Source organism: Enterococcus lactis, assembly GCF_015751045.1.
In the GTDB taxonomy this organism is placed as follows: Bacteria; Bacillota; Bacilli; order Lactobacillales; family Enterococcaceae; genus Enterococcus_B; species Enterococcus_B lactis.
Genome location: NZ_BNJW01000002.1, coordinates 57,672 through 115,342 on the forward strand (window position 1 = coordinate 57,672; position 57,671 = coordinate 115,342).

General features: G+C 39.8%; 50 protein-coding genes, 2 pseudogenes and 1 other annotated feature (2 of these 53 cut by a window edge). Of the genes and pseudogenes, 12 read left to right on the top strand and 40 right to left on the bottom strand.

Annotated features, from left to right (window positions below):
* The 5 genes from KFO35_RS01360 to yfmF form a co-directional block, all read right to left on the bottom strand.
* A protein-coding gene (locus tag KFO35_RS01360; protein ID WP_002315881.1) for a competence/damage-inducible protein A crosses the window boundary here: on the bottom strand, positions 1-196 show its beginning. Its footprint begins 1,046 nt before the window's first position; the window shows 196 of its 1,242 coding nt (coding positions 1-196); the start codon lies at positions 194-196; its stop codon lies beyond the left edge, outside the window.
* A 170-nt stretch (positions 197-366) separates the two neighbouring features.
* Positions 367-945 (bottom strand): CDP-diacylglycerol--glycerol-3-phosphate 3-phosphatidyltransferase, encoded by a 579-nt coding sequence (gene pgsA / locus KFO35_RS01365; protein WP_002293081.1) that lies wholly within the window; start codon positions 943-945, stop codon positions 367-369.
* 208 nt (positions 946-1,153) lie between these two features.
* Positions 1,154-2,077, bottom strand: coding sequence for a RodZ domain-containing protein (locus KFO35_RS01370; RefSeq protein WP_156272022.1), 924 nt, complete (start codon positions 2,075-2,077; stop codon positions 1,154-1,156).
* A 368-nt stretch (positions 2,078-2,445) separates the two neighbouring features.
* Positions 2,446-3,732, bottom strand: coding sequence for an EF-P 5-aminopentanol modification-associated protein YfmH (gene yfmH / locus KFO35_RS01375; RefSeq protein WP_025477349.1), 1,287 nt, complete (start codon positions 3,730-3,732; stop codon positions 2,446-2,448).
* Positions 3,725-4,993: an EF-P 5-aminopentanol modification-associated protein YfmF gene (gene yfmF, locus KFO35_RS01380; protein ID WP_002315878.1), complete on the bottom strand. Its 1,269-nt coding sequence runs from the start codon at positions 4,991-4,993 to the stop codon at positions 3,725-3,727. The genes yfmH and yfmF overlap by 8 nt, the downstream gene beginning before the upstream one ends.
* A 250-nt stretch (positions 4,994-5,243) precedes the next feature.
* On the opposite strand from yfmF, the gene mscL reads away from it, so the two are divergent.
* Positions 5,244-5,705 carry a large conductance mechanosensitive channel protein MscL gene (mscL, locus tag KFO35_RS01385; protein WP_010733126.1) on the top strand — a complete coding sequence of 154 codons (462 nt, stop codon included), beginning with the start codon at positions 5,244-5,246 and terminating at the stop codon, positions 5,703-5,705.
* 58 nt (positions 5,706-5,763) lie between these two features.
* Here the strand turns inward: mscL and KFO35_RS01390 are convergent, their stop codons facing one another.
* The 12 genes from KFO35_RS01390 to KFO35_RS01445 form a co-directional block, all read right to left on the bottom strand.
* Positions 5,764-6,210, bottom strand: coding sequence for a GNAT family N-acetyltransferase (locus tag KFO35_RS01390; protein WP_002315876.1), 447 nt, complete (start codon positions 6,208-6,210; stop codon positions 5,764-5,766).
* A 92-nt stretch (positions 6,211-6,302) separates the two neighbouring features.
* Positions 6,303-6,548 (bottom strand): Veg family protein, encoded by a 246-nt coding sequence (locus KFO35_RS01395; RefSeq protein WP_002287434.1) that lies wholly within the window; start codon positions 6,546-6,548, stop codon positions 6,303-6,305.
* Positions 6,549-6,662: 114 nt separating this feature from the next.
* Positions 6,663-7,241 (bottom strand): sigma-70 family RNA polymerase sigma factor, encoded by a 579-nt coding sequence (locus KFO35_RS01400; protein ID WP_156272024.1) that lies wholly within the window; start codon positions 7,239-7,241, stop codon positions 6,663-6,665.
* Between the two features lie 76 nt (positions 7,242-7,317).
* Positions 7,318-7,848, bottom strand: a complete 531-nt coding sequence (locus KFO35_RS01405) for an NYN domain-containing protein (RefSeq protein WP_002293089.1) — start codon at positions 7,846-7,848, stop codon at positions 7,318-7,320.
* A gap of 3 nt (positions 7,849-7,851) precedes the next feature.
* The gene (gene rlmB, locus KFO35_RS01410; protein WP_002315874.1) at positions 7,852-8,712 is read right to left on the bottom strand and encodes a 23S rRNA (guanosine(2251)-2'-O)-methyltransferase RlmB; all 861 of its coding nucleotides are present in this window, start codon (positions 8,710-8,712) and stop codon (positions 7,852-7,854) included.
* On the bottom strand, positions 8,705-9,100 hold the full coding sequence (locus KFO35_RS01415; protein WP_002293091.1) for a Mini-ribonuclease 3: 396 nt from the start codon (positions 9,098-9,100) through the stop codon (positions 8,705-8,707). Before KFO35_RS01415 ends, rlmB begins: the two co-directional genes overlap by 8 nt.
* Positions 9,097-10,509, bottom strand: coding sequence for a cysteine--tRNA ligase (gene cysS / locus KFO35_RS01420; RefSeq protein ID WP_002315873.1), 1,413 nt, complete (start codon positions 10,507-10,509; stop codon positions 9,097-9,099). Before cysS ends, KFO35_RS01415 begins: the two co-directional genes overlap by 4 nt.
* Entirely contained in the window at positions 10,506-11,042 is a 537-nt protein-coding gene (epsC, locus tag KFO35_RS01425; RefSeq protein ID WP_002293094.1) for a serine O-acetyltransferase EpsC, read from the bottom strand. Before epsC ends, cysS begins: the two co-directional genes overlap by 4 nt.
* Positions 11,043-11,127: 85 nt before the next feature.
* Positions 11,128-11,368, bottom strand: a binding site (T-box leader).
* A complete protein-coding gene (gene gltX, locus KFO35_RS01430) occupies positions 11,365-12,825 on the bottom strand; it encodes a glutamate--tRNA ligase (protein ID WP_002315872.1) in 1,461 nt (486 codons plus the stop codon). It overlaps the preceding feature by 4 nt.
* Positions 12,826-12,994: 169 nt before the next feature.
* A complete protein-coding gene (locus KFO35_RS01435; RefSeq protein ID WP_002287448.1) occupies positions 12,995-14,152 on the bottom strand; it encodes a PIN/TRAM domain-containing protein in 1,158 nt (385 codons plus the stop codon).
* Positions 14,153-14,185: 33 nt separating this feature from the next.
* Positions 14,186-15,556 carry a DNA repair protein RadA gene (gene radA / locus KFO35_RS01440; protein ID WP_002293096.1) on the bottom strand — a complete coding sequence of 457 codons (1,371 nt, stop codon included), beginning with the start codon at positions 15,554-15,556 and terminating at the stop codon, positions 14,186-14,188.
* A 62-nt stretch (positions 15,557-15,618) separates the two neighbouring features.
* Positions 15,619-16,146, bottom strand: coding sequence for a dCTP deaminase/dUTPase family protein (locus tag KFO35_RS01445; protein ID WP_002315871.1), 528 nt, complete (start codon positions 16,144-16,146; stop codon positions 15,619-15,621).
* Between the two features lie 229 nt (positions 16,147-16,375).
* Between KFO35_RS01445 and proB the strand changes: the two genes are divergently transcribed.
* The 3 genes from proB to KFO35_RS01460 all read left to right on the top strand — a co-directional run bounded on the left by proB (position 16,376) and on the right by KFO35_RS01460 (position 18,846).
* Complete coding sequence (gene proB, locus KFO35_RS01450) at positions 16,376-17,182, top strand: glutamate 5-kinase (protein ID WP_002287451.1); 807 nt, start codon at positions 16,376-16,378, stop codon at positions 17,180-17,182.
* Complete coding sequence (locus KFO35_RS01455) at positions 17,179-18,426, top strand: glutamate-5-semialdehyde dehydrogenase (protein WP_002315870.1); 1,248 nt, start codon at positions 17,179-17,181, stop codon at positions 18,424-18,426. The genes proB and KFO35_RS01455 overlap by 4 nt, the downstream gene beginning before the upstream one ends.
* A gap of 75 nt (positions 18,427-18,501) precedes the next feature.
* A complete protein-coding gene (locus KFO35_RS01460; protein ID WP_002293100.1) occupies positions 18,502-18,846 on the top strand; it encodes a hypothetical protein in 345 nt (114 codons plus the stop codon).
* Positions 18,847-18,973: 127 nt separating this feature from the next.
* Here the strand turns inward: KFO35_RS01460 and KFO35_RS01465 are convergent, their stop codons facing one another.
* Together KFO35_RS01465 and KFO35_RS01470 are read right to left on the bottom strand one after the other, a co-directional pair.
* Positions 18,974-19,300, bottom strand: a complete 327-nt coding sequence (locus KFO35_RS01465) for a hypothetical protein (RefSeq protein WP_002315868.1) — start codon at positions 19,298-19,300, stop codon at positions 18,974-18,976.
* Between the two features lie 371 nt (positions 19,301-19,671).
* Complete coding sequence (locus KFO35_RS01470) at positions 19,672-20,874, bottom strand: MFS transporter (RefSeq protein WP_025477348.1); 1,203 nt, start codon at positions 20,872-20,874, stop codon at positions 19,672-19,674.
* A gap of 116 nt (positions 20,875-20,990) precedes the next feature.
* Here KFO35_RS01470 and KFO35_RS01475 point away from each other — a divergent pair, with 116 nt between their 5' ends.
* Entirely contained in the window at positions 20,991-21,506 is a 516-nt protein-coding gene (locus KFO35_RS01475; protein ID WP_002310468.1) for a PadR family transcriptional regulator, read from the top strand.
* Positions 21,507-21,706: 200 nt separating this feature from the next.
* Here the strand turns inward: KFO35_RS01475 and KFO35_RS01480 are convergent, their stop codons facing one another.
* The 4 genes from KFO35_RS01480 to KFO35_RS01495 form a co-directional block, all read right to left on the bottom strand.
* Positions 21,707-22,153 carry a DUF2798 domain-containing protein gene (locus KFO35_RS01480; protein ID WP_002310470.1) on the bottom strand — a complete coding sequence of 149 codons (447 nt, stop codon included), beginning with the start codon at positions 22,151-22,153 and terminating at the stop codon, positions 21,707-21,709.
* A 46-nt stretch (positions 22,154-22,199) separates the two neighbouring features.
* The gene (gene msr(C), locus KFO35_RS01485; protein ID WP_002315866.1) at positions 22,200-23,678 is read right to left on the bottom strand and encodes an ABC-F type ribosomal protection protein Msr(C); all 1,479 of its coding nucleotides are present in this window, start codon (positions 23,676-23,678) and stop codon (positions 22,200-22,202) included.
* Positions 23,679-24,031: 353 nt separating this feature from the next.
* Complete coding sequence (locus tag KFO35_RS01490; RefSeq protein WP_002310475.1) at positions 24,032-24,661, bottom strand: nitroreductase family protein; 630 nt, start codon at positions 24,659-24,661, stop codon at positions 24,032-24,034.
* Complete coding sequence (locus KFO35_RS01495; protein WP_002315865.1) at positions 24,645-25,109, bottom strand: MarR family winged helix-turn-helix transcriptional regulator; 465 nt, start codon at positions 25,107-25,109, stop codon at positions 24,645-24,647. Before KFO35_RS01495 ends, KFO35_RS01490 begins: the two co-directional genes overlap by 17 nt.
* Before the next feature lie 148 nt (positions 25,110-25,257).
* Here KFO35_RS01495 and KFO35_RS01500 point away from each other — a divergent pair, with 148 nt between their 5' ends.
* The gene (locus KFO35_RS01500) at positions 25,258-28,386 is read left to right on the top strand and encodes a glucosaminidase domain-containing protein (RefSeq protein ID WP_070704653.1); all 3,129 of its coding nucleotides are present in this window, start codon (positions 25,258-25,260) and stop codon (positions 28,384-28,386) included.
* 293 nt (positions 28,387-28,679) lie between these two features.
* Here the strand turns inward: KFO35_RS01500 and KFO35_RS01505 are convergent, their stop codons facing one another.
* On the bottom strand, positions 28,680-29,948 hold the full coding sequence (locus KFO35_RS01505) for a glycoside hydrolase family 73 protein (protein ID WP_156272026.1): 1,269 nt from the start codon (positions 29,946-29,948) through the stop codon (positions 28,680-28,682).
* 352 nt (positions 29,949-30,300) lie between these two features.
* Between KFO35_RS01505 and KFO35_RS01510 the strand changes: the two genes are divergently transcribed.
* Both KFO35_RS01510 and nagE read left to right on the top strand, forming a co-directional pair.
* Positions 30,301-31,173: a PRD domain-containing protein gene (locus KFO35_RS01510; RefSeq protein ID WP_002310480.1), complete on the top strand. Its 873-nt coding sequence runs from the start codon at positions 30,301-30,303 to the stop codon at positions 31,171-31,173.
* Positions 31,170-33,128, top strand: a complete 1,959-nt coding sequence (nagE, locus tag KFO35_RS01515; RefSeq protein ID WP_002315862.1) for an N-acetylglucosamine-specific PTS transporter subunit IIBC — start codon at positions 31,170-31,172, stop codon at positions 33,126-33,128. The genes KFO35_RS01510 and nagE overlap by 4 nt, the downstream gene beginning before the upstream one ends.
* Before the next feature lie 335 nt (positions 33,129-33,463).
* On the opposite strand, the gene KFO35_RS01520 is transcribed toward nagE, so the two are convergent.
* Complete coding sequence (locus tag KFO35_RS01520; protein WP_002315861.1) at positions 33,464-34,315, bottom strand: SDR family oxidoreductase; 852 nt, start codon at positions 34,313-34,315, stop codon at positions 33,464-33,466.
* A gap of 122 nt (positions 34,316-34,437) precedes the next feature.
* On the opposite strand from KFO35_RS01520, the gene KFO35_RS01525 reads away from it, so the two are divergent.
* Positions 34,438-34,905, top strand: a complete 468-nt coding sequence (locus KFO35_RS01525) for an Rrf2 family transcriptional regulator (protein WP_156272028.1) — start codon at positions 34,438-34,440, stop codon at positions 34,903-34,905.
* Positions 34,906-35,046: 141 nt separating this feature from the next.
* Here KFO35_RS01525 and KFO35_RS01530 read toward each other — a convergent pair whose 3' ends face one another.
* Together KFO35_RS01530 and KFO35_RS01535 are read right to left on the bottom strand one after the other, a co-directional pair.
* Entirely contained in the window at positions 35,047-35,529 is a 483-nt protein-coding gene (locus tag KFO35_RS01530) for a GyrI-like domain-containing protein (protein ID WP_002315859.1), read from the bottom strand.
* 98 nt (positions 35,530-35,627) lie between these two features.
* Entirely contained in the window at positions 35,628-36,491 is an 864-nt protein-coding gene (locus KFO35_RS01535; protein WP_002315858.1) for an AraC family transcriptional regulator, read from the bottom strand.
* Between the two features lie 599 nt (positions 36,492-37,090).
* Here KFO35_RS01535 and KFO35_RS14090 point away from each other — a divergent pair.
* Positions 37,091-37,933: pseudogene (locus KFO35_RS14090) on the top strand (SWIM zinc finger family protein); the annotation flags it as partial.
* Positions 37,934-38,621: 688 nt separating this feature from the next.
* On the opposite strand, the gene xylB reads toward KFO35_RS14090, so the two are convergent.
* The 12 genes and pseudogenes from xylB to KFO35_RS01600 form a co-directional block, all read right to left on the bottom strand.
* Entirely contained in the window at positions 38,622-40,103 is a 1,482-nt protein-coding gene (xylB, locus tag KFO35_RS01545; protein WP_156272032.1) for a xylulokinase, read from the bottom strand.
* A 62-nt stretch (positions 40,104-40,165) separates the two neighbouring features.
* Positions 40,166-40,999 (bottom strand): carbohydrate ABC transporter permease, encoded by an 834-nt coding sequence (locus KFO35_RS01550; protein ID WP_002315855.1) that lies wholly within the window; start codon positions 40,997-40,999, stop codon positions 40,166-40,168.
* Positions 40,992-41,906: a carbohydrate ABC transporter permease gene (locus KFO35_RS01555; protein ID WP_002315854.1), complete on the bottom strand. Its 915-nt coding sequence runs from the start codon at positions 41,904-41,906 to the stop codon at positions 40,992-40,994. Before KFO35_RS01555 ends, KFO35_RS01550 begins: the two co-directional genes overlap by 8 nt.
* A 40-nt stretch (positions 41,907-41,946) precedes the next feature.
* A complete protein-coding gene (locus tag KFO35_RS01560; protein WP_070704662.1) occupies positions 41,947-43,245 on the bottom strand; it encodes an ABC transporter substrate-binding protein in 1,299 nt (432 codons plus the stop codon).
* A complete protein-coding gene (locus KFO35_RS01565; RefSeq protein ID WP_070704665.1) occupies positions 43,242-44,852 on the bottom strand; it encodes a glycoside hydrolase family 43 protein in 1,611 nt (536 codons plus the stop codon). Before KFO35_RS01565 ends, KFO35_RS01560 begins: the two co-directional genes overlap by 4 nt.
* Before the next feature lie 13 nt (positions 44,853-44,865).
* Entirely contained in the window at positions 44,866-48,606 is a 3,741-nt protein-coding gene (locus KFO35_RS01570) for an FtsK/SpoIIIE domain-containing protein (protein WP_002315851.1), read from the bottom strand.
* Positions 48,587-49,756 (bottom strand): type VII secretion protein EssB, encoded by a 1,170-nt coding sequence (essB, locus tag KFO35_RS01575; RefSeq protein WP_025477346.1) that lies wholly within the window; start codon positions 49,754-49,756, stop codon positions 48,587-48,589. Before essB ends, KFO35_RS01570 begins: the two co-directional genes overlap by 20 nt.
* Entirely contained in the window at positions 49,753-50,031 is a 279-nt protein-coding gene (locus KFO35_RS01580) for an EsaB/YukD family protein (protein WP_002320467.1), read from the bottom strand. The genes essB and KFO35_RS01580 overlap by 4 nt, the downstream gene beginning before the upstream one ends.
* A 1-nt stretch (position 50,032) precedes the next feature.
* A complete protein-coding gene (locus KFO35_RS01585; protein WP_156272034.1) occupies positions 50,033-50,542 on the bottom strand; it encodes a hypothetical protein in 510 nt (169 codons plus the stop codon).
* Positions 50,539-53,937: pseudogene (gene esaA, locus KFO35_RS01590) on the bottom strand (type VII secretion protein EsaA). The gene KFO35_RS01585 and the pseudogene esaA overlap by 4 nt, the downstream one beginning before the upstream one ends.
* A 179-nt stretch (positions 53,938-54,116) precedes the next feature.
* A complete protein-coding gene (locus KFO35_RS01595; protein WP_002315847.1) occupies positions 54,117-54,410 on the bottom strand; it encodes a WXG100 family type VII secretion target in 294 nt (97 codons plus the stop codon).
* 559 nt (positions 54,411-54,969) lie between these two features.
* Positions 54,970-55,857, bottom strand: coding sequence for an Rgg family transcriptional regulator (locus tag KFO35_RS01600; protein WP_002315846.1), 888 nt, complete (start codon positions 55,855-55,857; stop codon positions 54,970-54,972).
* 459 nt (positions 55,858-56,316) lie between these two features.
* On the opposite strand from KFO35_RS01600, the gene KFO35_RS01605 reads away from it, so the two are divergent.
* Positions 56,317-57,024 (top strand): AzlC family ABC transporter permease, encoded by a 708-nt coding sequence (locus KFO35_RS01605; RefSeq protein WP_002315845.1) that lies wholly within the window; start codon positions 56,317-56,319, stop codon positions 57,022-57,024.
* Entirely contained in the window at positions 57,011-57,334 is a 324-nt protein-coding gene (locus tag KFO35_RS01610) for an AzlD domain-containing protein (protein WP_002315844.1), read from the top strand. The genes KFO35_RS01605 and KFO35_RS01610 overlap by 14 nt, the downstream gene beginning before the upstream one ends.
* A gap of 84 nt (positions 57,335-57,418) precedes the next feature.
* Here the strand turns inward: KFO35_RS01610 and KFO35_RS01615 are convergent, their stop codons facing one another.
* Positions 57,419-57,671 carry the 3' portion of a zinc-binding alcohol dehydrogenase family protein gene (locus KFO35_RS01615; RefSeq protein ID WP_025477344.1) on the bottom strand. 785 nt of this gene lie beyond the right edge of the window, so the window shows 253 of its 1,038 coding nt (coding positions 786-1,038); its start codon lies beyond the right edge, outside the window; the stop codon is at positions 57,419-57,421.

The following is a 57,671-nucleotide window of genomic DNA, read 5'->3' on the forward strand; positions in this document are numbered from 1 at the left end:
ATAAGAGTATGAGTTCACTTCTTGTTTCAGCTAGAGCAATCAACTCTTCTAAACGCTGCTGATTATCTCCTACGACTGTCTGATAATAAACTTCGATACCTAGATCAGCTAGCTGTTCTGACAAGAAAGTGGCATTCGTATTCACGACTTGTCCTAGTAAAAGTTCTGTTCCGACAGCTATTATTTCTGCTTTCATTACTTCCCGCTCCCTTATATAGTATACGCTGTACTTATATATTTTTTTATTTAAAAAGAGGGCAAGGCTGATCCATGGACCAGCCTCTCCCCAGTTCTTTTTTCATTATATGATCAAATTATTTTCGCTTTATCAAGAACCGACGAATCTGACCATCCACAAAACAATACCTACATTGATCCTTTGAACACGCCGCTATTTTTGATGAAGTAATCCGCACCTGAATAGATAGTAAAGATCAGACAAGCATAAAGCATGATTTGGTCTACTGGAATACCGATCAGATTGAATGGGATATTATTGATAAACAGCAAGATAATAGCAACCATTTGTGTAGCCGTCTTGACTTTTCCCGGCCAAGCAGCAGCCATGACTTCTCCATGTTCGACAAGTAGTAAACGTAAGCCTGTGACGGCTAATTCGCGGCAGACAATAATCGCGACTACCCAACCTGGGGCCTTTCCTTGGTCAACCAACATGATAAAAGCGGTCATAACTAGCATTTTATCTGCCAGTGGGTCCGCAAACTTGCCAAAGTTAGTGACAAGACCTCGTGCACGGGCAATTTTTCCGTCTAACCAGTCTGTGATGCTGGCTAATGCAAAAATAACTGCGCCTACTAGCTGCGTAACAGCCAGTGTGGTGTCCCCTACGTTAAGTTGTCCCCAATCTAACGGTAATCCTACAACCAAAATGAAAATCGGGATCATACAAATTCTAAGTACAGTTAATTTATTTGGTAAATTCACATTATCGACTCCTTTCTTCCCTATTCTACGTGACTATCCGCGAAGTTTCCACCGATATTATTTACTTTTCCGAACGAATTTATTCAACGGAGCATTTTTATTGAATCTGATCTTTTGGAAATAACGAAGAAGGACCGCGACACAGATTTGTCACGATCCTTCTTTTTTATGCCTACAAGTAAATAGATGAATAAACTCATTTGTACGATCACTCTGCGTATTGGAGAGTCAGGTTCACATTTTTAGGACTCTGATTGTTTTCCCCTGGATTAACTGGTACGGATTCTCCATTCGCTTTGATCGTCGCATTGCTTGCTGCACCGATCGTAATGGTCGCATTGGCCGCTGTTTCCGGTAACACGGTACTTTGTGTTTCATTTGCTGCCAGTATGCCTTGATAAACATAAGCATTGTCTACTAGCACACCGATCCACACACGATTGACAGCGGTAAACTCAAGAGTGACAGGCTTGGTAGCATCTGTAATATTTACTGCGATGGCACTACCGGAATCCTCTCCTGCAGCTATTGCCATTTTCTTTTCTTCACTTGATTCTGTTGTTGACTCTACTGTAGAAGACTCTTGGGTCTGCGTGCTTTTCTCTGAGGAAGAGGACTCCTCGACTGATCCTTCTACTTTGAGCGAAGAAGCTGTATCGCCGATTATTGGATCAGCTTGACGATCTTGCCAAGTCATATAGCCTACGACAACGACGATCGCCAAAGCAACCAATCCTAATAAAATGACAGGAAGACTTGTCCAAAAACGACTTGGATGCGATTCTTCTTGATGTATTGCTTTTCTGGAAGTACTTACTGTTTCAGGCTGCGGACGTTCAGGGACCGATCCTGTCAATTTGCTTTTTCCATCAAAAACATCGACTAAATGGTCTCCATCTTCTCCTACAGCTTCAGCATATTGCCTAATAAACGCCCGTACGTAAAACTTACCAGGCAATTGATCAAAATCATCATTGTCGATTGCTTCCAAATAACGTTTTTGAATTTTTGTAATCTGCTGTAATTCATCTAAAGATATCTTTTTATTCAGGCGTGCTTGCCGTAATTTTTCTCCGATGGTTTCAAAAGCCACTCGTTCATCTTCTCCAGTCTGTTTGATTCTCCGAAGCATCTGCTGTTGCAACGAAAGACGTTATGTTTGGTGGCTGTGACAAAAGTCGTGTCACAGCTCCTTTTACCGTATAAACGGCGTTCCAGAAGTAGCTTCTTCGGCAATAAGCCGAAATATCACAAAAATTTGAGAAGCAATTTTCATAAATTCCTTCTTATTTCTTGAAGCTGACCACTTCTGTCACAACCTCTTTGATTACTTCGTTTGATTTTATTTTAATATAAGTTGATTAAAAGAGAGCATGATTTGTTTTATTTTCTCATTAATATTTCCAACACATCTAAGAATACCACAAAAGCTGGTTTTGGAGGAGGTTCCTGCTACAAGTCTAAAACGAAATTTAAGACTTTTCTCCATAAAATACTGGTTTATTTTGGTCTCATATAAAACTCACTGAAGGCCTCTTCACTTATAAATGCTTCTCCAGCTGCCAGTACGTCTTTCATTTGGATCGAATCGATGATTTCAGGAAGATCAAATAATGTTCGATCACCAAATAAACTTTGCGTAAATTGATTAGCAATATATTCGATTGAATTCAATGATTGGAAATATTGTCCAAGCATTTTCTTCTTCAGCAAATCGAGATTCATTTCTGACACTTCAGGATCATCAGCGAATCCAAGAATGATTTCTTTGACTTTTTTTGCTGCTTTCTCTGGTTCATCCGTATCTCCGCTGAAGTCCGCAAAGTGAAATTCACGATCCAAGCTGAATTCAAAACCAAAGCTGTCATCGATAATTCCTTGATTGTACATAGCTAGATAGTTTCGAGAAGTATTACCTAAAATCATTTGAAACAACAGATTGATAGCTGTTTTATAACGTAGTAGTTCTGTTCCTTCTTGCGGCAATGTGTCTAATCCTTTAATACCCAGTACAAATTTATCTCGTGTGATGGCTGCTTCCAATGCACTTTGTTTGATGATTTCTTTTGTGTTTTCTGGGAAATACCGTACAATTTCTTGCTTTGGCGGGAAATTTTTTGCTTCTTGGTTTTCCCGAATAAGTTTCATCAATTTCTCAGGCTCCATCTTACCAACTACAAATAAAACCATATTGCTTGGCTGATAAAACGTCCGATAGCACGTATACAAGTCTTGAGCTGTAATTTTGTCGATACTTTCAACCGTGCCCGCAATATCGATATGCAACGGGTGTGCAGGATACAAGTTATTTAGTATACCAAAAAACATCCGCCAGTTAGGGTCGTCTTCATACATTTGGATTTCCTGACCGATGATTCCTTTTTCCTTGTTTACAGTTTCTTCTGTAAAGTAAGGTGCTTGTACGAAGTCGATCAGGGTCGTCAGATTCTTTTCTACCTGATCAGTCGTAGAGAACAGGTAACTAGTTTTCGTGAAACTCGTGAAAGCATTAGCGGAAGCACCTTGCTGTCCAAATAATTGAAAGACATCGCCGTCTTCTTTTTCAAACAGCTTGTGTTCTAAGAAATGAGCGATTCCATCTGGAACTTTCACTTTTTCTTTTTCGCCATAGGGAATAAATTCGTTATCGATCGAACCATAATTCGTACTGAACAAACCATATGTCTTGTGATAGTCGTTTTTAGGTAACAAATACACGGTCAAACCGTTTGGCAGTACTTCATGATAAAGCGTTTCATTGATTTGCTCATATTCTGTTTTATTCATTTGCATTTCCTCCTGCTAAAAAGAAGATTGCTTGCAATTCGATTTGCTCAGCTACTTGTTGTATCTCTTTGATCGTTACACTCTCCATACGTTTCAACCATTCTTCATCAGATAATTTTGTTTCCGGCAGCCAGCTGTCTAAAAAAGAAGCTTCGATTGCCGCTTGCGGAGAGTCTAGAGAAAGCAGGTATTGGTTTCTTAGCATCGCTTTTGTCTGAGCTAGTTCCAAATCTGTTATTTCACCGTTTCGTAAGCTTTCTAATTGCTCGTGAATCAGGCGAAGTACTTGATTTCGGTTTTTTTCATCGATACCGGTCTGAACACTCATGAACCCTCGGAATGTATCCACACTGCTAGAGGCATAATAAGCTAGACTTTCTTTCTCTCTCACATTCATGAACAGTTTGGAGTGAGGAAACCCGCCAAATAAACCGTTGAAGACCATTAGCGCAAAACGTTCTGGCTCATCATAATACACATTTGTCTGATAAGCTAGATTCAGCTTTGCTTGAACGATTGGCTCACGGACTTGTCGTTCCTTGACGATATTCACTTGAGGCTGGGTATAAAACAATTCTGGATGAGCTGTTTCACGCGGCTCAAATGGTAATTGCGCAACAGCTTCGGCTGCTTTGTCCGGATCAACATCGCCGACAACAAAAATGTCAATTTGATCGTTCGCCATCATTTCTTGATAGTAAGCCGCTAGCGAACGAGCAGTAATCTTGTCTAGTTCTTCCACTACGCCTAAACTTGGAATTTTTTGTTCCGGGCTGTTTTCAAAATAAAGTTCTTGCAGTGCATAGGAAGCAAAAGTTTGTTTATCTTCCTTCAAACTTTCCAAATAGAGACGCAGATTGTTCTTTTCCAAGTCAAACGTCAACTGATCAAACTGTTGATTTTTGATATTTGGATAAAATAAAACCTCTTTTAAAAAATCCACCGCTTGAGAGAAAAGGTTCGGATCATTGACATATTCGCCGTTCACAAAGCTGATTCCTGCGTTTAGCCAATGCAAGTTCCCTTTTTTCCTTACTGATAGTCCGAAGCTTGCACCATAAAGCTCAGCAAGTTTCGCACTTAACTTTGTCTGATCCGGATAATTCAAACTATTTGTTTCCAGCATACTGCTGAGTAGTGAACGTTTTGTAATGACTTCTTGTTGCAGACGTGCAGTAAAACGGATAAAAATCCGAATCGTTTTGTATTGTTTTGTTGGTAAGACATGAAGATTCACGCCTTCTGCCAATTGATACACCATATTTATATGCTCCTTTTCGTAGATGATTGCCTCTTACTCTTTTAGTAGGACAATCGGCCTTTTTTACTTATGCATCTGCTTGAAATATATAAGTACAGGCAATTCGCCGATTTTTCTAAATGATGTTACACTTTATAGTATAGCATAGAAGTTTTTTATCAAAAGGGACAGACGGCTAAAAGCGTATATCGTTTTTTTATTTTTTATTTTTCGATATACTAAAGACATACAAAAGAAGGGAGGGTCATTCATGATCAAAGAATTCAGAGAGTTCATCATGCGTGGTGATGTCTTGGATCTTGCTGTCGGTGTTGTTATCGGGAGTGCGTTTACAAGTATCGTAAACCAAGTGGTACAAGGATTAATCACTCCGCTAATTGGTTGGATTGTCGCTATGATCACAGGAACTTCTGATTTAGAAGGAGCACTTTCAATTCTTGACTGGTCGCCGACAAAAGGTGTCACATTTGCGTTTGGTAACGTTATTAGTGCTATCATTACATTCCTGATTACTGGTTTTGTCTTATTCTTAGTTGTCAAAGCGGCAAACCGTGCGAAGAATTTACGCGCCAAAGAAGCAGAAGAAGAAGTGGAAGAAACACCTACTGCAGAAGATTATCTTAGTGACATACGCGATCTTCTTGCCAAACAAGTGGCAGAAGACAATACGCATCCGGTAGAGCAAACAAATCTTTCAGATACTTCTAAATAATGAAGAATCTAAAAAAAAGAAAGCCGATTTTCAGTGTCGGCTTTCTTTTTTTAGATTCTTAACTTGTTACCTGTTCTTTTTTCATGTCGATATGCGGAATATCATCTTCCAAATACACATCTGAGATTGCCTTGAATCCAAAAGACTCATAAAAGGCCTGTAGATATTCTTGTGCACCGATCACAATTGGTTTTTCTGGAAATTTTTTCTGGATCATGTTGATCGTTTCTTGGACAATCTTTCTTCCTAAGCCGTCTTTACGGTTATTTTGATGAACAAGAACGCGACCAAAATGGATGCTCTCTGCTTCTTCATATACCCGCGTGTAGGCAAGGATCTTCCCATCAGTATCTTGGAAATACGTATGCCAAGCTTGTCCATCGATATCATCAACTTCTTGATAAGGGCACTGTTGCTCCACAACAAAGACTGCAATCCGTTCTTTGACGATTGCATAAAACTCTGCTGTCGACAATTCTTCAAATTTCTTTACTTGGTATTCCACTAAGTAAACGCCTCCTACTTTTTTATTATTAGCATACCGATTCATACACAAAAAAGCAAACGAACCTTACGAATCTCAGGCTCGTTTGCTTTTTAAACTGCTTCAGTTAAAAATTCGATCTCAACTGTCCGAGTAAGTACATCTGAATAGCTGTAAGATACTCGTTCAAAAGAATTTTCTTCAGGATCCAAGTCAACAACGAATACTGAAGGATAGGTTTCTGTTAAAACGCCGCGGCGTTCTGTTTGACGCTTTCTTCCTGTCTGAGCAACCAACATGATTGGGCTGCCGATACGACCTTCTAAATCTTTCTTGATTGAAGCTAAAGTTGTTGGCATACAGTTCACCTCTATTACCAACTATACCACATATTTTTAAAATTTTCAAGTTTACCATAAAAAAAAAAGAAATGCAATAAAAATAAATAAGAAGCTCATTAAGATTTTTCTAAATTATTCCTCATTATAAAATTTCAAGTGTTTTTTTATTTTGAGTTTTACCCTTCCATATGCACTCATCACTTGCTTGTGATCCATTGACAAACATTCAGCCATCTCCGCAAAATCAACCCCTTGCATGTAATAATGAAAAATTTGTGCTTCTTTTTTTAAAAATCGGATCTCGCAATTTTCGATTGCTTCTTTTAATAAAAGATGCTGAATTGCTAAAGGTTCCTGCAAGGTGATCTCTGCTAAAAAATCTGGTCCTTCTGTCTCTATTTTTTGGTCGATCGAGACTTCGTCTTTTTGGTCACGGCGCTTCAGCGCGTTCTGTTTTCTCAATAAAGAATAAATTTGATTGCTTATGATACTTTTATAATAACTTCCAAAGCTGACTCCTTTGCTTTTTTCGTAAGTTCTCAATGCCTGATATAAAGCGATCCTCGCTTCTTGTTCCCAATCCTCAGTAACATAATTTCTTAAATAGTAAGTGTTTTTCAAACGTAGTAAGAGTGGAAAATATTTTTGATACAGGGCAGCAAATGCTTCTTCGTCACCATTACGTGCAGCGCGCAATAACTCCTCAGACATAAAATAATTCCTCCATAAATTCGTTTATGGAGGAATCTTATCATCAATGATTCATCGAACTGATTAGAACGATATGTTATTTATTTTTTCTCATTAAATCGTCCAATTTTTGGGACAATTTTTTTAACTGCTCTTCATTCCACGGAGAATTACGTCGGAAATCAACAAAATGCATATCTTTATTTTCTTGGGCTATTGTTTTTTCCGTTTTTTTAATCGTTTTATATAACTCGTAAGCAGAAGTTCGCAACGCCCCCTGAGAAAAAATCATCCACTGTTCTGCTAGGTCGCTTGTCGCCACTGTTACTTGTGTCAAACGATCATTCAGCTGCCCAGCGATTCTCTCGATATAACTGTCAGCCGTTTCATCTTCTTTCGTAAAAACAACATCCAACTGATATTTCCTATAATTTTGTTGGATGCCCGGTACTAATTGAGCATCGAAGACAACGATGACTTCCAGTCCTTCATATTTCGCATAATTTGATAAACGATGCAAAAGAGCTTCTCTTGCATCTGCCATTTTGTCCTGCTTTTTAAGCTGGACCAGTTCCGGCCACGAACCGATCATATTGTAGCCATCTACAATCAACAGCTGTTTTTTCATGACCTACTCCCCCTGACGTTGGGAAAAAGCCTGATACATCAGCAATCCAGCGGCAACACTGGCATTTAAACTTTGGACGTGCCCAGTCATTGGAATCGTCAGTAATTCATCCATTTCTTTTTTCAATCCTGGACTCATTCCTTTGCCTTCATTACCAATGACTAAAGCAATGGATCCTTTGGCATTCCATTTTTGGAAGTTTGTGCCGGTCATATCTGTGCCAAATACCCAAAATCCTATCTCTTTGAGCTGTTGCACAGCTTGTATCAAATTCGTCACACGTGCAACAGGCACATATTCCACTGCACCAGTGGAAGTCTTTGTTACGATAGGCGTGATTCCAACTGCTCGGTGTTTTGGTATGATCACACCATCAACGCCACTTGCGTCTGCTGTTCGTAAAATCGACCCAAAATTGTGTGGATCTTCGATACTATCCAAAATCAAAAAGAAGGGGTCTTCTTTTTTCTCTTTTGTTCGTTCAATCAGTTGGTCAAGGGATAAATATTCATAAGGTGTAATCGCAAGAACGACTCCTTGATGCACGCCATGATCGCTCAAAGTTTCTAATTTTTGTTTAGGGACCCATTTGACCGGTACAGCTTGCTCACGTGCGATTTCTTTCAGTTCTTCTACTTTTTCTCCTCGTGAATCTTCTTGAAGAAAGAGTTTATTCCCTCGCCCTTGTTGTAGCGCTTCTACTGCGGCATGGTGTCCAAAGACGAAATTATCTTCTAATGCTTCTTCATTTTGATCAGAAACTGACTGATTTCGTCCAGTTTGCTTTTTATTTGGATATCTATTTTGTTTTTTGTCTTCAAATCCACGTTTCGATTGATGTTTGTTTGTTCTTTCTTTACCCATTTTTTTCACCAACTTTCTGAATACACCAGCGGATCAATTCTTCCATCCGCTCGGTTTGTTTTGTCAAATGCAGATAACCCATCAGTGCTTCGAACCCTGTTGCGACCCGGTAAGTCGTAACGTCAGCATTTTTTGCACTCGTATGGCTTTTGGCATTTCTTCCTCTGCGATAATAAAGCTCTTCTTCTTCTGTCAAAAGATGTTCCTCCAGCATTTGCTGAATCAAAAAAGCTTGTGCATTCGCAGAAACATAATTCGTTGCCGCACGATGCAGCTTATTGGGTTTTGTTTCTCCTTGATCGATCAGGTGGTCGCGAACATAGATTTCGTAAATCGCATCTCCCACGTAAGCCAAGGCTAAACCGTTCAATTGTGTGTAATCTCTCATGCTTCTCTTCTCCATCGGGTTCCTTGGGGTGTATCTTCTAATAAGATCCCTTTTTCTTTCAACAAATCACGGATTTCGTCGCTTCGGGCAAAATCACGATTGCTTCTTGCTTGATTTCGTTCTTCGATCAATTGTTCAATCTCTTCATCCAATAATTCTTCTGCTGTAAATAAAATACCGAAGATCGAAAGCCATTGCGAGAATAAAGCTTCTCCCTGTGCCAAGACAGTGGCAGAAACTTCCGGCTGGTCTAGATAAGTGTTCAGCCATTTAGCAAGCTCATAGACCACTGTGATCCCATTTGCTGCATTAAAATCATCGTCCATTTCTTCGATGAATCGCTGTTCCAAATTTTCTAACAAAGCGATTTTATCCGCATCATCTGCCAAATTCTCTGAGGCAGTTTCTTGGCGGAATTTCAAATTGTCAAACGTATTCTTCAGTCGTTGTAAATTGGTGGCTGCTTCTTTCATCGTCGTTTCACTGTAACGGATCGGACGACGGTATTGTGTGGTCGCCATGAAGAAGCGCAAGACTTGTGGATCGACGTTTTGGATCATTTCATGCACAGTGATGAAATTCCCTAGAGATTTACTCATTTTTTCATCGTCTTCGCCAATCGTTACATAGCCATTGTGCATCCAGTAATTAGCGAATTTTTTCCCTGTTTTCGCTTCACTTTGTGCGATTTCATTTTCGTGATGAGGAAATTCCAAATCTTGCCCGCCACCATGGATATCGATCGTTTCGCCTAAATGTTTTGTTGCCATGACGGAACATTCGATGTGCCAACCGGGACGTCCTTTGCCCCATGGCGAATCCCAAGAAATCTCGCCTGGTTTTGCTTGTTTCCATAAAGCGAAATCTAATGGGTCTTCTTTTTGCTGCTGTTCTTCACCAGTACGCTGACTTGCGCCGACTTCCAATTCATCGATGGATTGGTCACTTAATTTCCCATAGTTTTCAAATTTACGGGTACGGTAATACACATCACCTGAAGATTCATAAGCATAGCCTTTTTCAACCAACACTTGAATAAATGCTAAAATATCTGGCATATGGTCCATGACTCTGGGATGCAGTGTAGCAGGCTCGACATTCAACGCTTTCGTATCTTCTTCAAATGCTCGGATGAAACGATCAGCGACTTCTGGTGCTGTGATGCCTAATTCGTTTGCTGTACGGATGATTTTATCGTCTACATCCGTGAAATTCGATACAAAATCGACTTTATAGCCTCGATATTCAAAATAGCGTCGAATCGTATCGAAAGCAATGGTACTACGAGCATTTCCGATATGGATATAATTATACACAGTCGGTCCGCAGACATACATACCGACATGTCCCTTTTGTATAGGGATGAATTCTTCTTTTTTTCTGGTCAATGTATTGTAGATTTTTATCATTCTGATCTCCTCACTTTTTCTCCTTTGATTCGAACGACTTTTGCTGGTACTCCTACCGCTGTAGCATCGTCTGGAACATCTTTCAACACAACGGCACCTGCACCGATTTTTGCGTTTTTTCCGATCGTTACCGGTCCTAATATCTGCGCATTCGCAGAGAGCATGGCTCCTTGTTTGACCGTTGGATGTCTTTTACCTGTTTCTTTTCCCGTACCGCCTAATGTTACGCCATGGAACAAAATCACATCATCCTCGATTTCTGCAGTTTCGCCAATGACGATCCCCATTCCATGGTCGATGAACACACCTGTTCCAATCGTTGCTCCTGGATGGATTTCAACACCTGTCAGGAATCGCCAAAATTGAGCATTGATCTTCGCCAATAAAAAGAGCCGATGCTGATATAAAAAATGAGAGAAACGATGCCAAAACAAGGCATGAAAACCAGGATAGGTCAAAACGATCTCCGCTGTCGAACGTGCAGCCGGATCGTTTCTCTTTGCTGCATCAATCGCTCGGGCAAACCAACTCATGACTTTCCACTCCTTTCGTAAGTATTTTATGTAGGAAAACAGCTTCTTATAAAGAAAAGAAGCGCCTTTTAAATAAGTTTCCTTATCAAAAGACGCTTTCCGCGTGGTTCCACTTTTCTTCATAATCAATGATTATCTCTGACAGCTAACGCCTGTTATACGTTCTTGGCTACTTCGTTTCCTGTAAAACAGTTTTTCCTGTTTTCTGTGTTTTCGCCAAGACCACTCCCAGAGGCATTTCGGCAACCATTCATTGATACCTTGCACCACCCGGTATCTCTCTTGTAATGATCAGCTGCTTACTTTTTTCTGTTCATCGTGTTTAGTTCAGTACTTGATTTAAATGTGCTAATGATTTTTCACGACCAAGCAATTCGATCGTTTCAGGCAATTCTGGGCCATGCATTTGTCCTGATACAGCTACACGGATCGGCATGAAAAGATTTTTCCCTTTTACGCCAGTTTCTTTTTGAACAGCTTTGATGGCAGCTTTTACAGTTGGAGCATCTACTACTTCCATTTGTTCTAGCTGTGCTTTAAATGCGTGGAGAACAGTAGGAACTGTTTCACCAGCAAGTACTTCTTTTGCTGCTTCATTCAATACAGGATGTTCATTGAAAAATAGCGTAGACAGATCAACGATTTCTGCAGCATAGCTCATTTGAGGTTGATACAGGCTAACGATCTTCTTCACCCATTCGATTGTCTTTTCATCTGGGTTTTCTGCTACACGTCCATCAGCGATTAGATAAGGCAGACACATGTCAGTAAATGCATCTAGATCCATTGCTTTGATGTAATGGTTGTTTACCCATTGCAGTTTTTTCGCATCGAAAGCTGCGGGTGATTTACTTAGGCGTTTTGGATCGAACATTTTGATCAATTCTTGGTGGGCGAAGATTTCGTCTTCACCCACAGGTGACCAGCCCAATAATGCGATAAAGTTGAACATTGCATCTGGTAAATAACCTAATTCGCGATATTGTTCGATAAATTGTAAGATTGATTCGTCACGTTTGCTTAGTTTTTTGCCTGTTTCACTGTTGATGATCAACGTCATATGTCCGAATGTTGGTGGCGTCCAGCCAAATGCTTCATAGATCATCAGTTGTTTTGGTGTATTGGCAATATGGTCATCTCCACGTAAAACGTGAGTGATTTTCATCAAATGGTCATCGACCGCAACAGCAAAGTTATAGGTTGGCATACCATCGCGTTTTTGGATGACAAAGTCGCCGCCGATATTATCGGATTCGAACGAAATAGCGCCTTTTACCATATCTGTAAATGCGTATTCTGTATTGCGAGGCACACGGAAACGTACAACAGATTCTAGACCTTGTGCTTCTTTTTCTGCTTGTTCTTCAGGTGTCAAGTTCGCACATGTTCCTGCGTAATGAGGCATTTCTCCTCTTACGCGTTGTGCTTCCCGTTCTGCTTCTAATTCTTCTTCTGTGCAATAGCATTTGTATGCTCGATTGCTAGCAAGTAACTGATCAATCAGCGGTTGATAGATTTCTTTACGTTCAGATTGACGGTAAGGGCCGTATTCTCCAGGATTTTCAGGAGATTCATCCCAATCCATTCCCAACCAAGCAAGGTTTTCCAACTGGCTTTTTTCGCCATCTTCGATATTACGTTTTTGGTCAGTATCCTCAATACGAATAATAAAGTCTCCATCATTGTGGCGGGCAAACAAATAATTGAACAATGCAGTTCTTGCATTTCCAATATGCAGGTGCCCAGTTGGACTTGGTGCATAGCGTACGCGTACTTTCGTCATTTTCTTCCTCTTCTTTCAAACTAGACTTTGACTAACAGTAAAAATTCCGTCAGTTACGGCTTCTCAAATATCATTTATTTAAAGCCACTCAGCACAAATTTTACCTTTTCTAAGGTAAATAGTAAAGCCAACTGGTTGAATTTCCTTACCAGTTGGCTGAATTTCTTTTTTATTTTGATTGTTTTGTCTTTTTCTCTGTCTCTTTTTTATTGTCGATCCCTCGTCCTGCATGGGCAGGTTTAGCAAAGATCATACGTCCAGCAGCTGTTTGAAGGGCGCTTGTCACAACGACTTCGATACGTTCATTCATGTAATGCTGTCCATCTTCTACGACAACCATCGTGCCGTCATCAAGGTAGGCTACCCCTTGCTGGCGTTCTGTTCCGGCTTTTACTACTAGAACATTCATCGTTTCGCCAGGAATGACGACTGGTTTCACGGCATTTGCCAACGCATTGATATTAAGAACAGGTACATTTTGGAATTCAGAGACTTTATTCAAGTTATAGTCATTGGTTACGATGACACCGTCTAAAAGCTTGGCTAATTTGATCAACTTGCTGTCTACTTCGCTGATATCTTCAAAGTCTCCATCGTACATTTCGACAGATATACCTTCTTCTTTTTGCAAAGCATTCAAGATATCTAATCCGCGACGACCACGCACACGTTTCAAACTATCCCCTGAGTCCGCGATGTATTGTAGTTCGTAAAGAACAAAATTAGGGATCATCAAGGTTCCTTCTAAGAATCCAGTCTTTGTAATATCATAAATCCGACCATCAATGATCACGCTTGTATCCAAGATTTTATATTTATGGAAATTTTCTCCTGATTTTCGTTCTAACAGTTGGCTCTCCACTTGGCTAGCTGTTTCTTGCTCGATTTTTTTACTTCGTGAACCAAAGACTTTCTTCCATTCTTCGATTCGTGTCGTTCCCATTCTCAATCCCAGATAACCTAAGATGATCATCAGTAAAATCGGCAATACACTATTGACGAATGGAATTTCCATATTGTAAAGAGGGGTTGAGATCACAACGCCCAAAGTCAATCCGATGATCGCACCGATCGCACCGAAGAGAAGATAAGTCAAACTGACCTCGCTTAGTTTTTGTTCTACTTGTTTGATAATAGCTGAGATATGTTTGGCCAACAGCAAAGATAATAAAAAGAAAATAAGTGCGCCTAACAAGCTGTTGGTAAATGTATTATTCAGCCACCCATTTGACTGTTGACCGATTGCCTGCCAAGCTGAGGGTAAAAATGAAATACCCAAGCTTGCGCCGACAATGATCATCAGCAACGTAATGACACGTTTTTGCATCGTTTTTCCTCCGTTTCGACAATAATTTATTATTTAGCGGAACACACGCTTCAACGTTTCAGCCAAAGTTGCTACTCCAACGATCTCGATTCCTTTTGGCGCTTCCCAGTTGCCTAAGTTGTTTTTAGGCAGGTAAACTTTTGTGAAGCCGAGTTTTTGGACTTCTTTGACCCGTTGTTCAATATGACTGACACGTCTGATTTCTCCAGTCAGTCCGATTTCACCGATGAAACATTCCGTCGGCTGTGTTCCTTTTTCTTTGTAGCTTGAAGCAATACTGACAGCGATAGCTAAATCAATCGCTGGTTCATTTAATTTTACCCCACCTGCAGCTTTTAAGTAAGCATCTTGATTCTGAAGAAGTAGTCCAGCTCTTTTTTCCAGCACTGCCATGATCAGAGATACACGATTGAAATCAAGACCTGTTGTTGTTCGCTTAGCATTTCCGAACATAGTAGGTGTGACTAATGCTTGGATCTCTACCAAAATTGGACGTGTTCCTTCCATTGCTACAACGATAGCAGAGCCAGTCGCACCGTCTAGGCGTTCCTCTAAGAAAATCTGTGAAGGGTTAGCGACTTCTTCCAATCCATGCTCATGCATTTCAAAAATCCCAATCTCGTTCGTTGAGCCAAATCGGTTTTTTACCGCTCGTAAAATTCGGAAACTATGATGTTGTTCACCTTCAAAATATAACACTGTATCCACCATATGCTCTAACATTCTTGGACCGGCGATCGAACCTTCTTTCGTAACATGACCGACGATAAAGATGGCAATCCCATTTGTTTTAGCGATTTTGAGTAATTCTGCAGTGGTTTCTCTTACTTGGCTGACGCTTCCTGCCACACTTGTGATGTCTGGCTGCGTCATCGTTTGGATGGAATCAATAATAACATAATCAGGGGAGATATGTTCGATGGCACGACTGATTTCATTCATATCTGTTTCAGCGTATAGATAAAATTCTGTGTTGATACTTCCGAGGCGCTCCGCGCGTAATTTTATCTGTTCTGCGCTTTCTTCGCCGGATACATACAAGACTTTCCCGCCTATGGCTGCTAATTGCTGAGAAACTTGTAATAGCAAAGTGGATTTACCAATACCTGGATCACCACCGATCAAGACCATGGATCCCGGTACCACACCTCCACCTAGCACACGGTTCAGTTCTTCTAATTTCGTTTTGACCCGAGGTTCTTTTTTAGGGACGACGTCTGCGATTTTTGTTGGTTTCGCTTTTTCTCCTGTCAAACTTGTTCGCGTTCTGCGGTCTGTTGTATCTTGTTCGATTTCTTCGACCATCGTATTCCATTTTCCGCAATTTGGGCAGCGTCCCAAGAACTTAGGCGACACATACCCGCAATTTTGGCAAACAAATTGTACTTTTGATTTTTTTGCCATTGTACCGCCTCCTTTTATTCTAACCATGAGACATTAAATCAAGCTTAAATTTCTTTATCGTTTTATTTACTGGAAGAACCAAATCCGCCTTGACGTTGAGCAGTCGTTTGATCTTGATCTGCTTTTAAAAATGGCAAGAAGATTCCTTGACCGATACGCTCACCTTTTTTGATCACTACATCCTTGAAACCAAAGTTGGTGAATTGGAACATGATATGGCCTTCATTTGCCTCATTATTGTAATAATCACTATCAATCACACCCACGCCGTTCGTCAACACTAAAAACCGCTTCAACGGATTGCTTGAACGGTTAGCAAGCTGCAAAAATTCATCTTCTCCCATGTAGGCTTTGATCCCAGTAGGTACGAGGATCGGTTTCAACTGTTTTTCATTTTCTGATACGTCTTTTTTCAATGTATCTGCGACGGTTTCCAATCCTTTTTTCCAGCCTGCTTTCCAGATACTTGGAATCACGACCTCTTCTGCTGCTTCAAAATCATAGCCAGCAGCATGATGTGTAGCGCGCTGCGGTAGATTGATATTTTGCTCTTTATATTTAGAAATAACTTCAAATCCTCTTTTTCTCACCGGTTTTCCTCCCTAAATAAACTACTCCTATTCTAACATATTCGAGGCTATAAAAGACTCTCTTTACAAATTCTTCAAGAAATTCTGCTATCCTAAAGTCAACCATTAACGCGTTCTTTTACCGAACAACTGCAAGTTGTACAAAAAAACTATTTTTTACATGACTTTACTCGTCAAAACAAGTAGAATAGAACGAAATTAATGAGTGGATATTTGATTGAGGTGTCACATGCGTAAAGAAATAAAAAATGCAAAACGAATTATTGTCAAAGTAGGAACAAGTACATTGATCTATCCCAATGGAAACATCAATCTTGCAGCGATTGATCAGTTAGCTTTTGTCCTTTCCGATCTTAGAAATCGTGGAAAGGAAGTGATCTTAGTCTCATCGGGAGCTGTAGGCGTCGGTATGCATAAATTACATTTGTCAGAACGTCCGACTTTGATCCCTGAACAGCAAGCTGCGGCGGCTGTTGGTCAAGCCGAATTGATGAATATCTATAATCAAAGATTCAGTGTATATAATCAGCAGACAGCACAAATCCTCGTGACAAGAGACGTGGTAGATTACCCTGAAAGTCGTAAAAATGTGAGGAATACATTGGAACAGCTTTTGATCATGGATACGATTCCTATCGTGAACGAAAACGATACTGTCGCAGTAGATGAATTAGATCATCTGACAAAATTTGGCGATAATGATCAGCTGTCAGCAATCATGGCAAAACTTGTCGCGGCAGACCTTTTAATCGTTCTTTCTGATATCGACGGTTTTTATTCAGATAATCCGACTACAAATCCCGAGGCTCAGATGTATCGCTATATCGATAAAATCGATGAAAAGATTCTGGCACAAGCAGGTGGTGCAGGCAGCACCTTTGGAACAGGCGGTATGCAAAGTAAATTAAAAGCAGCTTCCAGGATATTTGAAGCAAACAGTGCAATGATTTTAGCAAATGGGAAAAATCCGGCAATCATTTTTGATATTCTTGCAGGAAAAGAAGTAGGTACTTTATTTAAGGAGGACTTGAAATGACTGATTTGATGCAATTAGGGCAACAGGCAAAAGATAGTGCGCAACAACTAGCACTTATGCCTACAAACCGTAAAAATGAGCTACTTGTTCAGATGGCGAAAACCATCAAAAAGAATCAACAAGCGATCATCGAAGCAAATCATAAAGACTTAGAAAAAGCAGTCGAAAACAATATCAGTGAAACGATGCAAGACCGCTTGCAGCTGACACCTGAGCGAATCAATGCCATGGCTGCAGAGATCGAAAAGATTGCTTCGTTAGACGATCCTATTGGAAAAGTAGATGAGATGTGGACGAACACCGACGGATTGAGAATCGGCAAAAAGCGCGTGCCCCTCGGCGTGATCGGTATCATTTACGAATCTCGTCCAAATGTCACGACTGATGCAGCCAGTCTAGCGTTCAAATCAGGGAATGCCGTTATCCTTCGCGGTGGCAAAGAAGCATTCTTCTCGAACCAATTACTGGTCCAACTATTGCAGCAAGTACTGGTCAGTGCTGGCGAATCTCCTTATGCCATCCAGTTTGTCGATGATACTTCTCATGAAACTGCAGGACAGTTGATGCGATTGACAGAATACTTAGATGTGCTGATCCCTCGAGGCGGAGCAAAATTGATCCAACGAGTCAAAGAACAAGCAACGGTACCTATCATTGAAACAGGTACAGGAAATAATCACGTATACATCGATAAAGAAGCACAGTTGTCTATGGCAGTGAAAATCATCGTCAATGCAAAAGCTTCCCGTCCTTCTGTCTGCAACGCGGCAGAAACATTACTGATCCATTCTGAGATCGCACCCTTTTTCTTACCAGCTATTGAAAAAGAACTGGTAGAACATGGCGTCTCTTTACGTGCGGATGCTCGTGCGTTAGAATATCTAGAGACAGCTGCTTTAGCAGAAGAGGCAGATTGGGATACTGAATATCTAGATTATATCCTTGCCGTCAAAGTAGTCGATTCTTTAAGTGAAGCAATTGCGCATATCAACCGACATAACACCAAGCATTCAGAAACAATCGTGACAGATAGCTATTCGGCTAGTCAGCGTTTCTTGAATGAAGTGGACGCGGCGGCTGTCTATGTCAATGCCTCCACTCGTTTTACAGACGGATCGGTATTTGGTTTTGGTGCAGAGATCGGCATCTCCACTCAAAAGCTACATGCCCGTGGTCCAATGGGGTTAAATGAATTGACTTCCACAAAATATATCATTTATGGCGATGGACAAATCCGCGAATAATGTTTCGTGTGAAACATTATTCACGCCTTTTGCCTTTTTACTGTAAAGATTCTATCCAACTAGAAAGGTGTCAGTATGTTTGAAATTTTAATGATTTTTTTTATTTACCTTATTTCTCTGAATATCGCTGCTTTTCTAGGAGTCGGTATTTTATCCCTTTTTTTTCAGTTCAAAAAACGAAGCATAGGGAGTCAACGGGAAAAATGGGCGCAGTATTTTGACAAAATTGGGCCAAAAGGTTTGGTTGCTCGCTTACACATCAGCTACATGGTTGCATTATGCCTGTTAGCTGGAGTCAATTACTATTCTTTTTTCGATCATTCAATTGCCTATACGATTACGTTGCTGATTGCTGGGATCTTTCACTTATCTTATAAATATCAGCTGAATAAAAACCACTTGAATCGGACTTTCCGCTAAAAAATATCCGTACGATAAGTAGGGTGCCTTGAACATCGGAAAAAAACTGCCGAACTTTTTAGAGCGTGGGACAAAAGTAAAGAAAAACTTTTGTCCCACGCTCTAAACATGTATAAACGGTGTTCTCCTACCAGCTGCCTGGTAAATCTGTTTCCTCTTCGTTAAGAAGTGAAAATCCGTCAAATGTTTCGCCATCATAATAACGAAGCAGCTCATCCATGGACAAGTTCATCGTTTTTTCTTTTTCTTCTTCCGCTGATTCTGCCAATAGCTGTTCCCGATACACCTGATACATACCAGCTATTTTTTGCTGCATCGCTTTTCTAGTTTCACCTTCCGCGTTGATCATTGGCAATTCTTTGATATAGCCACGATAAATCAACCGATCATCTGAAAATTCAATGGGTAATTCAACGAGTGTCAACCCGACTTCCTGAAAATATTCTTCCAGCATCTATTATCCCCCCATTCTTTTTCTTAAATGAATTTTAGCTTACCTACTGAAAATTTTCCAGTTTCATTATTTTGAGAAAAAAAGGGAATGTGACAAAAATCGTGTCACATTCCCTTTTTCCGAATAAACGGTGTTCAATCAGCTGTCCTTCGGTATTCGCTCAACAAATGGCAAAATATGAAGAACTATTTTTCCGTTGCTTCTCTAATACTCAGGTCAAAGCGCTGATTTCACAATCTCTTCCTTAAACGGTGTTCAAAAGCTTGCATCTGCGGTAATAAGTCCAACCAAACGAAAAATAGGAGGAGCTATTTTTGTTTGGCTGTTCTTATTACTTGATGCAGGACAGCTTTTTCACAACCTCTGATTTCTTATTCTTCTTCATTTGTAGCAAAATAATTACGGTGATAAATGATACAACATACACTGATAAGAACAATGGCCCCTGCAAAATAAAACGCATAGCTTTCACCAATATGTTCGCCGATCACACCTGCAATAAATGGTGCTAAAGCTCCACCGAAAAAGCGGACAAAACTATAGCTGGAAGAAGCAACGTTTCGTTGCAGACCGGGTATTTCCATAGCAATCGTCGTCAACAATGTATTGATGATTCCTTGGAAAAATCCTGCTAACACAATGCTGATCGGTACAAGGACTGGCATAGAAGTTCCAGCTCCTAATAACAGCAAACAAATAATGAATAAGACAAATGCAGCTAAAATCGTCCGATAAGTCGTAAACTTCCGCTCAAGAGCCGGTGCAACGAAAATCGAAGCAATAGCCAGAAGCACACCCCAGCCAAAAAATACAAAACCGACTTCTAATTCAGAATAGCCAATCAATAAAAATGGCGCATACGCAAGTAAAGTAAAGAATCCGAAATTATATAACAATGCGATCAGTCCAACTGAACGAAGTTTATGATTGCTTAACGCTTTGACACCTTCCCAAAGACCTACTTTTCTCTTTGGTTTCTCAGTTTCAGGTAAAAGTACCGCTAGGGCTATAAAACCGCAAAACATCAAAAAGGCTACCCCCAAAAATGGATAACGCCATGAACCGCTGCCCAAGACCCCACCGACTAGCGGGCCAACAGCCATTCCGCAGCCAAGTGCTGCTTCATACATCATGATTGCTTTTTCTGTGTTACCGACTAAAATACTGACGATCGTTGCTAAAGCAGTAGAGACAAATAAAGCATTCCCGACTCCCCAGCCAGCACGTAACCCAATCAACATACCGATATTGCCAGATAATCCACCAAGACCAGCGAATACAACGATGATAAACAATCCGGTCATCAATGTTTTTTTCAAGCCAATCCGACTAGATAGGAAACCTGTAAATAGCATCACCACACCAGTGACTAGCATGTAACTAGTAAATAACAGGGTTGTTTCAGCTGGCGTAGCGTTTATCTGTGCAGCAATCGTTTTTAAGATCGGGTCTACTAGGCCCACTCCCATAAAAGCGATCATACAGGTAGCTGCTACAACTAGCGCCGAACTTTTCCCCTTTGTTTCTTCATTTGTTTGTTCTTGTATATCTATTTGATTCTCCAATATTTCCATCCCTTTCTCTCTATTAGCATCATACATGATTTATTTTACATGTCAATATGCACATGTAAAACATGGAAACTTTACTGTGATATAATAAAGAAAATAAGACGAGAGGTAGGATTTTTATGAATACTTTAGCCTATATATTATTATGCGTGCTTTTATCCAAACCGCGTTCTGGGTATGAATTGAAGCAGCTGATCACGATTTTTTGGGAAGCTCATCACAGTCAAATCTATACGACGCTTGCCAAGTTAGACCAGCAGGGTTATGTGACCGTTTTGGACAAAGACGAGCACTCTCAAAAAAAGATCTACCACTTAACTGATGAAGGGCGTGCCCTTGTAGAGGAATGGATCAAAGAGGAGACCCCAGCTCCTACGCAAAAAGATGAATTTTTAGCAAAAATCTATGCTTTTTCAACACTCGACAAAACAACAGCTACTGGACTGCTATTCACTAGAGAACAACAGCTGAACAAAATCATGCAAAAAAATCAAAAAAAATTGAATGACCTCTCGCTAGACAAGAGACAAGAATTTGGGCGTTATGTTGTGATCCAGCGCCGAATCATGCTTTGTCAGCAGGAACTCCAATGGTGTCAGCAAGTAAGAGAACAAATGCAGCCGTTTTTTGAGTAATGGATAAACAGAACCTTTCTAGATTTATCTATTAAGCAACGAATCATCTTCACTAAAAGAATGATACATCTGAAAAAGAAAAACGATCCGAAAGACAGGCAAAAACCTATCGTTCGGATCATTTTTCTTTCTAGAACTGCATTGAAGGGACTGTGACAAAAAGCAGGTCACAACCTTTTTTTCAAATAAACAGTGTTCCATTATTCATTGCTTTGAATGGCTTTCAACACACTTCTTGAAAGTGGGCCAACGATGATCAACTGCAACGGTAAAGCGGCAATCACATTCATTTTCCAAGCATTCATATAAGCAGAGAATAATTGATCAGGTATTCCTTGTTCCATGATCACACCAAACAAAGACATACATGTGACCATTCCTAAAACCATCAAGCAGGAAATAGTTAAGATCATTTGGATCTTGCTTTCTGGATTTACTGGTAGTTTAAAGGCAATTTTTTTCGCCAGCACACCGATGATGAAGACATCCAAAATGAAAGCCACCACGAATCCAGGCACTAGACCAATCAACAAACTTGATAAATGAAGATCTTGATGCAGCCATAAATTATACGCGCTCATCCCCAAGACCATCAAAAAACACATCATTGTTGTAAAAATTATTCCTTCTTTTTTATTTGTAGGCAATCTGTACCACTCCTTTAAATTTGTCACGAAAATCATCGTAGCACATTTAAAAATTTCTCGTAAGTACTTTTTTTATTTTCTGCCCTTTTATTTCATAAACTTCATCAGCCGTACGTTCGACAAAGTAGGAATCATGAGAAGTAAACAAAATCGTTCCCGGATATACTTGCATCAGCTGCTCTAAAGCTTCGATCGTTGCCATATCAATGAAATTAGTCGGTTCATCTAACAGCAATACATTACTTGGCTTAGTAAAAAGCAAAGCAATCGTCAAACGGGTCGCTTCTCCCCCACTTAACGTACACAACGGTTTCGTCAGAGTTTCCTGAGCAAACCCTAAGTGATTCAGCAAACTACGGACAAGCGATTCCGAAAACTCTGTTTGTCTCATGACAAAACGAATGACGGATTCTTCAGATGTCATTTGATAATCCTTTTGCTGATAGACTTGAAAGCTCACTTTCGGAGAGAGAAGGATTCCTTCTCCTTGTTTGCGGATATGTTCCAATAAGGTTGTCTTACCTGAACCATTTTCGCCGACAATCGCGATTTTTTTACCTAAAGAAAATTGAAAATCGCTATTTATCAGTAATGTTCTTCCGTTTCTTTCCAATTGGATATTTTGTCCCATGATTGGATAACGATTGTGGAGTGCAAGAGATTTTGGTACTGGAAAACGGATTTGTTTCATCTGTTGCGGCTTAGTTGTTTCTCCTATTTTTTGGAGTCTTCTCTCTAATGTTTTCGCATTCTTTTGGATGGCTTTTTGTACACTGTCTTTTTGTTTAGAGGAAGACAACCGATCCGGTCTGATTTGTTGCTTTTTCTTTTTACTAGACACTTTTTCCAACTTTTCCGCTTGTTTTTTCTTTTCTTGGATCGATTTTTCCAATCGTTTTTTCTCTTTCATGATCGACTCTGCTTCTCGTAGCTGAGTCTTTTTCTCCAATTCCTTTTGAGTGAGATAGGCACTATAATTCCCCGAAAACTCTCGGATTTCTCCGTCTTTTACTTCCCAGATTTTCGTTGCCAGCTCATCTAGAAAATAGCGGTCATGACTAACAAAAATCAGCGTGCCATAATAATAACGAAGCTCTTCAATCAGTTGATCCACACTTTTTCTATCTAGATGGGTCGTCGGCTCGTCTAGAAGCATCCCTTGTTCATAAGAAGAAAGAAGACGTATCAACTCGATCTTTCGTTCTTCCCCTCCACTCCATTTCCGTTCCGAAGTTTCTTCCAGTTTTAACTGGAAATGACTGGCTAATTCCAAATTCAGATCCTTTATTTCAGCAAGATAGGTTAATTGAGGCAGATAGTTGAAAGTAATCTCTGTTTGGATTTTCCCTTGATTGGGGATAAGTTCTCCGGCTATCAGTTTCAGCAACGTTGATTTACCGACTCCATTTTCTCCTATGATCCCTATCCGATCTTGCTGATAGACACGAAGAGAATCAATAGATAATTCTAACTGGTTACCAAAACGAACTTGCAGGTTTGTTATATTTATTGCTAAATTTTCCATATGTTTTACACTCCTATTTCATGTAAAACAACAATTATCGATACTAAAAAAGAGCAGAAAAATCTGTTTGCAAAAAAACTGCATAACATCTTTTCCTACTCTGAACGAAATAACTATGACTAAATCATCAAATCTGTCATAGCTTTCACCTATTCTACTGTCGTTCGAAAAAATGGACATACTCCACCCATGAAATTGTTGTTTATACATGTCTTTTGAATTTATTTAGTTGTTATTCAAAAGTTCAAAACGTAATTTCATCGATGCAGTCATTTTTCCGACCTCCTTTTTTATTAGGTTACCACACACGATTCAAAAAAAGCAATAGCTACTGAATAGTAACTGAAAACCTTTTATTTGAACGTAGTGATCTTTTCTGGTGCTAAACGAACAGACTCATAACCTTCTTCTACCGCTTTTCCTATTGATAAAATAATAACTGGAACATAGCGGTCTTTATCCAAACCAAATGCCTCTGCCAACTGATCTGCTTCGAATCCACCAATTGGATTTGTTTCATAGCCATGATCACGTGCAACTAACATGAATTGCATAGCCGCTAAGCTAGAATCGACTTTGACTACATCGTTCATTTCTTCTCTTGAAAAGCTCTTGTAATAAGGAATGATCGCAGCTAATTGTTGATCTCTGACTTCTTTTGGCATCTTCCCTGATTCGTAAGCTTGGTTATAGATTTCTTCGCCATATTCGTAACATTGCATATCGCCAAAAATCATGACCATTGCAGAAGAAGTATCATTTTGTCTCGTATTGAAACGGATCAAAGGACGCAAGATTTCTTTTGCTTCCTCGCTTTCAGCGACCACAAAGCGCCATGGTTGCATGTTGACAGAAGAAGGAGCAGTCGTCGCTTCTTTGATCATTTCCAGCATTTCTTCGTGTGGGATTTTGTATGTTTCATCATATACGCGAACGGATCTTCTACCAGTCATAATTGTTGAAAAATCATTTTTTTGTTCCATTATTATTAACCTCTTTCGTTTCTGTTGTTATATTGCAAAGTTGGGTATTCAATTTATCTAAAAGTGTTAGGAATTGTTTCATTTCTGCATCGCTGAAAGCTGGGGACAGCACGGAACCTGTATCTTTATGGTCCATTTCACAATGCTCGATTTTCTGCTGGGCTTTTTCTGTCAGTGCTACGTACACTTCCCGGTTGTTCTGAGGATTTCTCTGACGCGAAACATAGCCGTTTGCTTCTAAAACCTTCAGATGACGTGTAACTGCTCCTTGATCAATCTGCAACTTTTCTTGCAAACTGCTTTGCAGCAATGGATTTTCTTCTTTCAGTCTCATCATGATCTCGTATCTAGTAAGACTTATACCGATATTTTCCTCAAAGATCTGGACGATTTTTTGATCGGCTAATTTGATTTGATATAAAAGGTGGCTAATCTCTTCTAAAGACATAATTTCCTCCTCTCTAATAATTGACTAGTCAACGATTGACTTGTCAATAATAGAATAAAAAAAGAAAAAAGTCAAAGAATCAGCTGTGAAATTAAAAAACAAAGGCTTTCAATAGAAATTAGTGTAAATAAAAGAAATCTCTTGTAGAATGAAAAGAAGGAACAATAAAAAAGAAAGAGAGGATAATGATGTGAGAAAAAGAATAGTAGCCGCAGTATTTCTCTTAGTGAATGCGACGTTGTTACCTAATAGTCTCGTATTTGCTGATACCGTTTTGGCAAATGTTCAAACAACAGAAACATCTACCCTATCAGAAGATGAAAGCGCACCATCCCAATCAAGCCTATCTGGAGAGAATTCCTATCAAAATCTAGAAGACAGCTCTTCTGCAGTAGAAAATTTTACACCGCCAAAAATCTCTGGAAATCCCTCTTTGCAAGGAGCAAATGGTAGATTTGAACAAATGAAACCTGATAAAATCCACCTTTCAGCTTCAAAACAAACAAAGGAATCGTTCATTCAGCAGCAATCTGCTCATAGCTACATTGATACGCAAGGTGTGTATGAGATTGTCTCTACTGATGTCCAGCTACCCGATGGACAATGGGTGGATAAAGGAACGATCCAACTAGTCATACCAACAGAGCCAACAGAACAAGTCACCAATTATCTGGCCTATTATGTAGCAAAAAAAATCAAAACCTATTCTTTACCCTTGGAAAAATCAGCAGATTTCTTGATGTTTGACGATTCGATCACTCTAGACAAGGAGCATTTTCTTTCTTCCGTACGTGCGTATTACTCAGAAGTTGCAGCTGGTCCTATCATTCAAACACATATAAGTATGACAGAAACCTATACGACTCTGAATGAAACAGATATTTATCCTACCTTCTATCGCCAAGAAGAACATCAAAAAATATCTGGACCAGCCCTCATCACGGATAAAGTAGCGTTATCGGATCAAACAACTTGGGTACATATCCAAACAGCAAACTATGAAGGATGGGTAGCAGCAAACTCTGTAACTGCTCATGAGCCAAAAACAGTTCCAGTTGAAGCATCACAAGGTCAGCTTTCTGAATCAGCCGTTACCTCTCTGTCACTTGATCAAGCTTGGTTAGAACAATCAGAGGAAACCATTTCACATTCAGAAAGTTATCACGTACAAAGAGCAGTCCAAATCAGCGATCAAGTGTTTTATGTGCTGACAGCAAAGGATTCTTCAATCGTTTTTGTCCCACAGAAAGAATTCCAACCAAAGGATCCAGTATCAGCAGAGACTGATTTCTCAAATGAACAGATAGGAACAGCTGAAAGTACAGCATCTGATTCAAAAGAAACAACTGATTCTTCTTTCCAGCCGCAAAACAAAGTGCCACAGACAGATGAATCTACCTTGCGTACTGCACATCCATCTATTACTTATAGTACACATGTCAAAAATCGTGGTTGGCTGCCAAATGTTTCTAGCGGTCAACTTTCAGGAACAACAGGTCAATCTTTACAAGTAGAAGCTTTTCGTATCCATCTTTCATCCTCCCTCTCTGGTGCTATTGAATACACCTCTTATGTCCAAGGTTCAGGATGGCAAAATTGGGTAGCTAACGGCGCTATTTCTGGAACGACTGGACAAGTCAAACAGATTGAAGGAATCAATATTCGATTAACTGGACAATTAGCAGCAACTTACAATGTTTATTATAGAGTCCATGTACGAAATTTTGGCTGGCTTCCTTGGACAATGAACGAAAATCCTTCCGGAACACTTGGATACGGTCATCAAATCGAAGCAATTGAAATCCAATTATTGGACAAAAACAGTTCCGGCCCTGCTACTAACGGTATTTCTTATATCGAAAAGGAACCATCCGTATTGGCGAATACTCACGTAACTAACAGAGGATGGTTAGGCCAGACAGATGCTGCTAATCAAGCTGGTACGACTGGCCAACGGTTAAGTCTTCAAGCAATGCAACTGCGTTTATCTGAAAATACAATTGGTGGCGGTATCACTTATCAATCCCATATCGCTAACAAATGTTGGGAAACCAACTGGGCACAAAATGGCACGATTTCTGGTACGACTGGACAAAATCTGCCTATTGAGGCGATCCGCATCAATCTGACTGGCACAATCAGCACCCGATATGACGTTTATTATCGTGTACATGCACAAGAATTTGGCTGGATGAACTGGGCAAAGAACGGTGAATCAGCTGGTACACAAAGCTATGCTTACCGTGCAGAAGCGATTCAAATTGTATTAGTAAGGAAAGGAGGAGCCGCACCTGGTGCAACTACTCGCGCCTTTCGTATAGCTCCGCCTAGAATCACGTTGCAAGGACATGTATCGAATATTGGCTGGGTAAGCCAAACGAGCCTGAACAACTCGATCAGCTACGCAAATCAAGGAAGACAATTTGAAGCGATTCGCGCAAATTTAGGAACATCAAGGTATACTGGCGGTATCCAATATGATTCACACATAGCTGACAGCGGTTGGACCAGAACTGTATCCAATGGAGCGATCTCAGGAACGACTGGACAAAATCGCTCTCTTCAAGCCTTTTCCTTTCAGTTGACAGGAGAACTTGCTGAAAACTATGATATTTATTATCGTGCCTTTGTTCGTTCCAGAGGCTGGTTAGGCTGGGCATCAAATGGACAAAAAGCAGGCTCTGTCAGAATGAATTTGCCTGTTGAAGGTATCCAGCTAACCATTGTTGAAAACGACCGGCGGCCAAGCGGCTATCAGCCAAACCAACTGACGATTCTAGGACAAGTGAATGATCAGACACCTCAGGGAAGATTCATCAATTCTGTCAGCCAAAGTGCGAATCGTATCGCGCCTGCTCATGGCTTGTATACTTCTGTCATGTTGGCTCAAGCGATCCTAGAAACAGGATATGGCACAAGCTATCTAGCTCAGCACGCGAATAACTTCTTTGGGATGAAATTCAAAGACGGCGAAGATGAAGGAAAGTATGGCTATATCTGGCATATATCTAACGAAGTGATCAATGGTGTCGTTGTCCCTGTCAATTCAAAATTTCGGGTCTATCAGTCTACTGACCAATCCTTCTTAGATAACGCCTTAAAATTAAGATATGGTGTTTCTTGGGACCCAAACCGATATGCGGGGACATGGAAAGTCAATGCACGTTCTTACAGAGATGCTACCCGTGCATTAACAGGAACATACGCGACAGATCCTGATTACGGTCAAAAATTGAATAATCTGATCGAATATTGGAAGCTGGATCAATTTGATTGAACGGGCATAAAAAAAGGTTGTGACAAGAATGTTGTCACAACCTTTTTTGAGTAAATGGTGTTCAATCAGCTGACCCTCGGTATTAGCTCAAAAAACGGCAAAATATGAAGAACTATTTTTCCGTTTGTTTCTCTAATACTCAGGTCAGGACGCTGATTTCACAACCTCTGATACATGGTGTTCCAGAAATACCTTCTTCGAGAATAAGCTGAAATCTCACAAAAATTGGAGAAACAATTGTCGTCAATTCCTTCTTATTTCTTGAAGCTGACCACTTCTGTCACAACCTCTTTTTAATAACCATAAAATCCTATTCCTTCATATCTCCAGCCCATTGGCGTTAGCCAATCTCTTTCTTTCGCACTTAAGGTATAGTGATGGGTACCAGTTTTTTCATTTGGATTGAATAGTCGATAGATTGGCTTGGAACCACCAGAGTAAAAACTTAGACCTTCATAGCGCCAACCGATTTTTGTTAAGGAGTTGATCTCAGATTGCGCCATTGTGTAATGATGGTCTCCGCTGTAAGGATTGTATAAACGGTAGACAGGCTGTCCACTGTTTGGTGCTTGCCAAGCAATTCCTTCATATTCCCAGCCTACAGTTGGCAGATAATTTTTTTCGCCGGCATTCAATGTATACAAATGCTCTCCTGTATGACGATTATATAAACGATACATTGGAGAAGTTGAAGTTGGTGCTGTATCATACTGCGTCAGATTGTAAGTCTCGATTACATTGTTTAGTGTAGCACCATAATTAGGCGCAGTGGCATAACGACCGGTCAACCAAGCTGTAGCATCCTTGTAAGAGTTCGTATTGCTTTTCCATGCACCAGAATAGTAATACACGCCCGGCTGGAAAGAAGTCGTCTTCAATACCGTCACATTATCTTGTAATGATTCTTTGTACGAAGGATATTTTCTAAAAGCAGCATTTACCGTAATCCATTGTCCATTGACATATTCCGAAGTAGGCATCGTAACAGATTGACCATTATAGCTTCCTTTGATTCCAAATAGATTGTAATTAGGAGCAGAAGCCAAGGCACTGTTCCCCCAGCCGCTTTCAACGATTGCTTGTGCAATCATGACTGATGCGTATAAGTCATTGGCACTTGCCAAACTTTGTGCAGTGGATGCAATACTATCAATGAATGCTTGTTGAGAATTAGCAGATGAGCGGGCAGAAAAAGCGTAGCCAGTATAGTTTTCGAATTCAGACAAATCTGCTTGATGGGTATGTGTCAATGTTTGTCCATCTGTCAATTGGTTCGTGATTTCTTCCGCATTCTCTGGATTTTTCTGAGCTTCTGCTGATGTGCTTTTTTCCGTTTGCGGTTGTTCTGTTGTCCCTGTTGTTGATTCTTCAGTTGAAACCGTATTTTCGGAGACAGTAGCTGACTGCAACGTACTTTCTGTATCGTTTTCAATTCCTATTTCTGAAGAACTCGTTGTCTGAGCTGTGACTGTTCCTGTCGTTTCTTCAGCTAGCACGGTTGTGTTGGCAACTGCTAGATTTCCTAAAAGAATAACGCTAAATAATAAATTTCTTGCTTTCATTCTTTTTCTCCTTTAAATATGAAACTTTACCTAAATAACAGTGTAACTAAAAAAGTAAAAGTAAGTCAATGCTCATAATTAAATAACATACGTTTCTTTATTTTGTGCTCTCAATGATCCTCATATATTCCATTAAATTACTATAATTATAAAAAAAGAATTGACAAAACATAACTGTCTATATAAAATGATTACGTTAACAATAATTCGTTTCATGTGACTAGATCATACTAGGCATGAAAAATCTCTGAGGAACATGGTTTCCTAGGAGGTTTTTCGTGTCTATTTTTGTTTGGCCGCAATCAACTGGTCTAGCAGACATGAAAACCAAATCTTCAAAAAGGGTGCGCGCATGAAAATCAAAAAGATCTTTAATCAAAATGCAGTATTGGTAGATGACGGTGGGCAGGAAAAAGTAGCTATTGGAAAAGGAATTGGATTTGACAGAAAAAGAAATGATTTGATCTTTGATCGTGATATTGAGCGGATATTCGTCATGGAGCCAGAAGGACAAATCAAATTGCAAAATCTACTCAATCAGATCGATGAACGCTTTTTGTTTGCAGCAGAAACAATCATCGATCATGCGGAAACTGTCTTGATGGAGAAACTGAATGAACATGTGTTGATCGCTTTGACCGACCACATTGCTTTTTCTGCGGAGAATATCAATAACGGTATCGTCATCCGCAACAAGCTTTTGAGAGAAATCGAAGTGCTTTACAGTGATGAATTCAGTATTGCTCAATGGGCAGTAGAATATCTGACAAAAGAGCTTGGGATTCCATACACTTATGACGAAGCAGGATATATCGCAATCCATATCCACAGCGGTCGAAGCGGTCGAAATAATAACCATCGCAGTATCCGTGAAGTGACGATTGTATCTGATATCATCCATTTAGTGGAATCAGAATTGGAAACAGATATCCATTCAGAACCATTTTCACTGAATTATTCAAGACTGGTGAATCATTTACGACTGCTTCTACAACGAACCCATGCGCAACAATATGCTGTCTTGGATACGGAAATCGTAGAAATGGTCAAACGAAAATACCCAGAAAGCTATAAGATTTCTAAAAAAATCCGTGTGTTGCTGACCAAAGAATACCAGCTCGCGATCACGAAAGAAGAACTGGGTTACTTGGCCATCCATATCGAGCGTTTAAGAAGCGCAATCGTACAAACAAATGTTAACAATCATGAGGAGGAAAAAAATTGAAAGCATATCTACAACGAATGGGACGTTCCCTTCAACTCCCAGTTGCGGTCTTACCTGCTGCTGCTTTGCTAGTAGGGATCGGAAACTGGTGGGCATCTTATAGTAACGACATTGTCGCTCATTTTTTACAAGCTGGAGGTAACGCAGTTTTAGGTCAATTGCCTTTGCTGTTTGCCGTTGGGTTAGCACTAGGGATGTCAGTGGACAAATCAGGTGCTGCTGCCTTGGCAGGTTTGGTTGCATTTGAAGTTCCCGTAAACGTTTTAAAAACTGATTCAGTAGCCACTTTATTGAATATCAAACCAGAATCAGTTGATCCATCTTTTGCTCAGATCAGTAACGTATTTATTGGTATTATTGCCGGATTGATTGCGGCAGCTCTTTATAATCGTTTCCACGAAGCAAAATTACCGATGGCTTTATCTTTCTTTAGCGGCAAGCGTTTAGTGCCAATCTTAGCTGCCTTCGTCATGCTGCTGATCAGTGCAGTGCTACTGCTCGTATGGCCTCCGGTTTACTCTGCTTTAGTTTCTTTTGCTAAATTCATTTTGAGTTTAGGATGGGTTGGTGCAGGTCTTTATGGCTTCTTCAACCGTTTACTGATCCCTACAGGATTGCATCAAGCAATGAACTCCGTGTTCTGGTTTGACGTAGCTGGAATCAATGATATCGGTAAATTCTTGGCTTCTGAAGGAACAAAAGGCGTAACAGGAATGTATCAAGCTGGATTTTTCCCAATCATGATGTTCGGGCTTCCAGCAGGAGCATATGCTATTTACAGAAATGCACGTCCAGAAAACAAAGCAAAAACAGCTTCATTGATGTTAGCAGCAGCTTTTGCTTCATTCTTTACTGGTGTAACAGAACCACTTGAATTCTCATTTATGTTCGTTGCTTGGCCATTATATGTCTTGCATGCCATTTTCACTGGGATTTCTTTAGCAGTGAGTGCATTCTTCCATTGGACAGCAGGATTTGCCTTTAGTGCCGGATTTGTCGATTACTTCCTATCTTTGAAAAATCCGATTGCGAATCAGCCTTTGATGTTGATCGTCCAAGGGTTAGTAACAGCAGTGATTTACTACTTTGGTTTTAACTTTGCTATCAAAAAATTCCATCTGATGACTCCTGGCCGCGAGGAAGCAGATCTTTCAGATGACGATACTGCAACGACTAATTCAGACAATAAATATGCGGCACAAGCAAACAAAATCTACGCTGCATTAGGCGGAGCTGACAATGTAACTTCAATCGACAACTGTACTACACGTCTTCGTTTGCAAGTCAAAGATACAGGCCTGATCGATCAAAACAAAATCAAAGCCACTGGCGTACCTGGAATGAAAATCATTGATGGGAAAAATGCGCAAGTCATCGTAGGTACAGAAGTACAATTCGTTGCAGATGAGATGGCAAAACTGCATGGTGGTGCTGCAGCACGACCTGCACAAACAAACACTGTGGTTAAAACAGAAACATTTGCCGGTGGAACGATCGAACAAGATATTTACGCTATCGCAAATGGGAAACTGATTCCAATCACTGAAGTTTCAGATGATGTATTCGCAGAAAAAATGATGGGTGACGGCTATGCTGTATTACCAGAAAATGGAGAAATCTTCTCTCCAATCGCTGGTACGATCACAAACATTTTCCCAACGAAACATGCCGTTGGTATCCAAACTGATTCTGGTATCGAAGTCTTGCTTCATATGGGAATCAACACTGTTGACTTAAAAGGCGAACCATTCACTTTATATGTAGAAGAAGGTCAAAAAGTCGCAAGAGGTCAATTGATTGCTTTAGTTGATCTTGCTGCTATTCAATCTGCAGGCAAAAACACGGATATGGTCGTTGTATTCACAAATGGCGACAAAGTCCAAAACCTAGAAATTAAACCCGCACGTGATGTAAAAGCAAATGATAAAATCGGCTCTGTTTCCAACAAAGCCTGATCCATCGTCTTCCCCAGACTTTTTTATCGATAAACAAAAGCAGCTGAGACAAAAATCTTGTCTCAGCTGCTTTTTTCGAATAAAAACGGCGTTCTCCTGCCAACTCCGCGGTAATAAGTCCAGCCAAACGAAACATATGAAGAGCTATTTTTTATTTGACTCTTCTTATTACTTGATGCAGAACAGCTTTTTTACAACCTCTGGTAAACGGTGTTCAAAAACCAGTTTATCGGCATGAAGTCAAATTTATGCAAAAATGTGGAAAGCCATTTTCATAAAATTTTTCTTCATACTCAAAACTAAGCGGCTTTTTCACAACCTCTTTATATCATCCATTATTCCTGATCCAATATTTCTTTCAATGCTGCTTCAAGAGAGACTAATGGTTTTTCCAAAACTTTTTCTAAATCATCAGAAGAAACAGCTAACTGACCCTTTTTGATATCATGTTGGATCGCTAAAAACATGTCAGCTGCTTCTTGAGGGAATCCGGCTTCTTTTAGATTTTCGACAAACGCTGCATCACTTGCTTCAATAATTTCTAACTCTTTACCTGTCGCACGCTCTAATGCCTTGGCTAATTCTTCATAGTCAGTTAGATGGCCGGATAATTCTAAGATTTCTGGGGAGTCATTCTCTACTAGTACTTTTGCTGCGGCTTCTGCATATTCCCGTTTCAATGCCCAACCTGTTTTTCCATTTCCTGCAGCATAAACGAATTGACCAGTTTTTAAAGCTTGCCCAATGATAGGTAATTCATTCTCTACATACCAATTGTTCCGTAAAAATGTATGGGGAATACCTGAATCCTTAATCGTTTTTTCAGTGAATTGGTGATCTGGCGCTAATACACTGATTGAGTGATCGGCATCTGCAAAACTTGTATAAGCGATATAAGATACCCCGGCTGCTTGCGCTGCTTTCACTACATTCTCATGTTCAGCTTGGCGATTTCCTGGAACGCCAGAGACAAAAAGCAATCGATCTATTCCTTTCAACGCTTCTTTCATTGAATCTAAATCATCATAATCACCAATACGTATGTTAAATCCAGCTTCTTTCAGTGCTTCTCCTTTTTCTTCACTACGTACTAGTGCATAGATTTCATTTTGTGGAACCATCTTTTTTAAGAATTCTAGCGCATAACCACCAAAACCTCCAGTTGCTCCTGTTACTAAATAATGCATCTTTCCCACTCCTTATTCTTTTTATTTGTTAAGATTTATAGCTGTACATTTATAAATTACACCTTTATCATAAAGAGTGTGGTAAGATAAGTCAAGCAAAAAAAATGAAAGGATGACAACTGATGAAGTATTCTCTGCAATTTAGTGATGCAATCCATGTACTTGCCTATATTGAAATGTTTCAAGATACCCGATTGCTTTCTAGTGAGATGATTGCCAACAGTATCGAAACAAATGCAGCAAATGTACGTAAAATCATGAGTCAGCTCAAAAAATCCGGCTTGATCCTTACAAAAACCGGAAAACCGCAACCTTCCCTTGCCAAAAGACCAGATCAGATTTCTTTACTAGATGTCTACCGCAGCATTGAAGGTAATACACAGCTTATCCAAGTCGATCCAAAAACAAACCCAAATTGCGTCGTTGGTGCAAATATCCAGGAAGCTTTAGAAGAAAGCTACGCTCGACTGCAGAAAAAAGCAGAAGAAGAAATGGCTAAGATCACACTTGATAATCTGATACATAAAATAGCCGTTTTGGAAAAAGAAAAAAGACCAGAAAACACAGGCCTCGTAGAGAGATTTTTATAATTCTCTCTACTGGGCCTGCATTTTTCTGATCGGAATCGTCTACATAAATTCTTTTATTCTCCGGGAGACAAAAGCCTTGTCATGCCTCATTTTCCTCTCTAATGCTCAGGTCAAAACGCTACTTTCACGACCTCTATATTATCATGGTTTGTTGACTACCGGTATCCAGATTTCTCCAATGTATTTCCCATCGGCAACACCCATTTCAACGACAGCATTCGGTCCCCCAACATAGGCGTAATCTTCTACTTCTCTTAAAACATGTCCAAAGGCCGTATTCGTCAAATCATTTCTCAACTCTTCAGACGACTCAGCAGAAGCGCTTACAATGAGATAGGTTCCTTTTGGAAATGGGATGATTCTCGTAGTGTTAGGAATATCCTGACTCGTTTGAACACCGACATAGTACATCATTTTCCCGTCATAGGGTTCGTTGACTGTAAAGAAATAATGATTTTCAGCAGCTTGTTTCAAGGTGTCTATTGTTCCGTCACTGATGACTTTTTGCTCAAAGGCTTGCTTCTCTGCTGCCAAACCGACAAAATCTGTATTGCTACTTTTCAATTCCACACCAATACCTGTCACTGCAAACTCTGGTTTTTCTTCAATCTTATACTTTGCCATTTCTCCCACCCTTTCTATTATGTTAAGTTCATCTTACATAAAATTAAAGAGAAATGACACGATTACGCTCTTCTTGTAGGGATACTTTCATTTTTTAACTATTTTTTTGCTTTCACTGCAATCCAAATTTCACTGTAAACATGACTGAAGTCCTCTCCCCATTTTGTAAAAGAGATCTCGGGAGCTTCAACTAACTCATAATCTGAAGAAGGAAGCCATTCTGCATAGATTTTCCCCCAAGTGTCTTGTAAAGTTTGGGGAAATGGTCCTTTATTAGGAAAAATGGCCCAAGTGTGTTCTTCTATAGCAAACATTTCTAAATCAGCGTACGGATTTTCTTTTGTCGTAGCAAAGCCGATCATGTGCATCAAACTACCCTTTTCTTCCAAGCGGTCTCCATCAAATCCATAAGAAACGTTGATTACTTGATGTGGATATAAATCTCCTAACTTATGCATCTCTTCCCTTTGAGTCTCCGTGATCGTCTGCGCTAACTTTTGTATTTCTTGATTAACTCCTTCAAATTGGACAGGGACTTTTTTCGCCACACCTGCCACATAAAACTGTTCTTTCTTTTCGATACGAAATTCCATCGATTTTCCTCCTCTGACATCAATAAAAAATGTCAAGCGTGGAAAAGATTTTTGTATGCCATATCTGCTGATTTCTGAAGGCAGATAACCTGACCAATCACGAAAAGCTCTTGAAAAACCCTCGACTGTTTCATATCCATATCTAAACGCCGTTTCTGTTACTTTTTCCCCACCTAGAAGATCGCGATTAGCCAAAGCCAATCTACGGTTTTTGATATAGTCCATCAGAGACATCCCTGCAATAAACGTAAAGATGCGCTTTAACTGATATTCAGAGATTCCTGTATTTTCGGCTATTTTTTTATAGGTAAGACTTTCTGTCAAATGTTCTTCGATGTAATCAATCAATTGGTTCAGATCTTTAAGCATATTTATCTTCCTCCTTGCTTGCCTTTTCATCATATTATCAAAGAAAGTCAATTACTTGATGAATCAGGAACCAATTTAGTCGGGTATAGAAAAATTTGTATGGATTTAAAGAAAATTCTCAAGCAGCGTTTTGTAACGGATAATTGGTAGTATCTGCCTACTTATGTTTTACCTTTAGAAAAAATGAATTTTGGGGAAGACACATTCTAAGTTAACAAAGCAGGAAAAATAGCTTTTATCCCCTTCGTTAAACCGCTTACTATCTACTGTACAAAGCAAGTAGCTATTCGGACTGTTGATACGAACGCTGCTTGAATCTTTCTTTGCGTTACATCATACCTCTTTTATTGATTGAAACCATTATTTATTTCCAACAAAATTCCTTCATTTTTGCCAGATAAATAAAAAAACAAAAAGTTCCATCTTTAAAATACGCTATTTTTTTACTTTTTCTCCCATTCTCTAAGAAAAGGAACGCAGAATTAATTTTTGACAATTCGAGAAAAAGTTGCTTCACAGATATGGTAAAATCAGCTACTTTTTTCTTTGACGATTCTTTATACTAAATATAAACAAATGTTTCATGAAAGGAGAACTATATGAATAATTGGCTTGAGCTTTTTCCTGAAAACATTTTGGAACGCGGGTACAGCTATCATCTGCACGGATTTGTCAGTCATTTGAACTATACGAGTAAACACTTGACCGCAACAGTTTCTGGCACGGAAGATTATAAGGTAGTGATCACATGGGATGAAAAGACGAATATGACTTGCGATTGTCTATATGCCATAGAAGGAAAAAACTGCAAGCACATGGCTGCTGTCTTATTCGCTTACGAAGAACGTCCAATAAAAAAATCCAACTACTCGCTTTCCGAACTCTCTTCCTTTGTTTCTTCCGCTAGTTGCTCTCTTGTACGGGAACTTTTAACAGAGATTCTTATAGAACATCCGCAATTTATCGAACGCTTCAAAGAGAAGATCCCGCTCCATGCAGTAAACTACACAGATAAATTAGCAACAATCATCCACAAATACGATCATCCTATCGGAAAAAACAAAAACAGGAAAACAGCGAAGTTCATCATGGAGATGCGAACGTTCATTCAAGAAGCTGTTGAGTCGCTTATACAGCAAAATGCCTATCTTCCCGCATTCGAATTGATCAATGAAGTGATTGCTACTCTTGAAACATGCTATTTGGAGCCTGCGGACGAACGATCACTTCTTCTGATAGAGGACTGTTATTATTTATGGAAAGAATTATTAGCAGAAGCACCCCGTGCAGAAAAAAGACAAATGTTCTCTTGGTTCGTCTACCAAGTCGATCATACTGACGCCTCTTATTCAAAAAGCTACTCCATAAAAATCCTGAAAGAAGAATTTCAGGAAAAAGAGTTTTCTAGCCAAAAGAAAAAAATAGCCAAAAAACGAAAAGAATCTGTAAAAAAAGGCGAGCCCCACAAAAAAGGACAAACACACGCGGACAAGCAGTCTGAATCCCTCAAAAAAACAACTGGCTCTACTTTAAAAAATGCGGATGATACAAGTAAAATAGACAATTTGAAAAAACGTTTATTAGCATCTGACAGTATCCACTTCCCTACATTGGAAAAACTAAAAAACGCATGTCCACCTGAAACATGGCCGATCATACGTAATGAACTGTTTTCAGCTCTTAAATATCATAAAAATGTGGATCGTTTTTATGCAGCAGAAGGTTGTTATGATTTATTGTGGGATTATGTAAAAAGTACAGACAGATTGATCATGATCGATCGGTACTTTGATATCTTGAAAAACTATTGTCCTAAACAGTTATTACAAAAATATGAATTTGAATTACGCCAAAACGTAGCTAATTTTGCGACAAAATTGGAATACCAAAAACTTGGCAACCAAATAGAAAAAATGGCTAGCTTGCCAAACGGACTTGTGACAGCTAAATTGTTGACCAAAGAACTTCGAGAAAAATATCCGCGCAGAAAAGCATTGATTGCTGAGATGAAAAGAATTGAACCAAGGTTGAAGTAAAGAAGATGGAAAAGATTGTGACAGAAGTGGTCAGATTCAAGAAATAAGAAGAGACTGTGACAAAAGTTTTGTCACAGCCCTTCTGTTTTATAATTTATAAGTTATGACAGATTTCCTTCGTTGCTGGATAGATTTTTCGGTATTGTTGATAGATTTTGCGATACTTTTCTACATTTTGTGAGAGAGGTTCCACTGCATCTGTATATTGGATAAAAGTCTGACAACAGCTTTCAGGCGTATCGAACCATCCTAATCCTAGTGCAGCAATCATTGTTGCGCCTAATGCAGGTCCTTCCTCCACACTTAAACCATAGATCGTTGCATCGAAAATATCTGCTTGGATTTGTAGCCATGCAAGATTTTTTGCGCCTCCTCCCACCGAAACAATACGTGTAAATCTGCGACCCGCTAGTTCTTCCATCAACTGTTGCGAATCTTTCAATGAAAAGGTGATTCCTTCCAACACTGCTCGGGTAAAATGGCTAAGTGTATGTCGAGTATCCATACCAATGAAACTCCCCCGTATCTGACTATCGGCGTACGGTGTTCGTTCCCCTGAAAGATAGGGTGTAAACAATAATCCATTTGAACCTGGCTCGATCTTTTCGATTCCTTGCAGCAGTTCTTCAAAAGAAAGTCCTTTGGCAAAAGTCTTTTTGAACCAATTGAGACTGTGTCCCGCAGCTAATGTCACTCCCATAGAATAATAAGCATCATTTATTGCATGATGGAATAAATGGAGTTTGCCTTCATAAGACTTTTGGTTATTTTTCTCATAAGACAAAAATACTCCTGAGGTTCCAATACTAACCATAGCTGCGCCATCTTGGATGATCCCAGCACCTAAAGCAGCACATGCATTGTCTGCTCCGCCAGCAAATACCTTTACTTCTTTGTGGAAACCAAATTGTTCTGCTAGTTCTTTGCGTACCGATCCAATGCAATTAATAGAAGATACAAGCGGAGGCAATATTTTAGGAGAGATATGGAAAGTCTGTAAGAGCTCCTCAGACCATGTTTTTCTTTCCATATCAAGTAATAACGTACCTGCAGCATCTGAATAATCCATCTGCTGGTTTCCTGTCAGCCAAAACCCAAGGTAATCTTTCGGCAATAAAACATGACGAACATTTGCCCATAATTCCGGCTCATTTTCTTGAAGCCATAGCATTTTAGGCAACGTAAAACCTTCTAATGCGCGATTATTGGTAATCTCAAGTAATCGATCACCAAAGTTTTCCATTATTTCTTCACATTCTTTGGTTGTACGCACATCATTCCATAAAATCGCATTTCTTAACGGTTGGTTCGCTTCATCTAGTACGACTAAACTGTGCATTTGACCAGAAAAACTGATTCCTTCTATTTTTTGAGTAAAATCAGGCACTTTTTCAGCTAATTCTTCGATCACTTGACCACAAGCTTGGATCCAGTCTTTAGGATCTTGTTCACTAAATCCAGCTTCTGGTTGTAGCAACGGATAGTCTTCGCTCGCCGCACCCTGGATCGTCCCATTCCTATCCATTACTAATCCCTTCAATGAACTAGTTCCTAGATCAATACCTAAAATATACATTTGACCACCTGCCTTGTTTTTATTATCCTATCAAAAACGACTGCTGACAATGTCTGTTTTTCCTATTCTTTGATCCCACCTGCAGTCACGCCACCTATAATGTACTTCGATAAAAACAGATAAATCAGCAGAAGCGGTGCGATACTGAGAGAAATCCCTAGATACATACTGCCGAATTCTGTACGATAGACATCGGTTTTTAACAGCTGGATCAACATCGGCAAGGTAAATTTGTCAGTATCGTTGATCAAGATCAGCGGCATCAAAAAATTGTTCCAAGTAGTCACGAATGAAAATATAGCCATCGTCGCTAATCCCGGTTTCATCAAAGGAAGCATCACTTTATGGAAAATCTTCAGCTCTCCTGCACCATCTAAACGCGCTGAATCTGCCAAATCGGAATGATAAACAGTCTCCAGATATTGTTTCAAAAAGAAGACAGTCGTAGGCGATGCAATCGCTGGAAAGATCAATGGAATATAGCTATTCAGCAAATCCAACCGATTCATAAATTGATAAAAACCAATCATGCTGATCTGCTGAGGAATCATGATCAAACCAAGAATAACGGCAAAAGCAAGTCTTTTTCCTTTGAAGCGATAAGCAATCAATCCATACGCAGTTAAGGCAGAGAAATAGACATTCAATAACGTAGCACCAGCTGAGATCACCAAACTATTTTGGAATCCGTTGAACACATCGAATCCTTTATTCCTCAAAACATGCCAATTCGCTGCTAACTGTGTTCCCGGAAGTAAGGATAGCCCTTGTTGTATTTGCTCTGCTGAACGTGTGGAATTCACCAGAACGACCCAAAAGGGAAAAATACTCAAAAACGTAAGTAACAACATGAATCCATAAATCAGCAGACGTTGCAACCGATAGTGTTTATCCATTTCTTCCCCTCACTTTGCTCTTTTCTTGGAAAAACCGGAAAAGCAATGTACTCAAAAGAATCGACATCCCTAACAAAATGACTGAAGCTGTCGCAGCAATCTGAAAATTCCGACTACCAGTAAATGCTTGTTTGTAGATGAACATCGTGATCGTGTTGACACTATTGTCAGGATTTCCGTTAGTCAATAAAAACGGGATATCGAACATCTGCAGACCCCCGATCAATGACGTCACTAAAGTATACAGCATGATAGGTTTCAATAACGGCAACGTGATCTTTCGAAAAATCTGAGCATCACTTGCGCCATCAACCATGGCAGATTCGAAAAGTGACTGATCGATACTTAATATCCCTGAAACAAGTACAATCGTTGTCTGCCCATACCACATCCAAAACTGAATAAAAGAGACAATCAAGCGTGTACTTGCCACACTTCGGAAAAAATCAAACGGTCGCTCCAACACGCCTAAATGAGTCAGGACCAAATTCATCGGCCCCATCGGAAAGCTGAACAATGCAAAAAATAGAACGGCTACAGACGCTGCTGTAATAATGTTTGGCAAATAGAAAATGATTTTAAAGAAACCTGTCCCCTTCAACTTCAATTTGAGATTTGTAAACCAAGCAGCCAAAAGGAGCGCCAACGTAATCTGAGGGACAAAATTCACACCCCAAAGAATCAACGTGTTTCTGATTGATTGAAGGAACAATGTATTGTTCAAAAGATTGACATAGTTTTCGAAACCGACGATCGAGGCTTCTGTATTCCATCCTTTCAAATCTGTGAAGCTTAAAAAAATAGTATAGAAGATTGGATAAAGCTGAAATACTAGAAATGCTAAGAAAAATGGGGCAATGAATAATAAACCATAACGATTGTAGCGCTCAAATCTAGCTTTTTTCACTCGAATCTCCTTTCTTGTACCTTTTAGACAACTGTCCCAGCTAATCGATTTCTAAATCAGGATAAGCATTCGCTACGGCATCTTTGAAATTTTGGATAGCCGATTCTTTGTCCGTCTCTCCTTTAGAATAAGGTGTCAAGCAATGGTCGATAAACAACGTTTCGATTGTTTGATCATATTCAGTCAGAATTTTTGCATTGATTGATTGGACTATTTCAGAAAATTCATCATAATGGTTTTGCCCGCCCAGAAAGTCTTCCTGGTAAGACGATTTGATTGCTTCTACTACCCGTTCATTCGATACAAAGTCTCCCGTATCTTTTGCCCATTGTTCCAAAAATTCTGGGTCAGTAGTTAGATATTGGATCAGCGCTGCCGCTTCTTCTTTCATTTCTGAGGTGTCCGTGGCACCGATCCATGTACCACCCCAAAACCAAGAAGAAGGTCCTTGGATCATCCGCCAATCCCCTTCTGTTGTTCTAGAGCCGTCTGCCGAAGTAGCATTTTGTTTCAACCAATAATGTAATCCCCATGTAGGCAGACTATATCCAAAGTCTGTCTCGCCATTCATTCCAGCAAACCATGCTTCTGATTGACCTTCTGTATCTTTCGTCAAATCTTCTTCAACAAATCGCCGTGAAATATCCATTAATTCATGAAGTTTATCATCGATGATTAGCTTTTCATCTTCCACCCATCCTGATTCCCGCATACCAAAAAATGGTTTTGCTAAGTCTTGGACACTGGAGATCATCTGGACAGTCCCACCACTGTTTTCTTTGACTTCTTTTGCCACTTCGTAAAATTTCTCGTAATCAGCTATTTGCTCTTGCATCTGGTCTGCATCTGTAATCCCTAAAAGTGATTCTGCTAGAGAAGCACGACAATAAAATCCGCCAGGCGCTGCTTGCCAAGCTAAAGCATGTAAAGTCCCTTCTCTGCTAGTTCCGACATCCTTGACATATAAGTAGGTATCACTTGCCGCTTCTTCCAGACCGTATTCTCCTAGATCAGCCATCAATCCCGATTCGACATATTTCTTTACGAACGCAGATTCTAAGGCAATGACATCAGGCGTATTTCTTGTTCCTAACACTGGATCTAATTTAGTCTCAAATTGATCAGAAGGGATCTCTACGATCTTTATCTCGTAATCCAAAGATTCATGAGCTGGCAAATAATATTCATTGATCATCGTCGAAAGTTCGTCTGTGAACGTCCACACAGTCAATTCTAAATTGTCTTCTGAAGAACGTTCAGAGCTCGTTCCGCAAGCAGTTAGTACGCCTATCAGACTGACTCCTAATAAAGTGACACTCAGCTTCTTCCATTGTTTCATGGCTTCCCTCCTTTTTCTTCATACGAAAAGAAATCAAAATCTGCAGCCAGCCTTGTGCCGGAAGTATCGATGGCAAACATACCGACAAATGCTCCCGTGAAAAATCCTTCTTGGGTTTCAGCAGTATAATCATCGGAAAGTTTTAAGCTATCAAAAGTATAACCAACGTCTATCCATACTTTCCCGTCGAATGAATAAGAATAACGATATGTCTCATAAGAAACAATAGTTTTTAAATATACAGCGCTTACATTATCAGGTGTGGGGATGATTCCGACTGGTTCACATAATTGTCCATTGACACAATCTAAAAGAGCGATGACCCTTCCCTTCTCTTCATCATGTGTGAGATGGATGCTTGACCAGTTCTTAGTATTGTAATAATTCGTCATTCCTGCTAGTTGCATAAAATTCTCAGGTGAACATTCTACTTTCGTCACGGCTTCAAATGAAAAATGCTGCCATCGTCTAGCAACTAAAGATTTGGTGAACAGCGAATGGAATGATTCTCGACCAAACAGTCTCAAATAACCTTTCCGCTCAGTCAAACTACCGATTTCTTCAGTAAAGGGAATCCTTAATGTTTGAAAATGCAGAGGGAGCTGTTCTTGATCGAATGATTCTTTGATAGGTGTTTTTTCCCACATCTGTTCTGGTATGGACGGGCTTTCCACTCTATTTTTTGGAAAATTCTCTCCAGTTATATACGGCCATCCCCCTTTCCACTCTATTTTCTGGATCGCAGTTTCCCTTCCTAAGGGGCAATACCCTCTGTTTTCTAAAAGCGGTGTTTCTTTGTATTTTAGTGGTCTAGCTGTCAAATGGACAAAATACCATTCATCTGTATGTGTCTGAACGAACGACCCATGACCTGCTTTTTGCAAAGGCAGTTCGGGATATGACCAAGAAGTAATCAACGGATTCTCTGGATGGATTTCGTACGGACCCTCGATTTTCTTTGATCGGGCAATGGTTGCCGCATGTTCATACTTCGTGCCACCTTCTGCAGTCAGCAAATAGTAATAGCCGTTGATTTTATAAAGATGAGGTGCTTCTGTCAATTTTCGATTCGTCCCTTTAAAGATGATCTTTGATGGACCAATCAATTTTCTTTCTTCTGGTGAATATTCTTGAAGGGCGATTCCATAGAAAGAATGACGAGTAGGACGATAATCCCAAACCATATTGACCAAGTACTTTTTCCCATCTTCCTCATGGAACAAGGAAGGATCGAATCCTGAGCTATTCAAATAGATTGGATCTGTCCATTTTCCGTCGATGGTATCACATGTAATCAAATAATTGTTCACGTCTTTCCAACTACCACTCAATTCTTTGACATCGGAATAGATCAGCCAGAATTTCCCATCGTGATAACTCAAAGCAGGAGCCCAGACACCTCCAGAATCCGGGTTCCCTAACATATTCAGCTGACTTGTTCGGTTGACAGGCGTACTTACCAAGTGCCAATGTTTTAAATCCTTTGAATGATAGATCATGACACCTGGGAACCATTCAAAAGTAGAAACAGCGATATAATAATCTTTCCCAACACGACAAACACTAGGATCTGGATGGAATCCAGTTAAAATCGGGTTATTTATCATAAAGAATTCCTTTCTATACTAGGTAATCGTTCAAACGCGACTTGATCCATTCTAAGTGACTTGACTCATTCTTTATTTGGTCATGTACTAAAGCATACTCTGTCAGTGATTCAAGATCTTCCTGATCCATGACGATCCGTTCTCCCACACCTGATTTATAGCTTGCATAACGTTTTTCTTTGATTGTTTCGAAAAACTCCTCTTCTATCAATCGTGCGGCAGCTTTCAACCCACGTGCAACTTGGCCACGCCCATTAATTGCTTGAGGAACAAGGCTTGCACGACCTACTAAGCTGGTGATTTCCGTTTCATCATTCAAATATAGAGCTATTTTGGTAGAAATATTACTCAGCATATTCATACGAAGGCTACCTACTCGATTAGCAGTAAAAATAAGATAGCATCCTAAACTCGCACCATCACGAAGTAGCTGCAGGAGTAGTCCATCGATTTTTTCCTTACGCGTATCATCCGTGCTTAGACCATCATAACTATCAAGAACTGTAACAACGATTGGTAATGTTATTTGCCTTTTCGTTTCATATTGTTCAAGATTTGCTACGCCGCATTCTTTGAATAACTGTTTTCTTTCTGTTAATACAAGAGAAATCCTATCCAACATTTTTTGCAGCTTTTCGTCTTCCTCCAAAGTGACAATGTCTGCTGTGTGAGGCAAATTTTTTAATGGCAATAGACCATTATTCCCAAAGTCCAATAAATGAAAGTGAATCTGTTCCGGCGTGTTCTGACGTGAAAGATTCATCGTAATCGTTTGCAATATTGTTGATTTTCCGTACCCCGGACTTGCAAATATAGCAGTGTGGCTAGCTTTTACCAAATCATAATTATAGATCTCTTGTGTTTGTTTGGACGGTATGTCTACTACTCCAAGCGGGATATCCATTTTTCTTTCTTTCGTTTCTTTCACAGACGGCGTCACGATCTGGTCTTCCAGATTGGGTAACCAAGGCTTCTCGGGGAGGATATAATCCGACTGTTGAAAAATTTGATCGATCTTGTCAATCACTGCCTCTAGTTGCGTTGGTAATTCGCTAGTATCTTTTCCTTGAATCACTTCCTCACCAGGATCATAGAGCACCTCTGATTGCCCTAAATCATTGATCATAAAAATCCGTTCGTCCACATTCTCTTCGATTATTTTGTCTGGATCATATGAAACACCGGCATAACCGCTTTGGAATAATTCATATACTTCATTTTCGCCAACTTTAAGATAACCACGACCAGGATTTATGATTTGAGCAGCATCTGGGGTTTTTAGTAATTCATTCGAATCTTGGACACTAGCCATTTTAAGTGCGATTTTACTTGTACTATTTGCTTCAATCTGGTCATTTACCACACCAGATGGCTTTTGTGTGGCTAGAATCAAATGGACTCCTAGCGATCGGCCGATTCGTGCTACTGAGGTCAATTCTTCTAAGAATTCAGGAACATTTGCTTTTAATTCAGCAAATTCATCTGAAACTAAAATCAAATGTGGTAATGGTTTACTAGGATAAGTGATAGCTGGATTAGGGTTTAGACGTTGTTTATATAAACTCATGTATCCATTGATATTGTTTACTCCATATTTAGCAAACTCTCTTTGTCTTTTGTTCAGTTCTGCTTTGATACTTGCCAATGCACGAGCCGTCCCTGCACCATCTAGATTAGTAATTGCCCCCATGAAATGAGGTAATTTTTCTAATGTATTTGCAATTCCTCCACCTTTCCAGTCAATAATCAGCATTCCGATATCCTCTGGAGAAAAATTAATCGCCAAACCTAGCAAATAGGTGGTCAAAAACTCCGATTTTCCTCTCCAGCCAATCAAAGAACGAATTGATTTGTTTGGTTCAGCTTTCAACCAGCGAGTCCGAATAGAAAGTTCTTCTATTTTTTTCACTTCGTATTGATCTAATAAACTAAGACTTTCCGGCACCGCATTCTTCTCCACTTCCACGTGCTGCAGGTTCGCTAAACGCTGGATGGCTTGCTCCAGTGGATAGCTAGTTGGCAGATGGTTTGGCAAGAAGGTCTGATTGATGTATTCGCTGTTTTGATTGATCAGGGTAGCAGATTCACTACTTTGATATTCGATGAGCGTTGTCGTTGTCTCCGGCAGCATGTTCAAAGCTTCTTTTCCCCAAATGACTGTCACACCGTAAAGACTCATGTCTTCAGCCAGAAATTCATTCAATCCATGACCTGAAAGCCAGCTTTCATCAAGGATCGAAAAAATGTAATGCGGCTGAAAAACAACTGTTTCATTTCCGGCTTCTTTGACTTGCTGGCGTCGCTTTGTCAGCATTTGATAAAAGGAATTCAGGACCATGTCCCGTGACTGTGCGTGATGGACGATTCCCCGAAGATTCAAATGTCGGATCTTCGTATGGGGCAGCCAGCGCCAGGCACTCCACTCCTTTTGATAATCCGCTTCCGGAACCAATGTGATGAATTCGACATCTCGGTACGAATGAAGAACCGATAATTGGAAAAGGATGGTTTGGACGGCGGTTCGCAGTACAGCAGATGGTCCTGCTAATCCTAGCGTCTGATCCTTTAGCGGAACGACGATTGGCGCTTCGTCCAACTGTTTATAAGGCCAGACGAGCTGTTCTTCTGCTTCTTTGCTCAAATCATCTTCTTCTGCTGGCTGGTAGTTCGTCTTGAAACTGGAGATGATTTCTCCTGTGCCCACTCGAATATTCAAAAAATCTTCATTGCGGCTCATACGCTCATAGATCCGCGCATGATATTCTTTAGCCATCACAGCCAAATCATCTATAGAAGGATTCATATACGCTAACGCTTCTTTTTGTTTTTGTTGCAGCTTGTTCAGTTCTGATTTTTTTTGAAGCATATACTGGCGGTAGGTGGTTTCCCGTTCCTCGTTTGTTCGTTTCGTTTCTTTTTTATTGGTCAGATAACTGGAAACTGAAAAACCAGCTGTCAATAGACTCGCACCACCCATGCTCAGCATCATGATCGGGTTTCCTCCGCTAAGAAAACTTGTGGCACCGCTTAAAACGACCATACCAAGTGGTGGTACGATTGTTTTCAATAAGTCATTCCTGCCTTCTGTTTCTTTTGGTTTCGGTGCAAGGATCTCGATTTCATTCGCTGGTTCTTTCAAATGGATACGCGGGCTTCTTCTAAAAAATGGGAAATCATCCGGATATTCGGGAAGAAACGTTTCTTCTACCAGTTTCCATGGATCCAGCTGATAGTTTGTGCCCAGACTGGTGAAACGCAGCTGCTTTTCCCGGACTTCGATCACTAAACGATCGACCATCAACCGATCTCCTACGCCAAACGAAAATGTACCTTCTTGTATAAGCTGATCGTTGTAGTAAACACGTTCCTTACTCGGATAGATCTTCAGCTGATATTCTTTGGTTTTAGGATCGATAGGAATTGAGATCAATGCATCTGTTTCTAAAAAAACTGCCGATTTTTTCGCTCCGGAGATCAGAAAATCTTTTTTGGGTTTATTCGTAAAAACAGTTTCCAGCTCTTCATGTCTTAAAATCAGCAAGTGTTCATCTGACTTGATTGGTTTTCCGTCACACAATAACTTCTGGTCTTCATAAGTGAAGCTTTGACCGTTAAGCACGACTTGACGCTGTTTCTCGGTGAGTTGTTCATGGACGAACGTTTCACCAAAATAAAAAATATCAAAGAGGATCTTTACAGATGTCCGGATTTGATCACTTAATGGGACGAACCGATCAGTTGGCTTCATTTCCATCTTCTCCTCCTAACAACTTCATGTATTTATTGATCTCTTCTTCATACTTTGTGAGCAATTCTTGTTTTTTCTCACCTTTCATCTTGTTGTTGGTCTTTGTTGCATCGTATAACTTGGTATAAGCGTGTAAGATATATTGATTGTCACCAAGATTCTTAGCGACATCCAGTGCCTTATCGAAGTTCCCTTTTCCAGCATAGATCCAGTAAAGCAATGTGTTGTCGCTCGATTTAAGGGACAAGTTATTTAAAATAGCTGCCTTTTGTTCATTGGACAAATTGTCCAGTTGTACGGCACTGACTGCGGCAACATATTTAGCACCAGTGGGCAGTTTTTCAGGTTCGTCTTCTTTCAACGTATTCAAAACACCAGCGTAATCATTGGCGATATATTGTGTCTCAGCGGAACTGATACGCTCTTGTGCCGGGAGTTTATCCAGAGCATAGATCCCTGTCGCAACAGCAAATCCGATTGTCGATACCCCCAATACCAAGCTGCTCCACTTAAAAATCTGATGATTTCTTTTACTGACCACTTGTGTTTCTTTGGCTCGTTTTTGCTTTTGCTTCAGAATCTCCGTTGCTAGCAACTGATCGATGATTTCGATCGTATCTGCTTCGTTTATTTTTTTTGTAAAGGCATCTTTCAGCGTACCGCTGCCTTCGATCAGCAGTTCATAGTTTAATCTAGGATGCAAGATATAAAGGACCAATGCCCGATATTGCTTGATAAAATCATCTTCTTCATTGATATAAGGGACGATCGTTTCCATAAATCCTCGGTGCCCGATAACTAGTTCTTCTCCACGAACGAATAGATTAGCAGGATGGAGGAAAGGCTGAGCTGGACGGTGTAGAAAATCCGTTAAGAAATGGATTTTTTGTGCCAGCAGCAAACGTTGGAAGAGCTCTTCCTTTTTGACGACTTGCTCAAGCGGCAAGGTAGCCGATTCTTTTTTATAGCGAATAACCAGCTTTTCTTCTGTTGCTTCTATAATCTCTCCTGACAGCATTCGGATACCAGGTGCTAAAAAGTGCTGATACTGTGTCAGTTTGTCCAGCCTATACTGATTGGCCTGCAGAGTCACCTCTACAGCGTTAGTTTCATTCATAAATCCAATGGTTTGGTCGATGTTCTGTATTTCTCTCACAGTGGGTTTTCCTCCCTGTTTTTTTGTCTTTCGATCACTTGTAACTGATCGCCATTGCCTAAAGAATAATCAGCTAAGATGGCCTCATTTCTCAAATGGATGGGTTTATTCAAAAGAGCCAATTCAAAATTTTCGGGAAGTCGGATATGAATGATTGGAAACGACTCTTGTAAAATTGTTTTCAGTCGTGCCACAGTGACTTGGCTTGGGACTTTCAGATCGATGATCCGATCAGCTGTATGCAGACTGATACTGATTGTTGTACCTTTTTCCATGCTACACGCCACTCCTGCTCCTTTTATTTTTGTGATAAGCTAATTGTTTCCCTAAAAATAGACCGATTCCTATGCATAGGCTTCCGCCAAGAACATAGCCGCTAAAGGTAACCAGCTGATTTACTTTCCTTTGCTGCATGGTCGAAGAAGAAGTACTTTGGACTGAAGCAACAGTGTCTCCTTCTTTGAAGAGATAAGCCATTACTTTTTGGTCAAGAGCTTCTAGCTCAGTCGTTTCCTCAAAAAATACTTTTTCCTGTGCAGTTGAGACCAGTTCTTTTTGTTTTGCTTTCAATTGCTGATCTTTCGCTTCTTTCTCCGCCAAAAACAAGTCGTCGATGGCAAATGAGACCTCGTTTCCGCCTGCTTCCGTTTGCTGATCCTCATAGATTACCTGATTGTTGATTGTAAGAGACCCTTGTTCAGCATGCACACGTGTTCCGTCGAAGCTAATAGGAAAAAGAACACTCAAAATACCGATGATCCAACAGATTTTTCTTTTTTTATTCATGATTCACGCTCTTTTCTATCTTGTTCTTCAGGAAGAACAATGAGATTCAGAAACAGTCCTAAAACAAGAAGGGTGGCGATCACAAGATAACTGACCCAACTGATACGGCCGCCATTCAGCAGGACTGTGAAACCATTTTGGATATTTTGGAACGGTGACAGCCGATAGAGAAACTCGGTGAATGAACCTATTTTGACCGTCACTCCTAATAATGGTGTGAGTATGAAATACAATCCTAGAACGATGCCGTAACCATATAAGGTAAGTTTCTTGAATTGCCGTAAACAGCCTGTGACAAGCAGCTGCATGCTGGCAAAGGTCAAAAAGGCATAGCTGAACCACAACAAGCGATTCGCCGTGCCAGCACTTGCACTGGTAGCACCAGCATAAAAACCGGCAAGTAAGATCGTCACAAACGAAAGAAGGAAGACATTAGGAACGTTCAGCCATATCCTTGTCGGCTGAACCAGCAGATTGGCTTCTGTCACTTTACGTTTTTTCATAAATCCTAGTAATGAAAGCCCTGCGACCATAAGCAGAATCGCGCCAGTTAATGTTGCGTAATAAGGAACTAACGAGATTTGTCTTGTTTGTCCGAACACACCTTTTCCTTGGATCGGCCGTGACAGAAAATGGAAAACTTGTGTATTGTCTGCTCCGCCGTTTTTCGTGTTGGACAACACTTTTTCAAAGGTCTTTGCATATTCTTCGTTTTCTTTCGTTATTTGCTTCGATTGTTGAATCGATTGATCCAGATTGGTGAGGATCGTTGTTGCATTTGTCTGAACATCAGCTGTCGTTGTTTTTAATTCTTCGATTACCGGCGCGATATCTTTGACTTCTGCAGCAGATTTCTCGGTGCTAGCAGCCGTTTCTTTGGATGATCGCATCAGTTCCTGCATCGTTTGGACTAAAGACTCTGTTTGGGTGGCAATTTGTTTCGTCTCGTTTTCTTCAGGATGCGGATTTTCTTCATTGATCACTGATGCGGCTTCGATTTTTGCTGTTTCGCCCCATGCATTGTATGAATCCTTGATTTGCCGGTTGGCATCTGTGAACCATCGATTCAATTTATCTGCTTCCTGTAGCAGTTTTTCCGGGATGGTCATCAGATTCAATGTGCCGTAAAGCGTAGGGCTGGCTTCTTCTTTATTCTGATCTGTTTCATGCCCAATGACCGCTTGCAGTCGATTGATCTGAGTCTAGGTGTCCTTGTAGATCCTGTCTCCTGATTTCTTGTATTCTTCATATAATTTATCGGTAATGACCGTTTGTTTCTCAGCATTCGTAATATTGTCATACCGACGATAGATCGATTGGTCTTTAGCTAATTCCAGAACTGTTTTCCCTTGATTTTCTGACGCACGGATCATGGCAGCATAAGACTGGACTGATAACGACTGGTTCGGATTACCGAAAAGAGTCGCGATTTGCTGCGCAGCAGTATCCAGTGCTTGTAAATGTGTCAGAATTTTAGGCACATCATCGATCAGCGGCTGATCCATCGGGAGATAGACGGCATAGTGATGATCGCTTTGGACCGTTTCGTTCCTGCACCATGAATAGTGAAGTTCATTATAAGATGTCGCTTGTTCTATTGAGTTCAAATGCCAGATGATCGGCAGGTTGACCGTGAATGTCACCTGTTTCGGCAATTCTTTTTCTTGCGGGTCATCTGTTGAATCTTGCGTACTTTCTTCCGTTTCTTCGATTTTTTCAGGTGCTGCGAATGTAAATTGATGATCTGAATGGTCGATGATCGTAGTTTGATAGCGATAAGGATGCAGTTCATCATTCACTAACTGTTCGATTTCTTGCAGCTTGGGACCATCTAGCATCACACTGACTTGTTCTTGCGAATCAGCTGGTAATTGGATCGAATAAGTATTCTCTTTTGTCGGGTCCATGGAAAGCGTGACTGTTTGCTGCGGAATGGTGATCATTTCAGGATGTCCTTGTCTAGGATCTAAATACGTGAAATGGACCTCTTTTCCCAATGGCTTGTTCAAATCATTGGCGTATTTTCGGACGATTGCCAGTTCATCCAAGTAAAGGGAAGCTTGATCAGGTGTGATCACTTGCTGTTTTGCTAATTCGTCCACTAACTGTTCCAAGCTCTTGTCTGGGATCTGAGCCAATGAGGTCTCTAGTGTTCCTTGATACTCAGCATTCAATTTGGGTGCGTTCCCTCCCAAATCGGAAATCAGCTGGAGGATAGCTGTTTTCACTTGCTCGGTGGTTGCTGTATCAGGAGTAGCTGCAGGATCGTTATAATAAGTCGCTGCAATCTGGCTTTTCAACTGGGTCAACTGTTCTGTCTGGGCTTGTAGCTCAGCGATTTCTGCCTGAAGTTCCGTGATTCTTTTTATTTGTGTCACTTGGAAAAGAACCGATTCTGATAAAAACCCGGCGTACACACCTGTGCTTTCCTGTTCATTGCTGGTATAAAAATCACCCAACTGGGACAAGATTGTTTCATTCAATTGATCATGCTGCTTTTTATAGTCTGCCGTATCTGTTTCCCATTGTTCGTTGAGCTGCTTTTTTTGCATCGCTACTTGATCATTGAATTGTCTGATCGATTCTTTCAGTTTTTCATTTGCCTGCTTCGTGTAGTCCTCGACCGATTCTTTGACTGCTTCAGTCGATTGGCTGCCTCCTTCTAATCCTTGATTGTTTCTGTCCAGCAACTCTTTGACCGACTGGACAAAGGCTTGCTGCTGGGCAGTAAAAGACTGATTGTCTGTGTCTAAAATACTGGCTGTTTCCAGCACATTCGTATAATTGCCTGGGATTTCTTTGAATGGACTGTAAATAGATGATTCCAAATTCGTCTGATAGTTTACTTGTGTTCCGGCGATTTGATTCACGTTTTGCTGTGCTTCAAATAAATTCCCGACGATACTGGAAAAATACATTTGGATAATCCGCTGATTGAAGTCCGTTAAGATCATGTTGACATTGTCTTGAATCATTTGATTCGTGATTTCATTTTGTCCATCTCGAACTTGATATTCGATCAATGCTTTTTCCGGATTGATACTTTGCAGCGAGAGCAATTTTTCAGAAAAATCTTGGGGAATGATGATTTGCGCATCAAATTGCCCGCTTTCTACACCAGCTGTAGCGATGTTTCGAGTGGTGGTTTCCCAGCGATTTTTACTGTCTTTATTGATCAATGTCACAAAATCCGAACCTAATGAATAATTTTTGCCTTCAAATACTGCTCCTTTATCTTCGTTGACTAGTGCATATTGCATTTTCCCTGTAGGATCAGTTGTACTGATCGTGACGTTCTCATCTTTGAAACCTAGATAGATGAAGAAAAGCAATAGACATAGACTGGCAATGATTGTCAGGAATAAAGAAACCTTTCTTTTTAAATTTATTTTCATATCAAAAACGTCCACTCCTTCCCAATGAATGACGAAACTTTTTTGCTTCAAGTAATAGGGCAAATTTTTGTGAAAACTTATTGAAAAATTTGTACAAAAATTGGTCCTAATACCTGTGTTGAACAAGCCCCTATTGAAAGGAAGAGGCGATGAGGGTTCTCACTGCCTCTTCCATTTGCTTAAAATCCAAATGAGCTAGCGTCTTGACGATCCCGCTCTGCCACAGTGTCAGCATACTTGTTCAACTGTTGATTGATGCTTTCCAATAACTGCTCCATCTGTTTGACATTTCCTTCCAGCTGATTGTATTGCTCTAAATATGCTTGGAAGGCTTGCCCTTTCCATTGTTGAGCGATTTGTTGGTTCATGGAATTGACCTTTCTGATCGCATCTTGGATTTGAGATGCTGCCTGCTGGTAGACCTTTGCCTGTGATTTAAGCTGTTCGGGTGTGACTGCAATTGCTCCTGCCATGTTTGTTCCTCCTAATAAAAAGTTATTTTTTGTTACGCGTACATCATAAACTATTTTTTGTCTCTGTGGTCAAAATGTAGCATTCACGCACATCATGTGTCGTATACGACGTGTTATTTTGCCTCCTTATTCCTCCTTTTTTGACTGGTCAAAAATCCAAGAAAAATAACTATACAAATTATTTCTAATCTCACATATTTTTCTAAGTATGACCTTTTTAAATTTATTACAAATCACTTTGAAATAATTCTTAAAAACTGGCTGATATTTTAATGTTTTATGTTCTTTCTCAAAAAAATATAAAAAAAACGGCTAATATTTACTTGACAATACTCCTCTATCCCCCTTTTCTTTCTATCCGGAACGAATATTCCTTCTTGTAAATGCAGATGATCCTCCTTCGTTTTATATGTGGTGAATATTCTCCCATTTATTAAGTACGTAAATATTTGAAAAAATTTTTTTGATTTGTTTTTTTATTCTCTCCTTATCCTTTTGATATTTTTCATGCAAAAAAATAGCCAAGGTATTTGATGTAACACCTCGACTGTCTCTCTTTTTATTTGTCTACTACTAGTAATTCGTCTAATTGAAAATCGATTTCATAGATTCTTTCTACATTTCTCAAAAGTTCATGATTCATTTTATGATATTTCGTTGCACCAAGTTGCTGACAAATCTGCAACGCTTGGTTTACTTTTTGTCTTCCTTTTTCATTTCCTTTGATCATCTCCCAGATTCCAGTGAGTAGGGAATACTGATTTCGCTCAAAGAACATATCTTCTTCTAAAAAGACTGCTTCAAGTTTTGAGATATATTTCCAAATTAGTCCGCGTTGTTGCTGCTGGATAAAATGGATAATCGCGTTTGCCAGCATCCGAAAGCTCTCATTCTTTCGATCCTTGCTGTTTTGATAAGCGGAAATACTGACTAATGCTTTATCTAACACTAAATCGATAAAGAATGGATCAAAAGCATACATACAATGATTGAATAACACCAACTCATAATTCGTCCATGTCTGTGCATAAATCAGATACTGATAAACTTCTGAATCAGCAACAGCAATTGGCTCATCTACTATACGAGCAATCAGTAATTTGCATAAACTAGCTAGATGTCTCTCCTTTTGAGTGATGTCTCCTTTTTCTTCGCACAGGCTGATCAAATGTTGCAATTCTTCTTTATCTTGATTCATAAATGCTAAAACCATTTCTTTCATCATCCGGTCCATGTTTGCCACTTCCGGCGGATAATCGAATATCCTCAGTTCATCATAACCAAGATTGAGTTTTTGTAAAAAATATGAAAATTTGCTAACTGTCGTGTCTGCTTGATTTTTTACAAACCGTTCGTAAACGGATCGGCTGACTTCCTTTCCGCATAATTCTGCTACGGAGATACCTTTTTGCTTTCGAACAAATTCGATGATCTCCCATACTTCCATTTTGCCAACTCCTTTATAAATATGGCTCTCCTTCAGTTGAAAACAATCGCAACATGATTTTGTATGAAATAACATATACCAATCCATCAGATCTTCATTTTTCATTTCTAAAAATCATTTTTTCGTAAGACGTTCCTTATTTTTCATGATATCATCGCTGTTAAAACCAATTGTTCATTTACCAGTATTTTAAAAAAAACTTAATCATAATAGTTGTTTTATAATTTTGCAATCCATTAGAGGATAAAGAATAAGCGGTAAAGCAATACATATAATACGTTATTTTATTTTTGCTATATGAAAAATACTCATTTTTATTTTTTCTAGTAGAATTTTATCTTCTAAGTATGCCCCTCGTATGAACTATTTACCATTGACAAACGTTAAATAAAAATTTAGAATATTCACAAGTTTGACGACAATTATGAAAATTTATGTCGTGCTAAAGGAGTTTTGTTATTGGATGAAAAGTTAGATATAAAAACTGCGATCAAAGACACGTTACCTACCGTTTTTGGTTATATCGGTATTGGACTTGCATTTGGTATCGTTGGGAAAGCTGCCGGGTTTCATCCGCTGGTCGTCACGTTGATGTCCCTGCTGATTTATGCTGGTTCCGCTCAATTTATCACGGTCAGCATGCTTGCTAGCCACAGTCCGTTGCTTTCCATCGTTCTCTCGACCTTTCTAGTCAATTCCCGAATGATTTTGATGAGTATGACGATCGCCCCTTATTTCAAGAAAAATCGGTTGATTCAAAATCTGCTCATTGGCACATTGCTGACAGATGAAAGTTTCGCTCTGGGAATGAATAAATTGAACTATACGGGACAAAAGTTAAACTTTCGTTGGATGAATACAGCTAATTGGATTTCTTATTTGACGTGGGTGGGTTCTTCTCTTGTTGGCGCACTTTTAGGTAATTTTATTACTGATCCGAAAAAGTTTGGTTTGGATTTCGCCATCGTCGCTATGTTTATCGGCTTACTTTATCTTCAAGTCATTTCTGATAGAAACACCTCTAAACGATTACAGTTGATCCTGATTGGTCTCACTTTGATTCTGGTATATGTCGGACTGATTTTTATCCCAAGCAACTTAGTGATCGTAGTTGTGACACTTATCGGGTGCGGATTGGGGGTGTGGATCAAACATGCCTTCTTTTGAGTTTACATTGCTGACTATTTTAGGTTGTACTCTAGCGACTTGGCTTTCTAGGGTCCTACCGTTTGTCTTACTGAAAAAATTCGACTTACCGCAACCGTTGCTTGAGTATTTAAGTTTTGTTCCAATCGTCATTATGTCTGCTTTATGGTTCAGCAGTCTATTTACCCAAAATATCGGACATCTGCCACAGATCAATCTCGAAAATGCTTTGGCTTCAGTTCCTACGCTTTTAGCTGCTATTCTTTCAAAAAGCTTATTGGTGATCGTCTTGATAGGTATTCTTTCCCTTTCATTGATTCGCTTATTATAAATAAAAAACAAGAGCTTATGGCAAATTACTGTCATGCGCTCTTGTTTTTTATTTATAATAAGAAGAAAATCGGCGTATTCCTACTTATCCGTTGAACGGACCACTAACAACGACTTTTCCTAACATATGTCCTGTTTCTACGTCTTTGGTTGCTTGTTTCAAGTTTTTCGCATTGATCCCATCTGAATAGACCTTGCTCAATGTACTGCGGATAATCCCTTCGTTTGCTAAAGCAGCAATGTGCGCTAAAGCTTCTCCTTGCGTTTCGATTTCATAGTTATAGTCTGTTTTAGCGAACATATACTCCCAGTCGAAACTGATAGATTGGTTTTTCCAA

What these genes read in the sequence shown, in the direction of transcription:
- KFO35_RS01510 (WP_002310480.1), top strand. Translation starts at nt 30,301, where the DNA reads ATGAAAATCAAAAAGATCTTTAATCAAAATGCAGTATTGGTAGATGAC.
- KFO35_RS01415 (WP_002293091.1), bottom strand. Translation starts at nt 9,100, where the DNA reads ATGAGAGATTACACACAATTGAACGGTTTAGCCTTGGCTTACGTGGGA.
- KFO35_RS01610 (WP_002315844.1), top strand. Translation starts at nt 57,011, where the DNA reads ATGCCTTCTTTTGAGTTTACATTGCTGACTATTTTAGGTTGTACTCTA.
- KFO35_RS01565 (WP_070704665.1), bottom strand. Translation starts at nt 44,852, where the DNA reads ATGATAAATAACCCGATTTTAACTGGATTCCATCCAGATCCTAGTGTT.
- KFO35_RS01400 (WP_156272024.1), bottom strand. Translation starts at nt 7,241, where the DNA reads ATGTCTGAGGAGTTATTGCGCGCTGCACGTAATGGTGACGAAGAAGCA.
- epsC (WP_002293094.1), bottom strand. Translation starts at nt 11,042, where the DNA reads ATGAGTTGGTTTGCCCGAGCGATTGATGCAGCAAAGAGAAACGATCCG.
- KFO35_RS01435 (WP_002287448.1), bottom strand. Translation starts at nt 14,152, where the DNA reads ATGCAAAAACGTGTCATTACGTTGCTGATGATCATTGTCGGCGCAAGC.
- yfmH (WP_025477349.1), bottom strand. Translation starts at nt 3,732, where the DNA reads ATGAATAAAACAGAATATGAGCAAATCAATGAAACGCTTTATCATGAA.
- KFO35_RS01455 (WP_002315870.1), top strand. Translation starts at nt 17,179, where the DNA reads ATGACTGATTTGATGCAATTAGGGCAACAGGCAAAAGATAGTGCGCAA.
- KFO35_RS01465 (WP_002315868.1), bottom strand. Translation starts at nt 19,300, where the DNA reads ATGCTGGAAGAATATTTTCAGGAAGTCGGGTTGACACTCGTTGAATTA.
- KFO35_RS01505 (WP_156272026.1), bottom strand. Translation starts at nt 29,948, where the DNA reads ATGAAAGCAAGAAATTTATTATTTAGCGTTATTCTTTTAGGAAATCTA.
- yfmF (WP_002315878.1), bottom strand. Translation starts at nt 4,993, where the DNA reads ATGGTGTATCAATTGGCAGAAGGCGTGAATCTTCATGTCTTACCAACA.
- proB (WP_002287451.1), top strand. Translation starts at nt 16,376, where the DNA reads ATGCGTAAAGAAATAAAAAATGCAAAACGAATTATTGTCAAAGTAGGA.
- KFO35_RS01405 (WP_002293089.1), bottom strand. Translation starts at nt 7,848, where the DNA reads ATGAAAAAACAGCTGTTGATTGTAGATGGCTACAATATGATCGGTTCG.
- KFO35_RS01475 (WP_002310468.1), top strand. Translation starts at nt 20,991, where the DNA reads ATGAATACTTTAGCCTATATATTATTATGCGTGCTTTTATCCAAACCG.
- KFO35_RS01520 (WP_002315861.1), bottom strand. Translation starts at nt 34,315, where the DNA reads ATGCATTATTTAGTAACAGGAGCAACTGGAGGTTTTGGTGGTTATGCG.
- KFO35_RS01470 (WP_025477348.1), bottom strand. Translation starts at nt 20,874, where the DNA reads ATGGAAATATTGGAGAATCAAATAGATATACAAGAACAAACAAATGAA.
- KFO35_RS01535 (WP_002315858.1), bottom strand. Translation starts at nt 36,491, where the DNA reads ATGCTTAAAGATCTGAACCAATTGATTGATTACATCGAAGAACATTTG.
- KFO35_RS01570 (WP_002315851.1), bottom strand. Translation starts at nt 48,606, where the DNA reads ATGGAAATGAAGCCAACTGATCGGTTCGTCCCATTAAGTGATCAAATC.
- rlmB (WP_002315874.1), bottom strand. Translation starts at nt 8,712, where the DNA reads ATGGGTAAAGAAAGAACAAACAAACATCAATCGAAACGTGGATTTGAA.
- KFO35_RS01580 (WP_002320467.1), bottom strand. Translation starts at nt 50,031, where the DNA reads ATGGAAAAAGGTACAACAATCAGTATCAGTCTGCATACAGCTGATCGG.
- mscL (WP_010733126.1), top strand. Translation starts at nt 5,244, where the DNA reads ATGATCAAAGAATTCAGAGAGTTCATCATGCGTGGTGATGTCTTGGAT.
- KFO35_RS01370 (WP_156272022.1), bottom strand. Translation starts at nt 2,077, where the DNA reads ATGCTTCGGAGAATCAAACAGACTGGAGAAGATGAACGAGTGGCTTTT.
- KFO35_RS01525 (WP_156272028.1), top strand. Translation starts at nt 34,438, where the DNA reads ATGAAGTATTCTCTGCAATTTAGTGATGCAATCCATGTACTTGCCTAT.
- radA (WP_002293096.1), bottom strand. Translation starts at nt 15,556, where the DNA reads ATGGCAAAAAAATCAAAAGTACAATTTGTTTGCCAAAATTGCGGGTAT.
- KFO35_RS01560 (WP_070704662.1), bottom strand. Translation starts at nt 43,245, where the DNA reads ATGAAACAATGGAAGAAGCTGAGTGTCACTTTATTAGGAGTCAGTCTG.
- KFO35_RS01585 (WP_156272034.1), bottom strand. Translation starts at nt 50,542, where the DNA reads ATGAATAAAAAAAGAAAAATCTGTTGGATCATCGGTATTTTGAGTGTT.
- gltX (WP_002315872.1), bottom strand. Translation starts at nt 12,825, where the DNA reads ATGACGAAAGTACGCGTACGCTATGCACCAAGTCCAACTGGGCACCTG.
- KFO35_RS01595 (WP_002315847.1), bottom strand. Translation starts at nt 54,410, where the DNA reads ATGGCAGGAGCAATTGCAGTCACACCCGAACAGCTTAAATCACAGGCA.
- KFO35_RS01395 (WP_002287434.1), bottom strand. Translation starts at nt 6,548, where the DNA reads ATGCCAACAACTTTAGCTTCAATCAAGAAAGATTTAGAAGGTCGTATC.
- KFO35_RS01490 (WP_002310475.1), bottom strand. Translation starts at nt 24,661, where the DNA reads ATGGAACAAAAAAATGATTTTTCAACAATTATGACTGGTAGAAGATCC.
- KFO35_RS01600 (WP_002315846.1), bottom strand. Translation starts at nt 55,857, where the DNA reads ATGGAAGTATGGGAGATCATCGAATTTGTTCGAAAGCAAAAAGGTATC.
- KFO35_RS01500 (WP_070704653.1), top strand. Translation starts at nt 25,258, where the DNA reads ATGAAAAGAAGGAACAATAAAAAAGAAAGAGAGGATAATGATGTGAGA.
- KFO35_RS01460 (WP_002293100.1), top strand. Translation starts at nt 18,502, where the DNA reads ATGTTTGAAATTTTAATGATTTTTTTTATTTACCTTATTTCTCTGAAT.
- xylB (WP_156272032.1), bottom strand. Translation starts at nt 40,103, where the DNA reads ATGTATATTTTAGGTATTGATCTAGGAACTAGTTCATTGAAGGGATTA.
- KFO35_RS01550 (WP_002315855.1), bottom strand. Translation starts at nt 40,999, where the DNA reads ATGGATAAACACTATCGGTTGCAACGTCTGCTGATTTATGGATTCATG.
- KFO35_RS01530 (WP_002315859.1), bottom strand. Translation starts at nt 35,529, where the DNA reads ATGGCAAAGTATAAGATTGAAGAAAAACCAGAGTTTGCAGTGACAGGT.
- KFO35_RS01495 (WP_002315865.1), bottom strand. Translation starts at nt 25,109, where the DNA reads ATGTCTTTAGAAGAGATTAGCCACCTTTTATATCAAATCAAATTAGCC.
- cysS (WP_002315873.1), bottom strand. Translation starts at nt 10,509, where the DNA reads ATGATAAAAATCTACAATACATTGACCAGAAAAAAAGAAGAATTCATC.